56 protein-coding genes and 1 riboswitch (2 of these 57 only partly in view) are annotated in these 55,234 nt (G+C 73.4%); of the genes, 28 read left to right on the top strand and 28 right to left on the bottom strand.

Annotation, left to right across the window (positions count from 1 at the left end):
* Positions 1–1,392 carry the 5' portion of an ABC-F family ATP-binding cassette domain-containing protein gene (locus tag IE99_RS0110775; protein ID WP_030167631.1) on the bottom strand. 207 nt of this gene lie to the left of the window's left edge, so the window shows 1,392 of its 1,599 coding nt (coding positions 1–1,392); the start codon lies at positions 1,390–1,392; the stop codon falls past the left edge of the window.
* Positions 1,393–1,600: 208 nt separating this feature from the next.
* On the opposite strand from IE99_RS0110775, the gene IE99_RS0110770 reads away from it, so the two are divergent.
* On the top strand, positions 1,601–2,371 hold the full coding sequence (locus IE99_RS0110770; RefSeq protein WP_030167627.1) for a VOC family protein: 771 nt from the start codon (positions 1,601–1,603) through the stop codon (positions 2,369–2,371).
* 30 nt (positions 2,372–2,401) lie between these two features.
* Here IE99_RS0110770 and IE99_RS0110765 read toward each other — a convergent pair whose 3' ends face one another.
* Genes IE99_RS0110765 through IE99_RS0110755 form a run of 3 tightly spaced genes read right to left on the bottom strand, consistent with a single transcriptional unit; the run spans position 2,402 to position 4,449 of the window.
* On the bottom strand, positions 2,402–3,154 hold the full coding sequence (locus tag IE99_RS0110765) for an AIM24 family protein (RefSeq protein WP_030167624.1): 753 nt from the start codon (positions 3,152–3,154) through the stop codon (positions 2,402–2,404).
* 3 nt (positions 3,155–3,157) lie between these two features.
* Positions 3,158–3,811, bottom strand: a complete 654-nt coding sequence (locus IE99_RS0110760) for an AIM24 family protein (protein ID WP_030167620.1) — start codon at positions 3,809–3,811, stop codon at positions 3,158–3,160.
* Entirely contained in the window at positions 3,811–4,449 is a 639-nt protein-coding gene (locus tag IE99_RS0110755) for an AIM24 family protein (protein WP_245623154.1), read from the bottom strand. Before IE99_RS0110755 ends, IE99_RS0110760 begins: the two co-directional genes overlap by 1 nt.
* Positions 4,450–4,551: 102 nt before the next feature.
* Here IE99_RS0110755 and IE99_RS0110750 point away from each other — a divergent pair, with 102 nt between their 5' ends.
* Together IE99_RS0110750 and IE99_RS0110745 are read left to right on the top strand one after the other, a co-directional pair.
* Positions 4,552–4,947, top strand: a complete 396-nt coding sequence (locus tag IE99_RS0110750) for a hypothetical protein (RefSeq protein ID WP_030167614.1) — start codon at positions 4,552–4,554, stop codon at positions 4,945–4,947.
* 116 nt (positions 4,948–5,063) lie between these two features.
* Positions 5,064–6,137, top strand: coding sequence for an EAL domain-containing protein (locus IE99_RS0110745; RefSeq protein ID WP_051712375.1), 1,074 nt, complete (start codon positions 5,064–5,066; stop codon positions 6,135–6,137).
* Positions 6,138–6,219: 82 nt separating this feature from the next.
* Here IE99_RS0110745 and IE99_RS0110740 read toward each other — a convergent pair whose 3' ends face one another.
* Genes IE99_RS0110740 through IE99_RS29040 form a run of 8 tightly spaced genes read right to left on the bottom strand, consistent with a single transcriptional unit; the run spans position 6,220 to position 12,876 of the window.
* Positions 6,220–6,549: a metal-sulfur cluster assembly factor gene (locus IE99_RS0110740; RefSeq protein WP_030167608.1), complete on the bottom strand. Its 330-nt coding sequence runs from the start codon at positions 6,547–6,549 to the stop codon at positions 6,220–6,222.
* Positions 6,546–7,004, bottom strand: a complete 459-nt coding sequence (gene sufU, locus IE99_RS0110735; protein ID WP_030167605.1) for a Fe-S cluster assembly sulfur transfer protein SufU — start codon at positions 7,002–7,004, stop codon at positions 6,546–6,548. Before sufU ends, IE99_RS0110740 begins: the two co-directional genes overlap by 4 nt.
* A 41-nt stretch (positions 7,005–7,045) precedes the next feature.
* The gene (locus tag IE99_RS0110730; protein WP_030167601.1) at positions 7,046–8,308 is read right to left on the bottom strand and encodes a cysteine desulfurase; all 1,263 of its coding nucleotides are present in this window, start codon (positions 8,306–8,308) and stop codon (positions 7,046–7,048) included.
* Complete coding sequence (gene sufC / locus IE99_RS0110725; RefSeq protein WP_030167598.1) at positions 8,308–9,072, bottom strand: Fe-S cluster assembly ATPase SufC; 765 nt, start codon at positions 9,070–9,072, stop codon at positions 8,308–8,310. The genes IE99_RS0110730 and sufC overlap by 1 nt, the downstream gene beginning before the upstream one ends.
* Before the next feature lie 15 nt (positions 9,073–9,087).
* The gene (locus IE99_RS0110720; RefSeq protein ID WP_030167595.1) at positions 9,088–9,405 is read right to left on the bottom strand and encodes a Rieske (2Fe-2S) protein; all 318 of its coding nucleotides are present in this window, start codon (positions 9,403–9,405) and stop codon (positions 9,088–9,090) included.
* The gene (gene sufD / locus IE99_RS0110715) at positions 9,405–10,664 is read right to left on the bottom strand and encodes a Fe-S cluster assembly protein SufD (RefSeq protein ID WP_084219422.1); all 1,260 of its coding nucleotides are present in this window, start codon (positions 10,662–10,664) and stop codon (positions 9,405–9,407) included. The genes IE99_RS0110720 and sufD overlap by 1 nt, the downstream gene beginning before the upstream one ends.
* The gene (sufB, locus tag IE99_RS0110710) at positions 10,664–12,070 is read right to left on the bottom strand and encodes a Fe-S cluster assembly protein SufB (RefSeq protein ID WP_425423816.1); all 1,407 of its coding nucleotides are present in this window, start codon (positions 12,068–12,070) and stop codon (positions 10,664–10,666) included. The genes sufD and sufB overlap by 1 nt, the downstream gene beginning before the upstream one ends.
* 2 nt (positions 12,071–12,072) lie before the next feature.
* On the bottom strand, positions 12,073–12,876 hold the full coding sequence (locus IE99_RS29040) for a helix-turn-helix transcriptional regulator (protein WP_084219434.1): 804 nt from the start codon (positions 12,874–12,876) through the stop codon (positions 12,073–12,075).
* 252 nt (positions 12,877–13,128) lie between these two features.
* Between IE99_RS29040 and IE99_RS0110700 the strand changes: the two genes are divergently transcribed.
* From IE99_RS0110700 to polX, 5 genes are all read left to right on the top strand, one after another.
* Positions 13,129–14,067: an ABC transporter ATP-binding protein gene (locus IE99_RS0110700; RefSeq protein WP_030167583.1), complete on the top strand. Its 939-nt coding sequence runs from the start codon at positions 13,129–13,131 to the stop codon at positions 14,065–14,067.
* Positions 14,064–14,831, top strand: a complete 768-nt coding sequence (locus IE99_RS0110695) for an ABC transporter permease (RefSeq protein ID WP_030167581.1) — start codon at positions 14,064–14,066, stop codon at positions 14,829–14,831. Before IE99_RS0110700 ends, IE99_RS0110695 begins: the two co-directional genes overlap by 4 nt.
* 3 nt (positions 14,832–14,834) lie before the next feature.
* Positions 14,835–15,773, top strand: a complete 939-nt coding sequence (locus IE99_RS0110690) for an EamA family transporter (protein WP_037559100.1) — start codon at positions 14,835–14,837, stop codon at positions 15,771–15,773.
* Between the two features lie 142 nt (positions 15,774–15,915).
* Entirely contained in the window at positions 15,916–16,749 is an 834-nt protein-coding gene (prcB, locus tag IE99_RS0110685) for a proteasome subunit beta (protein WP_030167577.1), read from the top strand.
* A gap of 35 nt (positions 16,750–16,784) precedes the next feature.
* Positions 16,785–18,503 (top strand): DNA polymerase/3'-5' exonuclease PolX, encoded by a 1,719-nt coding sequence (gene polX, locus IE99_RS0110680; RefSeq protein WP_030167575.1) that lies wholly within the window; start codon positions 16,785–16,787, stop codon positions 18,501–18,503.
* A gap of 87 nt (positions 18,504–18,590) precedes the next feature.
* Here polX and IE99_RS0110675 read toward each other — a convergent pair whose 3' ends face one another.
* The 3 genes from IE99_RS0110675 to IE99_RS0110665 are packed head-to-tail and all read right to left on the bottom strand — an operon-like array spanning position 18,591 to position 21,850.
* Entirely contained in the window at positions 18,591–19,574 is a 984-nt protein-coding gene (locus IE99_RS0110675) for a COX15/CtaA family protein (RefSeq protein ID WP_037559099.1), read from the bottom strand.
* Positions 19,575–19,621: 47 nt separating this feature from the next.
* Positions 19,622–20,833, bottom strand: a complete 1,212-nt coding sequence (locus IE99_RS0110670) for a PrsW family intramembrane metalloprotease (RefSeq protein ID WP_030167571.1) — start codon at positions 20,831–20,833, stop codon at positions 19,622–19,624.
* 39 nt (positions 20,834–20,872) lie between these two features.
* Positions 20,873–21,850: a heme o synthase gene (locus IE99_RS0110665; protein ID WP_030167569.1), complete on the bottom strand. Its 978-nt coding sequence runs from the start codon at positions 21,848–21,850 to the stop codon at positions 20,873–20,875.
* A gap of 502 nt (positions 21,851–22,352) precedes the next feature.
* Between IE99_RS0110665 and tkt the strand changes: the two genes are divergently transcribed.
* From tkt to IE99_RS0110595, 14 genes are all read left to right on the top strand, one after another.
* On the top strand, positions 22,353–24,479 hold the full coding sequence (gene tkt / locus IE99_RS0110660) for a transketolase (protein WP_030167565.1): 2,127 nt from the start codon (positions 22,353–22,355) through the stop codon (positions 24,477–24,479).
* A gap of 80 nt (positions 24,480–24,559) precedes the next feature.
* Positions 24,560–25,672, top strand: a complete 1,113-nt coding sequence (gene tal / locus IE99_RS0110655) for a transaldolase (protein ID WP_030167562.1) — start codon at positions 24,560–24,562, stop codon at positions 25,670–25,672.
* Positions 25,669–27,273, top strand: coding sequence for a glucose-6-phosphate isomerase (locus tag IE99_RS0110650; RefSeq protein WP_030167559.1), 1,605 nt, complete (start codon positions 25,669–25,671; stop codon positions 27,271–27,273). Before tal ends, IE99_RS0110650 begins: the two co-directional genes overlap by 4 nt.
* Before the next feature lie 115 nt (positions 27,274–27,388).
* On the top strand, positions 27,389–29,080 hold the full coding sequence (locus IE99_RS0110645) for a phosphoheptose isomerase (protein WP_030167556.1): 1,692 nt from the start codon (positions 27,389–27,391) through the stop codon (positions 29,078–29,080).
* A complete protein-coding gene (locus IE99_RS0110640; protein WP_051712373.1) occupies positions 29,077–30,750 on the top strand; it encodes a hypothetical protein in 1,674 nt (557 codons plus the stop codon). Before IE99_RS0110645 ends, IE99_RS0110640 begins: the two co-directional genes overlap by 4 nt.
* 92 nt (positions 30,751–30,842) lie before the next feature.
* The gene (zwf, locus tag IE99_RS0110635) at positions 30,843–32,372 is read left to right on the top strand and encodes a glucose-6-phosphate dehydrogenase (RefSeq protein ID WP_030167550.1); all 1,530 of its coding nucleotides are present in this window, start codon (positions 30,843–30,845) and stop codon (positions 32,370–32,372) included.
* Positions 32,373–33,428, top strand: a complete 1,056-nt coding sequence (locus IE99_RS0110630) for a glucose-6-phosphate dehydrogenase assembly protein OpcA (RefSeq protein ID WP_051712372.1) — start codon at positions 32,373–32,375, stop codon at positions 33,426–33,428.
* Positions 33,425–34,204, top strand: coding sequence for a 6-phosphogluconolactonase (pgl, locus tag IE99_RS0110625; protein ID WP_030167545.1), 780 nt, complete (start codon positions 33,425–33,427; stop codon positions 34,202–34,204). Before IE99_RS0110630 ends, pgl begins: the two co-directional genes overlap by 4 nt.
* A 72-nt stretch (positions 34,205–34,276) precedes the next feature.
* Positions 34,277–35,254, top strand: a complete 978-nt coding sequence (locus IE99_RS0110620) for a L,D-transpeptidase (RefSeq protein ID WP_051712371.1) — start codon at positions 34,277–34,279, stop codon at positions 35,252–35,254.
* 28 nt (positions 35,255–35,282) lie between these two features.
* Positions 35,283–35,615: a cupin domain-containing protein gene (locus tag IE99_RS0110615; protein ID WP_030167539.1), complete on the top strand. Its 333-nt coding sequence runs from the start codon at positions 35,283–35,285 to the stop codon at positions 35,613–35,615.
* 41 nt (positions 35,616–35,656) lie between these two features.
* Positions 35,657–37,291 carry a pyridoxamine 5'-phosphate oxidase family protein gene (locus IE99_RS0110610; RefSeq protein ID WP_051712370.1) on the top strand — a complete coding sequence of 545 codons (1,635 nt, stop codon included), beginning with the start codon at positions 35,657–35,659 and terminating at the stop codon, positions 37,289–37,291.
* Positions 37,292–37,316: 25 nt separating this feature from the next.
* Positions 37,317–37,985, top strand: coding sequence for a response regulator transcription factor (locus tag IE99_RS0110605; RefSeq protein WP_030167533.1), 669 nt, complete (start codon positions 37,317–37,319; stop codon positions 37,983–37,985).
* Between the two features lie 91 nt (positions 37,986–38,076).
* Positions 38,077–38,970, top strand: coding sequence for an ABC transporter ATP-binding protein (locus IE99_RS0110600; RefSeq protein WP_030167531.1), 894 nt, complete (start codon positions 38,077–38,079; stop codon positions 38,968–38,970).
* Complete coding sequence (locus IE99_RS0110595) at positions 38,967–39,719, top strand: ABC transporter permease subunit (protein WP_030167528.1); 753 nt, start codon at positions 38,967–38,969, stop codon at positions 39,717–39,719. The genes IE99_RS0110600 and IE99_RS0110595 overlap by 4 nt, the downstream gene beginning before the upstream one ends.
* 2 nt (positions 39,720–39,721) lie before the next feature.
* On the opposite strand, the gene IE99_RS0110590 is transcribed toward IE99_RS0110595, so the two are convergent.
* Positions 39,722–40,294: a hemerythrin domain-containing protein gene (locus tag IE99_RS0110590; RefSeq protein ID WP_030167525.1), complete on the bottom strand. Its 573-nt coding sequence runs from the start codon at positions 40,292–40,294 to the stop codon at positions 39,722–39,724.
* 143 nt (positions 40,295–40,437) lie between these two features.
* On the opposite strand from IE99_RS0110590, the gene IE99_RS0110585 reads away from it, so the two are divergent.
* Positions 40,438–41,646, top strand: coding sequence for a hypothetical protein (locus IE99_RS0110585; RefSeq protein WP_030167522.1), 1,209 nt, complete (start codon positions 40,438–40,440; stop codon positions 41,644–41,646).
* Positions 41,647–41,733: 87 nt separating this feature from the next.
* Here IE99_RS0110585 and IE99_RS0110580 read toward each other — a convergent pair whose 3' ends face one another.
* Together IE99_RS0110580 and IE99_RS0110575 are read right to left on the bottom strand one after the other, a co-directional pair.
* Positions 41,734–43,020 (bottom strand): phytase, encoded by a 1,287-nt coding sequence (locus tag IE99_RS0110580; RefSeq protein WP_051712393.1) that lies wholly within the window; start codon positions 43,018–43,020, stop codon positions 41,734–41,736.
* Between the two features lie 87 nt (positions 43,021–43,107).
* Positions 43,108–43,791 (bottom strand): MerR family transcriptional regulator, encoded by a 684-nt coding sequence (locus IE99_RS0110575; protein ID WP_245623153.1) that lies wholly within the window; start codon positions 43,789–43,791, stop codon positions 43,108–43,110.
* Positions 43,792–43,883: 92 nt separating this feature from the next.
* Between IE99_RS0110575 and IE99_RS0110570 the strand changes: the two genes are divergently transcribed.
* A complete protein-coding gene (locus tag IE99_RS0110570; RefSeq protein WP_030167513.1) occupies positions 43,884–44,327 on the top strand; it encodes a DUF6194 family protein in 444 nt (147 codons plus the stop codon).
* 14 nt (positions 44,328–44,341) lie between these two features.
* On the opposite strand, the gene IE99_RS0110565 is transcribed toward IE99_RS0110570, so the two are convergent.
* Positions 44,342–44,551, bottom strand: a complete 210-nt coding sequence (locus IE99_RS0110565; protein WP_030167509.1) for a DUF397 domain-containing protein — start codon at positions 44,549–44,551, stop codon at positions 44,342–44,344.
* Positions 44,548–45,411: a helix-turn-helix domain-containing protein gene (locus IE99_RS0110560; protein ID WP_030167507.1), complete on the bottom strand. Its 864-nt coding sequence runs from the start codon at positions 45,409–45,411 to the stop codon at positions 44,548–44,550. Before IE99_RS0110560 ends, IE99_RS0110565 begins: the two co-directional genes overlap by 4 nt.
* 185 nt (positions 45,412–45,596) lie before the next feature.
* Here IE99_RS0110560 and IE99_RS29035 point away from each other — a divergent pair, with 185 nt between their 5' ends.
* Positions 45,597–46,007, top strand: coding sequence for an ATP-binding protein (locus tag IE99_RS29035; RefSeq protein WP_051712368.1), 411 nt, complete (start codon positions 45,597–45,599; stop codon positions 46,005–46,007).
* A 33-nt stretch (positions 46,008–46,040) separates the two neighbouring features.
* Here IE99_RS29035 and IE99_RS0110550 read toward each other — a convergent pair whose 3' ends face one another.
* Entirely contained in the window at positions 46,041–46,454 is a 414-nt protein-coding gene (locus IE99_RS0110550) for a hypothetical protein (RefSeq protein ID WP_030167499.1), read from the bottom strand.
* 154 nt (positions 46,455–46,608) lie between these two features.
* Here IE99_RS0110550 and IE99_RS0110545 point away from each other — a divergent pair, with 154 nt between their 5' ends.
* Entirely contained in the window at positions 46,609–47,388 is a 780-nt protein-coding gene (locus IE99_RS0110545) for an isocitrate lyase/PEP mutase family protein (RefSeq protein ID WP_030167496.1), read from the top strand.
* Here the strand turns inward: IE99_RS0110545 and IE99_RS0110540 are convergent.
* The 3 genes from IE99_RS0110540 to IE99_RS0110530 are packed head-to-tail and all read right to left on the bottom strand — an operon-like array spanning position 47,385 to position 50,503.
* Complete coding sequence (locus IE99_RS0110540; protein WP_030167492.1) at positions 47,385–48,410, bottom strand: hypothetical protein; 1,026 nt, start codon at positions 48,408–48,410, stop codon at positions 47,385–47,387. The two genes, IE99_RS0110545 and IE99_RS0110540, sit on opposite strands and share 4 nt — an antisense overlap.
* 48 nt (positions 48,411–48,458) lie before the next feature.
* The gene (locus IE99_RS0110535) at positions 48,459–49,880 is read right to left on the bottom strand and encodes an NAD(P)/FAD-dependent oxidoreductase (protein ID WP_030167488.1); all 1,422 of its coding nucleotides are present in this window, start codon (positions 49,878–49,880) and stop codon (positions 48,459–48,461) included.
* A gap of 50 nt (positions 49,881–49,930) precedes the next feature.
* Complete coding sequence (locus tag IE99_RS0110530) at positions 49,931–50,503, bottom strand: GNAT family N-acetyltransferase (RefSeq protein ID WP_051712367.1); 573 nt, start codon at positions 50,501–50,503, stop codon at positions 49,931–49,933.
* A 214-nt stretch (positions 50,504–50,717) separates the two neighbouring features.
* On the opposite strand from IE99_RS0110530, the gene IE99_RS33395 reads away from it, so the two are divergent.
* Positions 50,718–51,797: a GNAT family N-acetyltransferase gene (locus IE99_RS33395; protein ID WP_030167482.1), complete on the top strand. Its 1,080-nt coding sequence runs from the start codon at positions 50,718–50,720 to the stop codon at positions 51,795–51,797.
* Positions 51,781–52,581 (top strand): class I SAM-dependent methyltransferase, encoded by an 801-nt coding sequence (locus IE99_RS0110520; protein WP_030167481.1) that lies wholly within the window; start codon positions 51,781–51,783, stop codon positions 52,579–52,581. Before IE99_RS33395 ends, IE99_RS0110520 begins: the two co-directional genes overlap by 17 nt.
* Here IE99_RS0110520 and IE99_RS0110515 read toward each other — a convergent pair.
* The 4 genes from IE99_RS0110515 to tpiA form a co-directional block, all read right to left on the bottom strand.
* Complete coding sequence (locus tag IE99_RS0110515) at positions 52,548–53,813, bottom strand: serine hydroxymethyltransferase (protein ID WP_030167480.1); 1,266 nt, start codon at positions 53,811–53,813, stop codon at positions 52,548–52,550. The two genes, IE99_RS0110520 and IE99_RS0110515, sit on opposite strands and share 34 nt — an antisense overlap.
* 56 nt (positions 53,814–53,869) lie before the next feature.
* A riboswitch (ZMP/ZTP riboswitch) is annotated at positions 53,870–53,955 on the bottom strand.
* Positions 53,956–54,219: 264 nt separating this feature from the next.
* Positions 54,220–54,594: an RNA polymerase-binding protein RbpA gene (locus IE99_RS0110510; RefSeq protein ID WP_084219418.1), complete on the bottom strand. Its 375-nt coding sequence runs from the start codon at positions 54,592–54,594 to the stop codon at positions 54,220–54,222.
* A gap of 83 nt (positions 54,595–54,677) precedes the next feature.
* Positions 54,678–54,920, bottom strand: a complete 243-nt coding sequence (gene secG, locus IE99_RS0110505) for a preprotein translocase subunit SecG (RefSeq protein WP_030167478.1) — start codon at positions 54,918–54,920, stop codon at positions 54,678–54,680.
* A gap of 161 nt (positions 54,921–55,081) precedes the next feature.
* A protein-coding gene (tpiA, locus tag IE99_RS0110500) for a triose-phosphate isomerase (protein WP_030167476.1) crosses the window boundary here: on the bottom strand, positions 55,082–55,234 show its 3' portion. The gene runs 642 nt beyond the window's last position; only the last 153 of its 795 coding nucleotides appear in the window; its start codon lies beyond the right edge, outside the window; its stop codon occupies positions 55,082–55,084.

The following is a 55,234-nucleotide window of genomic DNA, read 5'->3' as shown; positions in this document are numbered from 1 at the left end:
CAGGACGTTGGCGCTCGACACGACCAGCATCGCCAGGGCCAGCCGGGTCTTCTCGCCGCCCGACAGGACCCCGGCCGGCTTGTCGACGTCGTCGCCGGAGAACAGGAACGAGCCGAGGATCTTGCGGACCTCGACGGGCGCGAGGTCGGGTGCGGCCGACTGCATGTTCGCCAGGACGGACCGGTCGACGTCCAGGGTCTCGTGCTCCTGGGCGTAGTACCCCACGCGCAGCCCGTGCCCGGCGACGACGGTGCCGGTGTCGGCCTTGTCGACCCCGGCCAGCATGCGCAGCAGCGTGGTCTTCCCGGCGCCGTTGAGGCCCAGCACGACGACCCGGCTGCCCCGGTCGATGGCCAGGTCCACGTCCGTGAAGATCTCCAAGGATCCGTACGATTTAGACAAACCAGTCGCGGTAAGGGGGGTTTTGCCGCAGGGAGCCGGGTCCGGGAAGCGGATTTTGGCCACCTTGTCGGCCTGCCGCTCCCCCTCGACTCCCGCGAGCAGCTGCCGGGCCCGCCGGTCCATCTGCTGCGCCGCCTTGGCCTTGGTCGCCTTCGCGCGCATCTTGTCGGCCTGCGACAGCAGCGCCGACGCCTGCCGCTGCGCGTTCGCCGACTCCCGCTTGCGGCGCCGCTCGTCGGTCTCCCGCTGGGCCAGGTACTTCTTCCAGCCGACGTTGTAGACGTCGATCACGCCGCGGTTGGCGTCCAGGTGGAAGACGCGGTTGACGACGGCGTCCAGCAGGTCGACATCGTGGCTGATCACGACGAGGCCGCCCTGGTGGCCCTTCAGGTAGTCGCGCAGCCACACGATCGAGTCGGCGTCGAGGTGGTTGGTCGGCTCGTCCAGCAACAGGGTGTCGGCGCCGGAGAACAGGATGCGGGCCAGCTCGACGCGGCGCCGCTGCCCGCCCGACAGCGTCCCGAGCGGCTGCCCCAGGACCCGGTCGGGCAGGCCCAGGCTGGACGCGATCGACGCGGCCTCGGCCTCCGCCGAGTACCCGCCGAGGACGTGCAGCCGCTCCTCCAGCCGCCCGTACCGGCGGACCGCCTTGTCGCGGGCGGCGCCCTCCGCCGTCGCCATCGCCTCCTCGGCGTCGCGCAGGTCGCGGATCACCTCGTCCAGGCCGCGGGCCGACAGGATCCGGTCGCGGGCGAGCTCGGCCAGGTCGACGCCGCGCGGGTCCTGCGGCAGGTAGCCGATGGTGCCCGAGGACGTCACGCCGCCCTGCGCGGGCTGCGCCTCCCCGGCCAGCACCTTCGTGAGGGTGGTCTTGCCCGCGCCGTTGCGGCCGACGAAGCCGACGCGGTCGCCGGGGTTCACCCGGAAGGACGCGGCCTCGATCAGCAGCCGGGATCCGGCGCGCAGCTCGATGTCGTTCGCGATGATCACAGTGAACAGGGCTCCCCTGACGGACGCGGCTCGGTGGACAGGCGCACGAAACAGCGCGCCGCGCGGTCCTCGACCGGGGCGCGCCGGGGGGCCTGTCAGCTCGGGAGCGAAACCATCCGCCCAGTGTACGTGACGGCGGGCCGCTCCTGGCCATGCCTTTACCGCCGCGAGGCCCCGCGGCGGGCGGCGTGCGGGCGAGGATGGGGGGATGACCCACGTCACATCCAACCCGCCCGACGGGACGCCCACCTGGATCGACCTCGGCATCCCGGACCTCGAGCGCGCCAAGACCTTCTACGGGACGCTGTTCGGATGGCGGTTCCACGACACCGGCGCCGAGAGCGGGCACTACACGATGTGCCTGCTCGGCGGCGAGATGGTGGCCGCCCTCATGCGGAACCCGGAGGACAACGCGTCCGAGTTCTGGTGGAACGTCTACCTCGCCGCCGACGACTGCGACGCCGCCGTCAAGCGGATCACCGACGCGGGGGGCGGGGTCGTCGTGCCGCCGATGGACGTGATGACGCAGGGCCGCATGGCGATGGTCAGGGACGCGCAGGGCGCCCAGTTCGGCCTCTGGCAGGGCCGCGACCACACCGGTTCGCGGATCGTCAACGAGCCGGGATCGTTCGTCTGGAACGAGGTCGTCACGCCGGATCCCAGCGCCGCCCGCGACTTCTACACCACCGTCTGGGACTTCGAGGCGGAGGAGGCGCCCGGGGACACCGAGTACTACGCCCTGAAGCGCTCCGACGGCCGCTACATCGGCGGGATCGCGGGCGTCCCCGGCCCGGCCGCCCCGTCCTGGGTCACGTACTTCGAGGTGACCGACCCCGACGAGGCCGTCCGGCGGGTGCGGGCCGGCGGCGGGACCGTCGAGGAGGACCCCCGGGACACGCCCTACGGCCGGATCGCGTACGTCCGCGACCCGTTCGGCACCCCGTTCATGCTGATGAAGCCCGCCCCGGCGCCGGACTGACCGCCGCCCCGCCCGCCGGCCGGCCGGGCGTCAGCTCTGCCGCTCGGCCGCCAGCCGCTGGGCGATGGTGCTCTGGAGGCGCTGGAGGCCGGACGTCCCGACCATGGAGATCTGGCCCTCCAGGTCGCGGAGCAGCGTGTCCTCGTTCATGACGACCTCGGACGACTGCATCAGCACCGTCCCCTGGCCGGAGAAGTCGAACTGGTGCTCCTCGCCGGACGCGCCGCCCACCCCGAGGATCATCCGGGCGGCGCCGAAGGCGCCCCGCATGTAGGAGTGGTCGTAGTGGTGGCATGGCGACGGGCAGTCGGCCCACCCCAGCAGCGCCTGCGGGTCGACCCGGATCGGCGGCTCGACGAAGTGGACCGGCCCGTTGGACGCGGCCACGAAGCGTCCCGTCCCGATCAGGGTGAGGAACCCCGGGATGATCGACTGCTTCAGCTCCAGGCCCGGCTCGAACGCCAGCAGGTTGCCGGCCCGGACGGTGAGGTTCCCCTCGTCCAGGTCGAACGAGTTGACGTCGAAGCCGCGGTCGGCGAGCAGCAGCTTGCCGCGGCCCTCGGCCACGATCCAGTCGCCCGCGTACATCGGCGAGTTGAACGCGCCCGCCACGAAGGCGTCGAGCGCCCCGGACGACAGCGACTCGAACCTGATCTGCCCGTAGTAGGCGATCATCTTGCCCTTCTGCACGAACCACCGCCCGTCGAGGTCCACGCTGAAGGCGTAGGGATTGACGTTGTCGTTGGACGGGAGCGACGCCGCGTTCCAGGTCTGCACGGCCACGGTTCAGATCTTCCTCTCGCTGGCCTGGACGTAGACGACGCCGGAGCCGCTCAGCTGCAGCTGGAACGCCTCCCCGGAGCCGCGTCCGATGAGGTCGCGCATCCCGGCCGACACCGCCAGCCGGTTCTCCACCTGGCCGCGGTGGGCCACGTACGCCTGCGGGTCGACGAAGACGGGCCGCTGCGGCGTGATCGGCAGCTCCATGACGCCGCCGTGCGACAACAGCCCGCAGGAGCCGTGCCCGGACAGCGTCGTCGTGAACAGCCCCTGGCCGGTGACCGCGCCCCGGACCATGCCGCGGACGCCGCCCTGCTCGCCCATGAACATCGTCCCGACCTGGAGTGAGGCGTCGTGCACCAGAAGCCGGTCGGCCTCCACGTACAGCGTGTCGGCGCCGCTCAGGTCGACGACGGTGACGTGCAGCCCGCCGTGCCCGAACAGGACCGTGCCCTGCCCCCTCACGTGCATCATCGCCGAGCGCTCGCCCGCGACGGCCCGGCCGAGGGCGCCGCCGAGCCCCTGCCCGGCCGTCGCCGACGGCTCGAACGTCACCGGCCCGGTGTAGGCGAGCATCGCGCCGCGCTTGCTGAAGACCTCGTGCCCCGGCCCGACCGGCACCTGGAGCATCTTCGCGTTGATCCCCTGGTAACCCGGCATCAGATCTCCAGCACCCCTCCGCGCTCGGCCGGCTGGACGTAGACCAGCCCCTGCCCCTGGTAGCGGAACTGGACGCTCTCGCCCGACCCCTGGCCGAGGACCGTCCGCCAGTTCACGTCCGTCACGACGTCCTGCTGCAGCCGCCCGAGGTGCCCGACGTAGGCGTGCGGGTCGACGCACAGCGGCGTCTGGGGGGTGACCTCCAGCGCGATCGCGGGCCCGTCCGACACGATCGCCGCCGTGCCGCGGCCCTCGACCTTGGTGGTCGCGAGGCCCTGGCCGGTGCCCATCCCCCGCAGCCCGACGAAGTGGACGCCGGTCTGCAGGTTCCCGTCGAGCGCCAGGAGGCTCTCGGACTCCGCGAACAGGGTGTCGCCCGCGAGGTGGACAAGCGTGACCTCGGTGGCCTCGCTCGCCAGGTAGACGGTGCCCTGCCCGGTGATCTCCATGAGGGTCATGCCCTCACCGGCGATCCGCCGCTTGAGGGCGCCGCGCAGCCCCTCGCCGCCGGTCATGCCCTGCCGCTTGAACGTCATCTGCCCCTCGTAGGCGACCATGGACCCGTTCAGGGCCCTGATCGTCTCGCCGGCGAGATCGACGGCCAGCATCTTGGTGCCGTTCAGTCGAAATTGCGCCACAAGCCGACAACCTACCGGGCTCGGGGCGGCGGAAGGCCACCCGTCCCCGACGTGTCGGCGCGTTGCGGTCCGCCTCGTCCGGGGATCGGGGAGGATGACCCCATGTGGATCGCACCCGAACGCCGGGGCCTCGGCCGGTGGGCCGTCCCCGGCCTCGTGCTGGGCGCCGGAGTGGTGGTCGGGTCCCTCCTCGCCGCCGACGGGCGGTACGGGACGGCCCTCGTCGCGCTCGCCGCCCTCGCCGTGTACTCCGGCCACCTCGCCTACCGCCGCAACGACCCGGTCCTGCCGTTCGGCGAGGGGTTCGGGTCGGGCCACCGCGCCCGCACCCACCTGCGGGCCGCCGCGCTGACCGGCGACGTGCTGACGGTCGCCGTCGTGGGCGCCCTCGTCGTCGAGGCGCTGCGCGGCGCCGACATCACCCCCTACGTCTGGCTGGGCGGCCTCGCCGTCACGACGTACCTGCTCGCGGCGGCCGTCGGCGGCCGGGCCATGTGAGGCGAACGGTGCGTTAACTTCTCCTGACATGTCCCATCCAGGGCGTCCCCAGGCGGCATGATGCCGCTGTGTCATCCGTGGATGTACTCCTGCCGGCGCGAGCGATCTTCCACCCCGTGGTCGATCTCGCCTCCGGTTCCGTCGTCGCGGTGGAGGCGCGCCGGCCGATCGCGGCGGATACCTCCCCCGTCCACCTGGACCCCGCCGCCGAGGACGTACGCCGCGCGATCGACGCGGCCCGCGCCGCGGCCGACCTCCGCACCCCCCTCCCCCTCCAGATCGGCGTGCACGCCGAGACCCTCACGCGCGGCGACGCGCTCCTCGGCGAGCTGCACCACGGCCTCACCGAGACCGGGCGGCGGCCGCAGGAGTACATCCTGTGCGTCGCGGGCGGCTTCCCGCCCGGTCAGCGCCCCGCCGTCGCCGCCGCCTTCAAGAGCCTGCGCCGCGCCGGCTACCTCGTCGGCCTGGCGACCGTCGGCGCCGCCCACGTCCCCCTGGACCTGCTCGCGGACGGCACGTCCTACCTGCTGAAGCTGGACCCCGAGCTGACCCGCCGCGCGGTGGCGGACCCGCGCCGCTCCGCGCTCGTGACGAGCCTGGTGGAGCTCGCGCACCGGCTCGGCACCCACGTCCTCGCGCCCGGCCTCGCCACCCAGGACCAGGTCCTGCACGTCCGCGAGATGGGCGTGCGGCTCGTCCAGGGACCGACGCTCGCGCCGCCGGAGTGGCGGCCCGGCATGCCGGTCACGGTCCCGGTCGCGGCCCGCGAGGCGCCCGCCGCCGACCCGGGCCTCGGCCCCCGCGTCTCGGAGTTCACCCTCCCGGCCGTGACGATGCCCGACACCAGCACCGCCGACGAGGTCCTGGACGCCCTCAACACCGAGACCGGCACGACCAGCATCGTCCTGGTGGACGGGCACCAGCGGCCCCGCGCCATGGTGGACCGCACCCGCTTCCTGCTCCGCCTGTCCGGCGCCTACGGGCACGCCCTCCACGCGCACCGCCCGGCCGCCCGCCTCGCGGACGAGCCGCGCCTGGTGCCCCGCACCGTCCCCGCGATAGCCGCCCTGCGCGCCGCCGGCCACGAGCACGAACGCGTCTACGACGACCTGACCGTCGTGGACGAGGTGGGCCGCTGCCTGGGCATCGTCCGCGTGGCCGACCTCATCCGCAGCCTGTCCCCCTGACCGTGCGCCGGCCCCGCGAGAGCGCACGGCGAGGCCGCACCCGGGCGCGGGGTGCGGCCTCGTGCGGCGCTCGTGCGGCTCGTCAGACGTTGAAGCCGAGGGCGCGGAGCTGGTCCCGGCCGTCGTCGGTGATCTTGTCGGGGCCCCACGGGGGCAGCCACACCCAGTTGATCGTGACGCCCTTGCACAGGCCCTCCAGCGCGCTGTGCGCCTGGTCCTCGATGACGTCGGTGAGCGGGCACGCGGCGCTCGTCAGCGTCATATCGAGGGTCACGGCCTCGCCGTCGAGGTTGACGCCGTAGACGAGCCCGAGATCCACGACGTTGATGCCGAGCTCGGGGTCGACGACGTCCTTCAGCGCCTCGAGGATCTCCTCCTCGGGAGCGGTGGCGGTGTCGGTGGTTTCGGTCATGATGTCTCTCCGAGAGCGCGGGCGGTCGCGTCCTTCCACGCCATCCAGGCGAGCAGGGCGCACTTGATGCGGGCGGGGTACTTGGAGACCCCGGCGAAGGCGATGGCGTCCTCCAGGACGTCCTCGTCGGGCTGGACGTCCCGGCCGCGTGACTGCATCAGCGCCAGGAACTCGTCGCCGACCGCCATCGCCTCCTGGACGGACTTCCCGATGATCAGGTCGGACATCACCGAGGCGCTGGCCTGGCTGATCGAGCAGCCCATGGCGTCGTACGAGACGTCGGCGACCCTGGCGTCCCTGCCGGAGCCCGCCAGGTGCACGCGCAGGGTCACCTCGTCACCGCACGTGGGGTTGACGTGGTGCGCCTCGCCCTCGTACGGCTCCCGCAGCCCCTTGTGCAGGGGGTTACGGTAATGGTCCAGGATGACCTCCTGGTACATCGCCTCGAGCTGCATGTCGTCCTTTCAAGCCTTTCCTCGCCGCGGCCGGGGCGCCGTCAGGCCGTTCCGAAGAACTTCTGGGCCTGCCGTACCCCGTCCGCGAGCGCGTCCACGTCCGCGAGGGTGTTGTAGAGGTAGAACGTCGCGCGGGTCGTCGCCGGGATGCCGAACCGGCGGCAGATCGGCCACGCGCAGTGGTGGCCGACGCGGACCTCGACGCCCAGCTCGTCCAGGACCTGGCCGACGTCGTGCGGGTGGATGTCCTCGACGGTGAACGCCACGGCGCCGCCGCGGGCCTCGGTGGTGCCTGGGCCGATGACGCGGACGCCGGGGATCTCGGTCAGCCGCTCCAGCGAGTAGGCGATGAGCGCCTCCTCGTGGGCGTGGACGCGGTCCATCCCGATCTCTGCGAGGTAGTCGCAGGCCGCGCCGAGCCCGACCGCCTGCGCGGTCATCGGCACGCCGGCCTCGAACCGCTGCGGCGGCGGCATGAAGGTGCTGGCCTCCATGTGCACGACCTCGATCATCGAGCCACCGGTGATGAACGGCGGCATCGCCTCCAGCAGCTCCCGGCGGCCCCACAGGACGCCGATGCCCGTCGGGCCCAGCATCTTGTGGCCCGAGAACACCAGGAAGTCGGCGTCGAGATCGGTCACGTCCACCGGCTGGTGCGGCACCGACTGGGCGCCGTCCAACAGGAGGAGGGCGCCCACCTCGCGGGCGCGCGCCGCGATCCGCTTGATCGGCGGGACGGTGCCGAGCACGTTCGACTGGTGCGTCAGCGCGACGATCTTCGTGCGCTCGTTCACCAGGTCGTCGAGGTCGTCCAGATCGAGGCGGCCCTCGTCGGTCAGCCCGAACCAGCGGAGCGTGGCGCCGGTGCGGCGGCACAGCTCCTGCCACGGGACGAGGTTCGCGTGGTGCTCCATCTCGCTCACCACGACCTCGTCGCCCGGCCCGATCTTGAAGCGCTCCGACTCCGGGCCGGCCGTGGCGGCGTTGCTCATCGCGTACGCCACGAGGTTGATGCCCTCGGTCGCGTTCTTGGTGAACACGATCTCGCCGGGATCGGCGCCGATGAACCGGGCGATCGAGGCGCGGGCCTGCTCGTACGCTTCGGTCGCCTCCTCCGCCAGCAGATGCGCCCCGCGGTGCGGCGCCGCGTTGTGGCGCTCGTAGAACCCGCGCTCGGCGTCCAGCACCCGCAGGGGCTTCTGCGACGTCGCGCCCGAGTCGAGGTACACGAGGGGACGCCCGCCGCGCACCGTGCGCCGCAGCAGCGGAAAGTCCTTCTTGAGCTCCTCGGGCAGCAGGTCCATCAGGCCACGCCCGCCTTCGCGTACTTCTCGTAGCCCTCGTTCTCCAGCTCGTCGGCGAGCTCCGGGCCGCCCGCCGCGACGACGCGGCCCGCGGAGAAGACGTGCACGAAGTCCGGCTTCACGTAGCGCAGGATCCGGGTGTAGTGCGTGATCAGCAGGACGCCGGTCTCACCGGACGCGGAGAACCGGTTGACGCCCTCGGAGACGACCTTGAGCGCGTCGACGTCGAGGCCCGAGTCGGTCTCGTCCAGGACGGCCAGCTTCGGCTTGAGCATCTCCAGCTGGAGGATCTCGTGCCGCTTCTTCTCGCCGCCGGAGAAACCCTCGTTCAGGCTGCGCTGGGCGAACACCGGGTCGATGGACAGCGCGTCCATCGCCGCCTTCATCTCCTTGGAGAACTCCCGCAGCTTCGGCGCCTCACCGCGGACGGCGGTGACGGCGGAGCGCAGGAAGTTGGAGACGGACACGCCGGGGACCTCGACCGGGTACTGCATGGCGAGGAACAGGCCGGCGCGGGCGCGCTCGTCGACGGACATCTCCAGGACGTCCTCGCCGTCGAGGGTGACGGTGCCCGCGGTCACGTCGTACTTCGGGTGACCGGCGATCGCGTAGGCGAGGGTGGACTTGCCGGAGCCGTTCGGCCCCATGATCGCGTGGGTCTCGCCGGCCTTCACGGTCAGGTCGACCCCGCGCAGGATCTCCTTCGTCCCGTCGGTGCCGTCGGCGACGGAGACGTGGAGGTCGCGGATCTCAAGGGTGGCCATGATGCTTGGTTTTCCTTAGTCGTCGGAGCCGAGGGAGACGTACACGTCGCCGTCCTCGACCTTGACCTTGTAGGTGGCGACCGGCTGCGTGGCCGGCGGGTTGGTGGGCTTGCCGCTGCGCAGGTCGAAGCAGGACCCGTGCAGCCAGCACTCGATCGTGCCGTCGTAGACCTCCCCCTCGGAGAGGGAGACCTCGGCGTGCGAGCAGATGTCGTACAGCGCGTGCACGCCGTCGCCGGTCCGCGCGAGCACGACGGGGGTGTCGTCGACCTCGACGCCGAGCGCCCCGTCGGCGGGGATCTCCGCCAGGGCGCACACCTTCACGTAGGCCATCAGCGCTCCACGTCCCGTCGCCTCACATCCAGCTCCGCCTCGATCGCGTCCCGCACCTTCTCGCGGACCTCGGGCACCTCGATGCGCTCGACGAGCTGCCCGAGGAAGCCCCGCACCACCATGCGGCGCGCCTCGTCGAAGGTGATGCCGCGCGCCTGGAGGTAGAACAGGTGCTCGTCGTCCAGCCGGCCGGAGGCGGACGCGTGCCCCGCGCCCGCGACCTCGCCGGTGAGGATCTCCAGGTTCGGCACGGAGTCGACCCGCGTCCCGTCCGTGAGGACGAGGTTGCGGTTCAGCTCGTAGGTGTCGGTGCCCTCGGCCTCCGCCCGGATGATCACGTCGCCGATCCACACGGCGTGCGCGTCCTGGTCCTGCAGGGCGCCGCGGTAGTCGACGCGGCTGCGGCAGTGCGGGACGGTGTGGTCGACCAGGAGGCGGTGCTCCAGGTGCTGGCCGCCGTCGGCGAAGTACACCCCGTACAGCTCGGCGTCGCCGCCGGGCGCGCCGTACTCGACGGACGGGGAGATCCGCACGAGGTCGCCGCCGAGCGTCACGTTGTGCGACACGAACCGGGCGTCCCGGCCGAGCCGGGCGTGCTGGTGCGACACGTGGACGCTGTCGTCCGCCCAGTCCTGGAGGCTGATCACCGACAGGCGGGCGCCGTCGCCGACGACGAACTCGACGTTGTCGGCGTAGGTCGCCGAGCCGCGGTGCGCGAGCACCACGGTCGCCTCGGCGAACGGCTCCAAAATCACGGTCGTGTGCCCGTAGGACGCGGACGACGCGTCCTCGCCGCGCCGCCGGATCACCGTCGGCGCGGACGCGACGGCCTCCTTCGGGACGGTCACGACGACGGCCTGCGTGAACGCCGACCACGCCTGCGCGCTCACCCGGTCGGCGGGCACGTACGCCCTGCCGAGGCGGGCGTCGTCGCGGCCCACGGTCTCGACCGTCGCCTCGGGCGCCGCCTCGACCTCCACGATGACCTTGCCGTGCGGCTCGGCGGTGCCGTTGTGCAGGCCGCGCAGGCGGCGCAGCGGGGTGAACCGCCACTCCTCCTCGCGGCCGGTCGGCACCTCGAAGTCCGCGAGGTCGTAGGACGCCCTGTCGTGCAGCGTCGACAGAGGCTTCACGTCGACTCCAGTGCCCACGGTCGCGCTCGCCTCCTCACTCGTTCCTCGCTCGTCGGCTCGCCGCGCCGTGCCCACGGTCGCGCTCGCCTCCTCACTCGTTCCTCGCTCGTCGGCTCGCCGCTCCATCAGCCGACGGCTCCTTCCATCTGCAGCTCGATCAGCCGGTTCAGCTCGAGCGCGTACTCCATCGGCAGCTCGCGCGCGATGGGCTCGACGAACCCGCGCACGATCATCGCCATCGCCTCGTCCTCGGTGAGGCCGCGGCTCATCAGGTAGAACAGCTGGTCCTCGGAGACCTTGGAGACGGTGGCCTCGTGACCCATCTCCACGTCGTCCTCGCGGACGTCGACGTAGGGGTAGGTGTCGGACCGGCTGATCTGGTCGACCAGCAGCGCGTCGCACTTCACGGTGGACCGGCTGCGGGAGGCGCCCTCCTGGATCTGGACCAGGCCCCGGTAGGACGTGCGGCCGCCGCCGCGCGCCACCGACTTCGACACGATCGTCGAGGAGGTGTTCGGCGCGGCGTGCACCATCTTGGCGCCGGCGTCCTGGTGCTGGTCCTCGCCCGCGAACGCGATCGAGAGGGTCTCGCCCTTCGCGTGCTCGCCGAGCAGGTAGACCGCCGGGTACTTCATCGTGACCTTGGAGCCGATGTTGCCGTCGATCCACTCCATGGTGGCGCCCTCGTAGGCGACGGCCCGCTTGGTCACGAGGTTGTAGACGTTGTTCGACCAGTTCTGGATGGTCGTGTACCGGACGCGGGCGTCCTTCTTCACGACGATCTCGACGACGGCCGAGTGCAGGGAGTCCGACTTGTAGATCGGCGCGGTACAGCCCTCGACGTAGTGGACGTAGGAGCCCTCGTCCGCGATGATCAGCGTCCGCTCGAACTGGCCCATGTTCTCGGTGTTGATCCGGAAGTAGGCCTGGAGCGGGATCTCGACGTGGACGCCCGGCGGGACGTAGATGAACGAGCCGCCCGACCACACGGCGGTGTTGAGCGCGGCGAACTTGTTGTCGCCGACCGGGATCACGGAGCCGAAGTACTCCTGGAAGATCTCCGGGTGCTCCTTCAGGCCCGTGTCGGTGTCGACGAAGATGACGCCCTTCTCCTCGAGGTCCTCACGGATCTTGTGGTAGACGACCTCGGACTCGTACTGGGCGGCGACGCCTGCGATGAGGCGCTGCTTCTCCGCCTCGGGGATGCCGAGCCGGTCGTAGGTGTTCTTGATGTCCTCCGGGAGCTCCTCCCAGGAGGCGGCCTGCTTCTCGGTGGAGCGCACGAAGTACTTGATGTTGTCGAAGTCGATGTCCGACAGGTCCGAGCCCCAGGTGGGCATCGGCTTCTTCTCGAACAGGCGCAGCCCCTTGAGGCGCAGGTCGAGCATCCAGTCGGGCTCGCCCTTCTTGCCCGAGATGTCGCGGACGACATCCTCGTTCAGGCCGCGTCGTGCGGAGGCACCGGCCGCGTCAGGGTCGGCCCAGCCGAACTTGTACCTGTCGAGCCCCTCCAGCTCGGGGTGGGCTGCCATAGTCATAGGGACGTCCTCCCGGACTCCTCGTCGCTGTTCGCTGTCGTTTCGGGGGATCGCTCCCCCGCGTCCCCACGAGGGGTAACGCCGCCCGCGCCGGAATCTTCCGCGCCCCCGCCGCAGAGCGACCGGGAGCTGACGTGGGTGGTGCAGATCCCGTCGCCGTGGGCGATGGTCGCCAGCCGCTGGACGGGGGTGCCCAGCAGCCGGCTGAACGCCTCGGTCTCGGCCTCGCACAGCTGCGGGAACTCCGCGGCGACGTGCGCGACCGGGCAGTGGTGCTGGCACAGCTCCTCGCCGCCGCCCTGCGGGGCCTTGGCCGCCGCGGCGGCGTAGCCGTCGGCCGACAGCGCCTCGGCGAGCGTGCGGACCCGCTGGTGGGGCGGGGCCGCCTGCACGACCGGACGGTACCGTCGTTCCAGGTCGGCGATCTGCCGGCGGGCGAACGCGGCGACCGCGCCCTCCCCGGCGGCCTCGGCGAGGAAGCGCAGGGCGCTCGTCGCGAGGTCGTCGTAGGCGTGCACGAAGGCGCTGCGCCCGGCGTCGGTGATGGCGAACCACTTGGCCGGACGGCCCCGTCCGCGGCGGGTCTGACCGGGGCGGGCGCGGCCCGTCTCGATCATGCCGTCGGCGAGCAGCGCGTCCAGGTGGCGGCGGATCGCGGCGGGCGTGAGCCCGACGCGCTCGCCGAGCGCGGACGCGGTGATCGGGCCGTGCTCGAGGATGAGGCGCGCCACGCGGGCGCGCGTGTCGCGCTCGCTGGACGCGCCACCGGGGCCGGCGCCGTGGACAGGGTCCGACGGCACGCCGGACGGCCGCGCGACGGCGGCCGTGGCACTCGCCTTCTCCTGGCCCACGTTTTTCACAACATCAGTGTGCCGTAATTCCTTCCCGGCCACCAAAGGTTCCACGATGTCCTTGCTCACGCAGGCAAGCCTTACCTAACCTGCATCGACGCGGTCCCGGGCGGCGCCCGCCCGGACCTTTACCGGGCCCGCACCCGGCCCGTGCGGTGCCCGGCACGGACCTCCGGCGGCCCGGTCCTAGACTCGTGACCCATGACATCCCCCGCAGGCGGCGCCGTCGAGCTGGACGGACTCGTCAAGCGCTATGGCACCGGCGGCGCCGAGCGCACGGCCGTCGACGGCCTGTCGTTCGGCGCCGCCCGGGGCGCGGTGACCGCGCTCCTCGGCCCGAACGGGGCCGGCAAGACCACCACGATCGAGATCTGCGAGGGGTTCCGGCGCGCCGACGCGGGCACGGTCCGCGTCCTCGGCCGGGACCCGGTCGCCGACGCGCGCGAGCTGAAACCGCGGGTGGGCGTGATGCCGCAGTCCGGGGGCGTCCCCGGCACGGCCCGCGCGGGAGAGTTCCTCCGGCTCGTCGCGTCCTTCCACGCGACGCCCCTCGACACGGGCGCGCTGCTGGAGCGGCTCGGCCTCACCGAGCACGCCCGCACCCCCTTCCGCCGCATGTCGGGCGGGCAGCAGCAGCGGCTCTCCCTCGCCGTCGCCGTCGTCGGGCGTCCCGAGCTCGTCTTCCTGGACGAGCCGACCACCGGCCTCGACCCGCAGGCCCGGCACGCCACCTGGGAGCTGATCGAGGAGCTGCGCGCGGCCGGCGTGTCGGTCGTCCTCACCACGCACCACATGGAGGAGGCCGAGCGGCTCGCGGACCACGTCGTGATCGTCGACCACGGCCGGGTCGTCGCGCAGGGCGCCCCCGGCGTGCTGACCGGCGCCGAGCGGCAGCTGCGGTTCCGCGCCCGGCCGGGCCTCGGGCTGGAGGAGCTGCTGGCCGCGCTGCCCGCCGGCTCGGCCGCGAAGGAGTCGCCCGCCGGCCACTACCTGATCGAGGCGGACGTCCGGCCCGAGCTGCTCGCCACCGTCACCGCCTGGTGCGCCTCGCACGGCGTCATGACGGAGGACCTGCGGATCGAGCGGCGAACGCTGGAGGACGTCTTCCTGGAACTGACCGGACGGGACCTGCGCGCATGACCGCCCTCGACCTCACCCCCGCCCCGGCGGCCGTCCCGGTGCCGCGGATGGTCGCCGCCCAGGCGGGCTACGAGCTGCGGACGATGCTCCGCAACGGCGAGCAGCTGCTGCTCACCCTGATCATCCCGGTGGTGCTGCTCGTCCTGTTCGCCACGACCTCGCTGCTCGACCTCGGCCCCGGCCGCCGCGTCGACTTCCTCGCGCCCGGCATCCTGGCCCTCGCCGTGCTGTCCACCGCCTTCACCGGGCAGGCGATCGGGACGGGCTTCGAGCGCAGATACGGCGTGCTGAAGCGGCTCGGCGCCACCCCGCTGCCGCGCGGCGGCCTGATCGCGGCCAAGACCCTCGCCGTCCTGGCCGTCGAGGCGGTGCAGGCGGCGGTGATCTGCGGGGTGGCGCTCGCGCTCGGCTGGCGGCCGCACGGCGACCCGTTCTCCGTGCTCGTCCTGCTGCTGCTCGGCACCGCCGCGTTCAGCGGGTTCGGGCTGCTCATGGCCGGGACGCTGCGCGCCGAGGCCACGCTCGGCGCCGCGAACCTCGTCTACATCCTGCTGCTCGCCGCCGGCGGCGTCGTGTTCCCGCTCGACGACTTCCCCGCCCCCGTGCGGGACGCGCTGGAACTCCTGCCGATCTCGGCGCTCGCCGAGGGGCTGCGGGACGTCCTGCGGGACGGCGCCGCCCTCCCCGGCGTCCCCCTGCTCGTCCTCGCGGTGTGGGCCGTCGTGGGGCTCGTCCTGGCCGCCCGCTTCTTCAGGTGGGAATGACCGATGGCACTCGCTGAGGCGCCCGGCCCGCCCCTCCGGCGGGCGCACGGGCCCGGGTCCCGGTCGCGGGCGCTGTCGCTCGGGTCCGTCCCGCCGCCCGCGCTGATCCTGCTCGGCATCGTCTCCGTGCAGGTCGGAGCGGGTCTCGCCAAGAACCTGTTCGACCGGCTGCCGCCGAGCGCCGTCGTGACGCTGCGGCTCCTCACGTCCGCGATCGTCCTCGCGTTCGTCGCCCGCACGGCGCTGCGGACCCTGCTGCGCGACCACTCCCGGTCGAACCTGCTCGTCGCGGCCGGGCTCGGGCTCGCGCTCGCCACCATGAACTTCTCGATCTACCAGTCGTTCGCGCGGATCCCGCTCGGCGTCGCCGTGACGATCGAATTCCTCGGGCCGCTGCTGGTCGCGATCGTCGCGTCCCGGCGCCCCCGCGACCTGCTGTGGGCGCTGCTCGCGGGCGGCGGGGTCGTGATGCTGGCCCGGGGCGGAGGCGGCGGCCTCGACTGGGCCGGCGTCGCCTACGCGCTGCTGGCCGGGGCGGGCTGGGCGGCCTACATCCTGCTCACCGCGGCGACCGGCAGGCGGTTCTCCGGCTCGACGGGGCTGGCCCTCGCCAGCGTCGTCGGGACGGCCGCCGTCCTGCCGCTCGGCGTCGCGTCCGGCGGCGCGGCCATGCTCGACCCCGAGCTGCTCCTGATCGGCCTCGGCGTCGGCCTGCTGTCCTCGGTGATCCCCTACTCGCTGGAGCTGGAGGCGCTGCGGCGGATGCCCGCCCGCGTCTTCGGCATCCTGATGAGCTTGGAGCCCGCCGTCGCCGCGCTGGTCGGCGTCCTGATCCTGGGCGAGGTGCTGTCCGGGCGGCAGTGGGCCGCGATCGTCTGCGTCATGGCGGCCTGCGCGGGCGCCACCCTCGGCCAGGACCCGCCCGAGGCGCCGGAGGCGTGACGGATAGGGCGCCGGAGGTGTGACGGATAGGGCGCCGGAGGTGTGACGGATAGGGCGCCGGAGGTGTGACGGCGCGGTGGCGACCCTCCCGCGGGCCGTGCGAGGATCATCGAGGACGGGACACCGATCGAGAGGAGCCGCCGTGACCGACGAGCAGGGCCTTCCCCCCGAGTTCTTCGAGGCGGGCACACCGTCGTTCGTCGACTTCCTGCGGCAGAACTCCCCCGGACTGCTCCCCGTCAACCGGGCGCCCGGGGCGGGGACCGCGCCGGACGTCCCGCACGGCACGACCATCCTCGCGCTCACGTTCCCCGGCGGCGTCATGATGGCGGGCGACCGCCGCGCCACCTCGGGCAACCGCATCGCCTACCGGGAGCTCGAGAAGGTCCAGCGCGCCGACGAGCACTCCGTCGTGGCGTTCGCCGGGACGGTCGGCCTGGCGCTGGACATGGTGCGGCTGTTCCAGGTCGAGCTGGAGCACTACGAGAAGATGGAGACCGTCCCGCTGTCGCTGCCGGGCAAGGCCCGCAGGCTCGGCGCGGTGATCCAGGCCAACCTGGCCATGGCCATGCAGGGCCTCGCGGTCGTCCCCCTCTTCGCGGGTTACGACCCGGACGCCGGCGACGCGCGGATCTACACCTACGACATCACCGGCGCCCCGCAGGAGGCCCGCGACTTCCACGCGGACGGCTCCGGCTCCCCCTACGCCCTGGGTGCGTTGAAGAAGCTTTACCGGCGCGACCTCTCCCTGGAGGACGCCGCGACCGTCTGCGTCCACGCCCTTTACGACGCCGCCGACGACGACTCCGCGACGGGCGGCCCCGACCCGTCCCGCCGCATCTACCCGACGATCGCGGTCGTCACCGAGGACGGCTTCCGGCTGCTGCCCGACGACGAGGTCGCAGCGATCACCACCGAGGTCATGGACGCCCGCATGTCCTCCCCCGGCGGCCCGGTCGCACCGCTGCGCGGCTGACGGAGAACGTCCGACCCGGCTCGTAGGGTTGGGGCATGGCACGGGCGAACGATGAGGCGGCGGCCCTCATCCAGGAACTGGCGGACCTGCTCTCGATCACCGGCGGCGACGCCTTCAAGATCAGGGCGTACGAGAAGGCGGCCCGCGCGGTCGCCGGGTACCCGGAGGACATCGAGGGCCTCGACCTCGCCGGCCTCCGGAAGATCCCGACCGTCGGCGAGGCGATCGCCAAGAAGATCCTCGACTACACGACCACCGGCACGATCCGCCAGGTGGAGGAGCTCCGCCTCCAGATCCCCTCCGGCGTCAGGGCCCTCACGGCCATCCCCACCCTCGGCCCGAAGAAGGCCCTCGCCGTCTACGAGGAGCTCGGCATCTCCTCCGTGGACGAGCTCGCCACCGCGATCGGGGAGGGCCGCCTGCGCGGCCTCAAGGGCTTCGGCGCCAAGACCGAGGAGAACATCCTGCGCGGCATCGAGCTCATGAGGAGCTCGGGCGAGCGCGTCCTGGTCGACGCCGCCGCCGTCGTCGCGGACGAGATCGTCGAGAGCCTCTCGGCGCTCCCCCAGGTGGAGCGCTGCACCCATGCGGGCTCCCTGCGCCGCATGCGCGAGACGATCGGCGACGTGGACGTGCTCGCCGCCTCCCGCGACCCTCACCCGATCATGGAGGCGTTCACGGCGCTCCCCCTCGTCGCCGAGGTGATCGCGAGCGGCGACAAGAAGACCTCGATCCGCACCGCGAAGGGCCTCCAGGTCGACCTCCGCGTCGTCCCGCCCGAGTCCTGGGGCGCGGCCCTCCAGTACTTCACCGGCTCGCAGGCCCACAACATCCGCACCCGCGAGATGGCCGTGAAGGCGGGCCTGAAGCTCTCCGAGTACGGCCTGTTCGACGCCGAGTCCGGCGAGCTGATCGTCTCCGAGACCGAGGAAGAGGTCTACGACCGCCTCGGCCTCCCCTGGATCCATCCCACGCTCCGCGAGGACACCGGCGAGATCGAAGCCGCCCGCGGGAACGAACTGCCGGAGCTCGTCACGGTCGAGGACCTCAAGGGCGACCTGCACTCCCACACCGACCTGACCGACGGCATCGCGTCCCTCCGGGAGATGGTCGCCGCGGCCGCGGCGCGCGGCCTGGAGTACTACGCGATCACCGACCACGCCCCGAACCTCGCCATGCAGCGCATGACGGACGAGAAGGTCCTCGCCCAGCGCGAGGAGATCAGGGAGCTCCAGAAGAGCCACCCGGACCTCACCCTCCTCCACGGCACCGAACTGAACATCGACCCGGACGGCGAGGTCGACTGGGACGCCGGGTTCCTCTCCGCCTTCGACATCACCGTCGCCTCGATCCACTCCCACTTCACGCAGGACGAGAAGACCATGACCCGCCGCCTGGTGCGGGCCTGCGAGAACCCTCACGTCCATGTGATCGGCCACCCCACGGCCCGCAGCATCGGCCGCCGCCCCCCGGTCGACGCCGACTGGGACGAGGTCTTCCGCGCCGCCGCCCGCACCGGCACCGCGATGGAGATCGACTGCTTCCCCGACCGCCTCGACCTGCCCGCCGACCTGATCCGCCGCGCCAAGCGCCTGGGCGTCAAGTTCGCCATCGACACCGATGCCCACTCCGTGCCGAACCACCGCAACATCCGCTACGGCGTGGGCACCGCCCAACGAGGCTGGCTGACCCCTGACGACGTCATCAACACCTGGCCCCTGGAGAAGCTCCGCGCCTTCCTCCGGAAGACCTGACGCCCCCGGGCTCATGGAAGCCGGAACACGGAGTGCCGAGCAGTCCCGCCAGGCCGGCCATGAGCCCGTCTCGTTCGCGCGGCGGCGTCAGGCGGGCTGAGGGGTCTCCGTGGTGGACCGGGACGGGGCCTCGGGCGTGACGAGGGCGGGCCCTCGGTCTCTCAGCGCGAAGTGGAGCCGGAAGGCGGCTATCCACATGAGGACCGCGCCGAGCATGTGGAGGACCACCAGCGCTCCCGGGACGCCCGTGAAGTACTGGATGTAGCCGACGGCTCCCTGGGCGGCGATCAGGGCGAGGAGCTCGTGGGCGCGGCGCTTCGCGGGCGCGGGGGCCTTCGCGCGGTACAGGGTGATCGTCACCGCGATCGCGAGGGCGGCGGTGAGCCAGGCCAGGACGCTGTGGACGCGGGTGACGTCCTCGATGTTGAAGCCCCAGCGGCGGGAGTCGGCGTCGCCGGCGTGGGGTCCGCTGCCGGTCACGACGGTGCCGGCGACGAGGACGGCGGCCGAGGCGGCCAGGAGGGCCGCGCTCAGGCGGCGCACGGCCGGGGGCGCGAGGGGGCGGGGCGGGGCGTCGCCCTCGCCGGCGCGGACCCACAGGCCCACGCAGAAGATCAGCAGGACGGGCGACACCAGGAAGTGCAGGGACACCGAGGCCGGGTGCAGCTCCGTGAGGACGACGATGCCGCCGATGACCGCCTGGGCGACGACGCTCATCGGCTGGGCCAGCGCCCACCAGACGAGGTCCCCGCGGCGGGGGCGCAGGCGGAGCGCGGCGACGAAGACGGCGATCCCGACCGCGAGGACCACGAAGGTGATCATGCGGTTGCCGAACTCGATCGCCATGTTGAGGGCGGGGTGCTCGGGGCTGTGCGTCGGGACGAGGCTGTCGCCGGTGCAGCGGGGCCACTCGGGGCAGCCGAGCCCGGACTTGGTGACGCGGACGGCCCCGCCGGTCGCGACGATCATCGCGTTGCCGAGGACGCCGAGCAGCGCGAGCAGCCGGAGGGAGGCCGGGGTCGGGTTCCAGACGGCGTCGCGCGCCCTGAGCAGCGGGTTCTGGGATCGCACGGACCCATCGTAGGGCCGGTCCGGCGGGGGCGTGATCCGGCCCCCGCTCACCCCGTGTAGGGGCCGGAGGGCGGCGGGGGCAGGAAGCCCGAGGGGCCGTGCGGCGCCCACGGCGGCGCCTGCGCCGGGCGCTGCGGCGTCCGGAGGAACGCCTGGCGGGCCAGGCCCATCAGGCCGAGGAGGGCGTCGCGGCGGGTGTGGAACCAGTGCGGGTCGGCGACGCCGCGGTCGGCGCGCTTGTGGAGCAGGGTGAGCTCCGTGGCGGCGAGCTGGTAGTCGGTCATGGCGCGGGCGGCGGGGGCGCCGCCGACGGCGCGCGCCCAGCGGCGGGCCGCGCGGCGGGCCGGGAGGGACCGCAGCATGGCGACGTCCTGCGGGGTGACCAGGCCGGTGCCCATGTAGGCGGGCAGGTACGCCTCGATGCGGCGGACGGTGCCGCGGCGCTCGACGAGGACGACGGCGATGAGCGCGATGAGGATGCAGAAGTCCAGCAGGTAGACGACGCCGAGACCGGCGATGCCGAGCGCGGTGGAGCCGTTCCAGAGGCCGTGCAGGACGATCGCGGCGAGGAGGCCGAGGAGCGGCGCGGCGATCCGGCCGCGGCGGTGGGTGGCGGCGTAGGCGACACCGAGGCCCGTCATCGCGGTGAACAGGGGGTGGCTGAGGGGGGCGATGAGGCCGCGGAGGATGAACACCGTCTGGAGCTGCTGCGCGCCGCCCTCCTCGAACGCGCGGCTGTAGTAGGTGATGTTCTCCATCATCGCGAAGCCGAGCGCGACCATGCCGGCGTAGATCAGGCCGTCGGCGAAGCCGTCGATCTCGTTGCGGCGGAACCAGAGCATGCCGAACAGGACGGCGCCCTTCAGCACCTCCTCGATGACGGGGGCGCCGAAGGTGGCGCTGACGAAGTGCCCGTCGGTCTCGCCGAAGATCGGGACGGTCACGTACAGCAGCCCGAGCGTGTTGAGGGTGAGGGCGCCGAGGACGGCGACGCCGGCGCCCCACATGAACGAGAACACGAGGGCGCGGCCGGGTTCGGGCTCGAGCCGGTCGAGGGTGAGGACCAGCGCGATGAGCAGCGGGATCGGCAGCGCCGCGAGGACGGCGCCGACCCAGAACCCGGCCCCTCCGGTCAGGGCGTCCAGCGCGAGCGCGAGGACCGCGCACAGCGACGAGACGGTCAGGCCGAGGATGAGGGCGATCGGGGGGCGTCCCGGGATCCGCCCCTCGAGCACCGCTTTCGGGTCGACGCGTGCCATGACGGGAGCGTAACCGGGCGGGAGCCCCCGCCGGGCGATTCAGTGCAGCAGCGGGTCGACGGCGACCGCGGTGAACAGCAGCGCGAGGTAGACGTTGGAGAGGTGGAAGAACCGCATCGGCCGCAGGTGGACGCCGGTGACTCCGGCCCGGACGTCGCGCAGGAGGCGGTGCCCCTCGGCGAGGAAGATCAGCCCGAGGACGGTCGCGACGGCGCCGTAGACGGGGCCCATGGCCGCGACGGGCCACAGCAGCAGGGAGCACGCGACGGTGGCGTAGGTGTAGACGAGGCTCTCGGTGACGACGCGCCGCTCGGTGGCGACGACGGGGAGCATCGGGACGTTCACGGCCGCGTAGTCCTCGCGGTAGCGCATCGCGAGCGTCCAGGTGTGCGGCGGCGTCCAGAGGAAGACCACGCCGAACAGGACGAGAGGGGTCCACGCGTAGGAGCCGGTGATCGCGCTCCAGCCGATGAGGACGGGCATGCATCCGGCGATGCCGCCCCACACGATGTTCTGCGACGTGCGCCGCTTCAGGAGCAGCGAGTACACGAAGATGTAGAACAGGATCGCGAACAGCGAGCCGGCCGCGGAGACGAGGTTGACCGTGAGGGCGAACCCGGCGGTCGACACGACGGCGAGTGTGATCCCGAACACCAGCGCGCGGGCGGGGGTGACCTCGTGGCGGGCCAGCGGGCGGCGCCGGGTGCGGCGCATCAGGGCGTCGATGTCGCGGTCGATGTAGCAGTTGATCGCGTTCGCGGCGCCGGCGGACATGGCGCCGAACGCGAACGTGAGCAGGACCGTGGACAGCGGCGGGACGCCCCGTTCGGCGAGGAACATCACCGGGATCGTGGTGATCAAGAGCAGCTCGATCACGCGCGGCTTGGTGAGCGCCACGTAGGCGCGCACGCTCGCGCCGATCGAGTGCCCGGCGGTCGCCGGGCCGGGGTGCGGAAGGGGAGCGGCCGGTACCGGCTCCGCCAGCTCGACCCCGCGCTTGTTACTGAGCACCGTCACAATCGGGTCCACGTTCGACTAGGCGGGAAATCGTGCGACCTCGGCGGCGCCCCCGTGCTCCGGGCCGGCCTCGGCAGCCGCGACTTCGGCTTTGGGTGAGTTCGCTTGGTGAAGTTCTCGCGGCCCTTCCAGGCCGCGCCCTCACTGTAGTGCGCCCCCTCCGGATGTCGCGCACCGGGTCGCCCGCCGCCCCGGACCTATCGGACGAACCCCCGCGAGTTCCCCCATGCGGGGGGTTAGCCGCGAGGGCGATCGGGCAAGGGTGGTCCAGGAACGGGCGATGAACCAGGGCGGCACCCCGCCGCGTCCCCGCGTCCGGGCCGCCGTCGGCGGACCCGGCCCGCGATAGGGTCGCGGTGGGCGCGACATGATCTTCGCCGGTCACGGACGAGGTGGCCGTACGGGGCGAGCGGGCGGTCGCGCCGCGCGACGCACGTCGCCGAGAGAACACCACAGGGCCACACGAGTGTCACACAGCGGTTCGAGAGGAGCCTGGCGTTCCGTGAGCAGGGACATCAGCACGTTTGAATGGTCCGATCTGGACCGGCGGGCAGTGGACGTCGTCCGCGCCCTGGCCATGGACGCGGTCGAGGAGGCGGGGTCCGGTCACCCGGGCACGGCGATGAGCCTCGCGCCCGCCGCCTACCTTCTCTTCCAGCGGTTCCTGAAGCACGACCCGACGGACCCCGAGTGGGCGGGCCGGGACAGGTTCGTCCTCTCCTGCGGGCACTCCAGCCTCACCCTCTACATCCAGCTGTACCTGTCGGGCTACCCGCTGACGCTGGACGAGCTGAAGGCGCTGCGCAAGTGGGGCAGCCTGACGCCGGGCCACCCGGAGTTCGGGCACACCGCGGGCGTGGAGACGACGACGGGGCCGCTCGGGCAGGGCATCGCGAACGCGGTGGGGATGGCGATGGCCGCCCGCCGCGAGCGGGGCCTGTTCGACCCGGACGCCCCGGCGGGCGAGTCGCCGTTCGACCACACGATCTGGGCGTTCGCGTCCGACGGCGACATCCAGGAGGGCATCAGCCACGAGGCGAGCGCCCTCGCGGGCCACCAGCGGCTCGGGAACCTGATCCTGATGTGGGACGACAACCACATCTCCATCGAGGACGACACCGCGATCGCGCTGTCGGAGGACGTCCGCGCCCGGTACGCCGCGTACGGGTGGGACGTCCACTACGTCGACTGGACCGAGAACGGCGACTACGAGGAGAACGTCGGGCGCCTGGCGGAGGCGTTCGCCGCGGCCAAGGCCGAGACGTCCCGGCCGTCGTTCATCGCGCTCCGCACGATCATCGGCTGGCCGGCGCCGAACAAGAAGAACACCGGCAAGATCCACGGTTCGGCGCTGGGCGCCGACGAGGTCGCGGCGACCAAGCGGATCCTCGGGCTCGACCCGGCGGAGACGTTCCAGGTGCCGGCGGACGTCCTGCAGCACGTCCGCGGGGTCTCCGAGCGGGGCCGCGCGCGGCGCGCCGAGTGGAACGAGGCGTTCGCGGCGTGGCGCGAGGCGAACCCGGAGCGGGCCGCCGCGTTCGACCGGATCGCGCAGCGGAAACTGCCGGACGGCTGGGCCGGGAGCCTGCCGGCCTTCGAGCCGGGCAAGGACATCGCGACGCGCGCCGCGTCCGGGGAGGTCCTCACCGCGCTCGCGCCGGTGCTTCCGGAGCTGTGGGGCGGGTCGGCCGACCTCGCCGAGAGCAACAACACGACGATGAAGGGCGAGCCGTCCTTCATCCCCGAGGAGTTCCAGACCAAGGAGTTCCCGGGCCACCGCTACGGACGGACGCTGCACTTCGGCGTCCGCGAGCACGCGATGGGCGCGATCTGCAACGGCATCGCGCTGCACGGCGGCACCCGCCCGTACGGCGGCACGTTCCTGATCTTCAGCGACTACATGCGCCCGGCGGTGCGGCTGGCCGCGCTGATGAAGCTGCCGGTGACGTTCGTGTGGACGCACGACTCGATCGGCCTCGGCGAGGACGGCCCGACCCACCAGCCGGTCGAGCACCTGTGGTCGCTGCGCGCGATCCCGGGCCTGGACGTGGTCCGCCCGGCGGACGCGAACGAGACCGCGGTGGCGTGGCGGACGATCCTGGAGCACGGTGACCGTCCGGCGGGCATCGCGCTGACCCGGCAGAAGGTGCCGACGCTGGAGCGGGGCGGCGAGTACGCCCCGGCCGACGGCGTCGCGAAGGGCGGCTACGTGCTGGCGGAGGCCGAGGGCGGCCGGCCCGAGGTGATCCTCATCGCGACCGGCAGCGAGGTCGGGCCGGCGCTCGAGGCGCGCGCGGCGCTCCAGGCGCAGGGCACCCCCACGCGCGTGGTGTCGATGCCGTGCGTGGAGTGGTTCGAGGCGCAGACCGACGCCTACAAGCAGGAGGTCCTGCCCCCCGGCGTGAAGGCGCGGGTGTCGGTCGAGGCGGGCGTGGCGCTCGGCTGGCGCACCTACGTCGGCGACGCGGGCGAGTCGGTGAGCCTGGAGCACTTCGGGGCCTCCGCCGACTACAAGACGCTGTTCGAGCAGTTCGGCCTCACGGCCGAGCGGGTCGTCGCGGCGGCCAAGGCGAGCCTGATCCGGGCCTGCGTGCCCGGCGCCGGGCGGGGCGAGACCACCGGGAACTGAGCCCCCGGCCGGGGCCGTCCGTTCCCTCGGAGGGCCCCGGCCTCCCGCCGGTCCCGAACTCGACGACGAGGAGGAATGTGATGAGTGAGAACCTGAGGCGGCTCTCGGACGAGGGCGTGTCGATCTGGCTCGACGACATCAGCCGGGACCGGCTGCGGACGGGCGACCTGGCGCGGCTCGTCCGGGACATGCACGTGGTGGGCGTCACGTCCAACCCGACGATCTTCTCGAAGGCGCTGGGCCAGGGGGACGCCTACGACGAGCAGGTGCACGAGCTGGCGATCATGGAGGTGGGCGTCGACGAGGCGGCCCGCGCGATCACCACCTACGACATCCGGTGGGGCTGTGACGTCCTGCGCCCGGTCTTCGACCGGACGGAGGGCCAGGACGGCCGCGTGTCGCTCGAGGTCGACCCCCGGCTGGCCCGCGACACGGAGAAGACGGTCGCCGAGGCGAAGATGCTGTCCTGGATGGTGGACCGGCCGAACCTGTTCATCAAGATCCCGGCGACCGAGGAGGGCCTGCCCGCGATCACCGCGACGCTGGCGAACGGCATCAGCGTGAACGTGACGCTGATCTTCTCGCTGGAGCGCTACGGCAAGGTCATCGACGCGTTCTTCGCGGGCCTGGAGCAGGCGCGCGAGAACGGCCACGACCCGTCGAAGATCGCGTCGGTGGCGTCGTTCTTCGTCAGCCGGGTGGACACCGAGATCGACAAGCGGCTAGACAAGATCGGGTCGGAGGCGGCCAAGGGGCTGCGGTCCAAGGCGGGCGTCGCCAACGCGCGCCTGGCCTACGCGCTGTACGAGGAGAAGTTCGCCTCGGACCGGTGGAAGGCGCTGAAGGACGCGGGCGCCCGCGTGCAGCGCCCCCTGTGGGCGTCGACCGGCGTGAAGGACCCCGACCTCCCCGACACCCTGTACGTGGACGAGCTGGTCGCCCCCAACACGGTGAACACGATGCCGGAGGCGACGCTGACGGCGTCCGCCGAGCACGGGAAGGTGCGCGGCGACACCGTCCGCGGCTCCTACGACGGCGCCCGCGCCCACATGGCGGCGCTGAAGGACGCCGGCGTCGACTACGACGACGTGGTCCGGGTGCTGGAGGAGGAGGGCGTCGAGAAGTTCGAGGCGTCCTGGAACGAGATGCTCGGCACGATCCAGGAGGAGCTGGAGCGGAAGGCCCGCGCGTGACGTCGGTGGTGACCGCCGGGGGGATCTCGGTCACCGTCCGGGGCCCGGCCGTCGGCGAGGGCGAGGCCGTCCTGGACCGCCTCGTCTCCGACGGCGTCCCGGGCGCGCTGGCGTCCGGCAAGGCGAACCTGTGGGGCCCGGACGCGGCCCCGCTCGCCGCCCGCCGGCTGGGCTGGCTCGGCCTGCCCGAGCTCGCCCGGTCGCTGCCGGCCCGGATCGCGGGGATCGCCGCCGCGCTCCGGGACGCGGGCGCCACCCGCACCGTGCTCATCGGGACGGGCGGCCCGGCGCTCGCCGCCGAGGCGATCGCCCGGACGGCGGGCGCGGACCTGACCGTCCTGGACACCACCGACCCCCACGAGGCGGCGCGCGCCTTCGCCGACGCCGCCCGCACGGCCGTGGTGGTGACGGACGCCACCGCGGAGTCCGACGCGCTCCGCCGCGTCGCGGAGGCGGCGTTCCGGGCCGCGGGGGTGGAAGGCGACGATCTCGCGCGGCGGTTCGTCGTCGTCGCGGACGCGGGCTCGCCGCACGGCCGGGCGGCGCGGGACGCAGGCCATCCGACGGTCCAGGCCGACCTCGACGTGGACGGCCGCTTCGGCGCGCTCGCGGCGCGGGCGCTCGTGCCCGCCGCACTGGCGGGGGTCGACGTGGGGGCGCTCGCGGAGAACGCGGCCCGCCTGTCCCCCGCGCTGCGGCAGCCCTACGACAATCCGGCGCTGGCGTTCGGCGCGGCGCTGGGCGCGGCGGTCCTCGCCGGGCGCGACAAGCTCGTCATCGCCGATCAGGGGTCCGGCCTCGCGGGATTCGCGGGGTGGGCGGAACAGCTGCTCGCCGGGGCACTCGGCAGGGACGGGCGGGGCGTCCTCCCGGTCGTGGTGGAGGGCACCGGCGCGCCCGGGTTCGAGCCGACGGACGAGATGCGCCGGGTGGTGCTCGGCTGCCGCCCGGACGAAGCGGGCCCCGCCCGCGAGGCGGGCATCAACGTCGCGGGCCCGCTCGGCGCGCAGTTCCTGCTGTGGCAGTTCGCGGCGGCGGTGGCGGCCCGGGTGATCGGCGTCGACCCGTTCGCGGAGCCGGACGACCCGCCGCGCGACTCCGGCGTTGACCTGGACGGGCACGCCGCGCTGGTGTCCGGCCCGGTGGAGATCCACGCCTCCGAGGAGCTCCTCGGAGGGGCGGAGACGCTCACGGAGGCGCTGGAGGCGGTGCTCGAGGCCGTCCCGGAGCACGGGTACCTGGCCGTCCTCGCCGACCTGGACCGGCACGGCGACGCGGAGGCCGCCGGGCTGCGCCCGCTGCTGGCCGCCCGGGGGGCGAAGGTCCGCCGGCGGCCGGCGCCGGTCACGTTCGGCTGGGCGACCCGCGTCCGGCACGGCACGGCACGGTACCACCGGTCCGGCCCGCCCAATGGGGTGTTCCTGCAGATCACCGGGGCCGTCACCGCCGACCTGCCGGTCCCCGGGCGGCCCTACACGCTGGGCGGGCTGCAGCGCTCCCTGGCCGCCGCCGACGTCCGCGCCCTGGACGGCCCGGTGTGCCGCCTCCATCTGACGGACCGCGCGGCGGGCCTCGCCCACCTGCGCGCCGCCCTCACCTGAGCGGTCCGGCCCCGGCGCCCGCCGGGCACGATCGGGCAACGCTCGCGAAAGATCATAGGAGAAGGTCGCGGATGCCCGTTCTCTCCTGGAACGATAGGGGGCACAGGAGGAAACGGTGTCCGGATTCGACGTACTGACGCGCGGCGACGTGCTCGACTCGGCGCTGCAGGCGAGGGACTACCTCGTCGGCTGCGGCGTGCCCGGTTCGCTCGCCGCCAAGGACCCCAAGCTGTGGGGGCGGCGCGCGGTGGACCAGAGCCGGCTCGGCTGGCTCGACCTGCCGTTCGCCTCCCGCGGCCTGCTCGACCAGGTCGACGGGCTGGTCGCCGAGGCGCGCTACTCGGGCCTCGACCACATCGTGCTGATCGGCGTCGGCGCGGAGGGCCTCGCCGCCCAGGCGATCGTGGAGGCGCACGCGCACGCCCCGGCGCTCGCCGGTCAGGCGGCGCCCGAGCGCCCCACCGGCGAGCTGACCGTCCTGGACGGCGGCGACACCGCCGCGCTCGCGTTCGCGCTGGAGCGGCTCGACCGGACGCTCGTCGTGATCGCCAGCAAGGCGGGCGTGTCGCTGGAGGGCGACGCCTACCGGCGGATCTTCGCCGACGCGTTCCGCCGGCGCGGCATGTCCGAGCGGGAGATCGCGGGCCGGTTCATGGTCATCACCGACCACGGCAGCCCGCTGCACGACTTCGCCCGGCAGAGCGGGTACCGGATCGGGCTGACCGACCCGTACCTGCCGGGGCATTTCGGCGCGCTGTCGGCGTACGGGCTGGTCCCGGCGGTGCTGGCGGGCGCGGACGCGGGCCGGCTGCTGGACGAGGCGGCGTCGCTGGTGCCGTCCCTGGCGCGCGAGGAGGATAATCCCGGCCTGCTGCTCGGGGCGATCCTCGGCGGCTGCGCGCAGGAGGGCGCGGACGGCGTCGTCCGGGACAAGATCGTCCTGCGCGAGCCGGGCGGCGCGGGTGCGCTGAGCGCCTGGATCGCGCAGCTGCTCGCGGTCGGCACCGGCAAGCGCGGCCGGGGCGTGCTGGCGTGCGAGCCGCCCGGCGTGCCGGGCTCGCACCCCGACGTGCACGGCATCACGATCAACCCGCGGTCGGCGGCGTCGGAGGAGGCCGACACCTCGGTGTGGGCGCCGCTCGGCGCGCAGTTCCTGCTGTGGGAGTACGCGACGGCGGTCGCGGGCTGGCTGCTCGGGGTGAACCCGTTCGAGGCGGGCAGCACGGTCGTGCAGGACGCGGAGGACGACGCGGCGACGCTGCTGCGCGCCGCGGGCGACGGCCCCCTGCACGGCGGGCCGCCGGCGTACGTCGAGGACGGCGTCGAGGTGCACGCGGACTTCCCGTGGCCCGACGGCGCCGATCTGGTCACCGTGCTGGGCGGGCTGGTGGCGTCGGTGCCGTCCGACGGCTACCTGTCGGTCGTGACGTACCTGTCGGGCGACTTCTCGGGCCGGTACCTGGCGCCGTCGCTGGCGCGCGCGGCGGGGCGCCCCGTCGTGTACGGGACGGGCCCGGGATACCCGCACGCGACCGCGCCCCTGCACAAGGACGGGCCCGGCAACGGCGCGTTCCTCATCATCACCGGGGAGCCCGCCGAGAGCGACGCGCTCGCCGCGCACCCGGTGCCGGGCCGCCCCTACAGCCTGGCCCAGCTGCAGCTGGCGCGGGCGCTCGCCGAGGTCCGGTCGCTGCGGGGCCGGGGCCTGCCCGTGCTGCGGATGCACCTGCGCGACCCGGTGTCCGGCGCGGGGCACCTGACCGAGGCGGCGCGGGCCATCGCGGCGGCCCGGCGACCGAACCCGTGACCGGCTACACCTCGGTCGCCGCGGGGGCGACGGCCATCACGGCGCGCGGTCCGCTCAGGGACGCCGCCGAGCGGGTGCTGGGCCGGCTGTGGATCGACGAGGTCCCCGTCCGGCTCGCGTCGGAGGACACGGCGCTGTGGCTGTCGGCCGCGACCGCCGAGGTCGAGGACCGGGCGCTGTGCTGGCCCGCGCAGCCGGGCCCGGGGCGCGCCGTGCTGGAGCGGGCCGCCGAACTGCGCGCACGGGCGCTGGAGGCGGGCCTGACCGAGGTCGTCCTGCTCGGCGGCGGCGTCCCCGCCCTCGCCGCGCAGGCGATCGTCCGCAACGCGGAGGCCCTGACCGGCGGCGAGGCCAAGCCCGGCGAGACCGGCGCCCCCGCCGACGAGGACGACCCCGCCGGCCGGGACCCCGAACCGCTCAGGCTGACGGTCCTGGACGGGCCGGAGCCGGGGCCGGTCCTGCGGCTCGCCGACGATCCGGAGCGGCTCGGCCGGACCCTCATCGTGGTCACCGGGGACGATCCCGGCACCGAGGCGCTCCAGCAGGTGTTCCTGCGGCTGCTCGCCGAGGCCGGGCTGTCCGCCGCGGAGGTCGCGGAGCGGTTCGTGACCGTCGCGGAGCCGGGGTCGGCGGCCGCTCGGCGGGCGGCGGAGGCGGGGCACGCGCTGGTCGAGGCGCCCGCGCCGACGGTGTTCGGGGCGCTGTCCCCGTACGCGCTGGTCCCCGCGGTCCTCGCGGGGGCGGACGGGGCGGCGCTGCTGGACGAGGCGACCACCGCCCTGCCCGCGCTGACCAGGCCGGAGAACAATCCCGGCCTGGTGCTCGGCGCCATCCTCGGTGGCGCGGCGCGCGCCGGCCGCGGGACGGTCGTGCTCGGCGGGTACGCGGCCGCCCGGCCGGGCCTCGCCGCGTGGATCGCCGCGCTGCTCGGCGGCGCCACCGGCGGGCGGCTCACCCCGATCGTGCAGGACGGCGGGTACACCGTCCTGCCCGGCCCGGACCTGTTCCTCGTCACCCTCGACGGCCGTCCCCACCAGGACGACGCGACGGTGTCCGGCCCGCCCGCGGCGCAGTTCGTCGTGTGGGAGTACGCCGCCGCCGTCGCCGCCTACCTGCTGGACGCCGATCCGCTCGCGTCCGCCGCCCCGGCTCCGCTGGCCCTGGACGACGGGGCGGGCGATCCGCTGTTCACCGACGGGGAGCCGGGGCGCGCGATCGAGGCGTACGGCACCGACCCGGCGTTCACCGCCGCGTCCGGCCTGGAGCCGCTGCTGGACGCGCTGGCCGGCCGGGTCGGCCCGGACGAGCACCTCGCCGTCCTCGTCTACCTGGATCCCGACCGGGAGCACGGCGACGGCGCGCGGGTGAGGCGACTGGCGGCGGTGCTGGCGGCCCGGTGCGCCCGGCCCGTGACCGTCGGCTGGGGGCACCGTGATCCGGCGATCGGGCACGATCTTCGTGAGCGCGGCGTATATCTGGTGGTGACCGGGAACGTCGTCCGGGATGTGCCGGTTCCCGGCCGCCACCACCGGCTGGGGATGCTCCAGCTCGCACGGGCGCTCGGCGACGCCCGCGCGGCGCGGGCACTGGGCCGGCCGGTGGCCCGGCTGCACCTGCAGGATCGCCGGGCGGGCCTCGAGCGCCTGCTCGACGCCGCCCGCGGCGGCTGACCCGCCCGCGGCGGCGCATGAGCGCGCCGTCCACGGGGACACGTACTCATCGGCGAGCGAAGGGCAACAGTGCGAGAAGAGGGGACCGTCACGTGACCAACACAGCCAACCCGCTCCGGGATCCGCGGGACAAGCGCCTGCCCCGGGTGGCCGGGCCGTGCGTGCTCGTGCTGTTCGGGGTCACCGGGGACCTGTCCCGCAAGAAGCTCCTCCCCGCGATCTACGACCTGTCGAACCGCGGGCTGCTGCCGCCGGGCTTCTCGCTGATCGGCTTCGCCCGCCGCGACTGGGAGAGCGAGGACTTCAAGCAGATCGCGTACGAGTCGGTGAAGGCGCACGCCCGCACGCCGTTCCGCGAGGACGTCTGGGAGCACCTGTCGGAGGGGATGCACTTCGTCCCGGGCGAGTTCTCCGACCCGGGGGCGTTCGAGGCGCTCGCGATGGCGGTGAAGGAGCTGGACGCCGTCCGCGGGACGGGCGGCAACTACGCGTTCTACCTGTCGATCCCGCCCCGGTTCTTCCCGCAGGTCGTCGAGCAGCTGCAGCGCTGCGGGCTGGCCGAGCGGCAGGACGAGAGGCAGTGGCGGCGGGTCGTCATCGAGAAGCCGTTCGGCAGCGACCTGAAGACGGCGAAGGAGCTGAACGCCACCGTCCACCGCGTCTTCCCCGAGGAGTCGATCTTCCGGATCGACCACTACCTCGGCAAGGAGACGGTGCAGAACATCCTGGCGCTGCGGTTCGCGAACACGATGTACGAGCCGATCTGGAACCGGTCGTACGTCGACCACGTGCAGATCACGATGGCGGAGGACATCGGCATCGGCGGCCGGGCCGGCTACTACGACGGCATCGGCGCCGCCCGCGACGTCATCCAGAACCACCTGCTGCAGCTGCTGGCGCTGATCGCGATGGAGGAGCCGACGTCGTTCAGCGCGGAGGCGGTCCGCGCGGAGAAGGCGAAGATCCTGTCGTCGGTGCGGGTGCCCGGCGACCTCGCGGCGTCGGTGGCCCGGGGCCAGTACGCGGCGGGCTGGCAGGGCGGCGTGAGCGTGCGCGGCTACCTCGACGAGGAGGGCATCCCCGCCGACTCCCGCACCGAGACCTACGCGGCGATCAAGCTGGAGATCGACAACCGCCGGTGGGCGGGCGTCCCGTTCTACCTGCGCGCCGGGAAGCGGCTCAGCCGCCGGGTGACGGAGGTGGCGATGGTGTTCCAGCAGGCGCCGCACCTGCCGTTCTCGCAGACCGACACCGAGGAGCTGGGGCAGAACGCCCTGGTGATGCGGGTCCAGCCGGACGAGGGCATCACGGTCCGGTTCGGCTCGAAGGTGCCGGGCACGTCGATGGAGATCCGCGACGTCAACATGGACTTCGCGTACGGCGAGTCGTTCACCGAGTCGTCCCCGGAGGCGTACGAGCGGCTGCTGCTGGACGTCCTGATCGGCGACCCGCCGCTGTTCCCCCGGCAGGAGGAGGTCGAGCTGTCCTGGCGGATCCTCGACCCGATCACCGAGTTCTGGGCGGGCCAGGAGGGCGTCGACCAGTACAAGTCCGGCGGTTACGGGCCCGACAGCGCCGACGAGCTGATGGCGCGCGACGGCCGTGTTTGGAGGCGGCTCTAGATGAACATCGATCTGACCGGAACCAGCACCCGCCGGATCCAGGAGGCGCTGACGCAGGCGCGGCACCTGATGGGCGGTCCCGCGGTCGGGATGGTGCTCACCCTGATCATCGTGACGGACGAGTCGGCGCAGTACGACGCGGTCCGGGCCGCGACGGAGGCGGCGCGCGAGCATCCCTGCCGCGTGCTCACCGTGATCTCCCGGGATCCGCGCGGCGGCTCGTCCCGGCTGGACGCCGAGATCCGGATGGGCGAGACCGGGCCCGGCGAGACGGTGCTGCTGCGCATGTACGGGCCGCTCGCCGAGCACTCCGACTCGGTGATCGTCCCGCTGCTGATGCCGGACACCCCCGTCGTGACGTGGTGGCCGGGCGGGAACGTGCCGTCCGCGCCGTCGAGGTCGCCGCTGGGCGCGCTCGCGCAGCGGCGGGTCACCGACGCCTACGCGGCCGGCGACCGGCTCGGCACCCTGGCGCGGCTCGCGGAGGGCTACCGGCCCGGGGACACCGACTTCACCTGGACGCGGCTGACGTCGTGGCGGTCGCTGCTGGCGGCGTCCCTCGACCAGGACTACGACGAGATCGTCTCCGGGGAGGTCAGCGCGGAACCGGACAGCCCGTCGGCGGAGCTGCTCGCCGCGTGGCTGTCGATCCGGCTGGGCGTCCCGATGGACCGGACCGTGTCGGGCGGTCCGGGCATCACCGGCGTCCGGCTGCGGACGACCGGCGGCGACATCGCGGTGTCCCGCCCGGACGGCCGGACCGCGACCCTGTCGCGTCCCGGGCAGCCCGACCGGCAGGTGTCGCTGATGCGCCGGCCGCTCGCCGAGCTGCTCGCCGAGGAGCTGCGGCGGCTCGATCCGGACGAGGTCTACCAGGAGGCCGCGGCCCGGTTCGCGAAGGACCTGGCCGGCGGGGCGAGCGACGAGGGCGTCGCGGAGGCGCCGGTGTCGGCGTCCGCCGGCGCCGCGACGTCGCCCGCGGCGAAGGCGGCCGCCAAGGGCCGCTCGGGCGGGCGGTCCGGCAAGCGGCCGGACCGCGGGACGGAGGCGGGATGACACCCCCCGCGGTGGTGATCCACCGGGATCAGGACGTGCTCGCCAAGGCGGTCGCGGCGCGGCTCCTCACGCGGATCGTGGACGTGCAGGCCGCGCGCGGATCGGCCTCGGTGGTGCTGACCGGCGGCGGGATGGGCACGGCCGTGCTGGCCGCGCTCGCCGCGACCGGGGCGCGGGACGCGATCGACTGGCGCCGCCTGGACCTGTGGTGGGGCGACGAGCGGTTCCTGCCGTCCGGCGACACCGGCCGCAACGAGACCGGTGCCCGGGAGGCGCTTCTCGACCACGTGCCGGTCGATCCGGCGCGGGTGCATCCGATGCCGTCGCCGGACGGCCCGGACGGCGACGACCCGGAGGCGGCCGCCGCCCGGTACGCCGAGGAGCTGCGGGCCGCGGCCCGGCCGGAGGACCACGGCCCGGTGCCGTCGTTCGACGTGCTGATGCTGGGGGTCGGCCCGGACGCGCACGTGGCGTCGCTGTTCCCGGAGATGCCGGCGCTGTACGACGAGCGTCCGGTCGTCGCGGTGCGGGGGGCGCCGAAGCCGCCGCCGACCCGGATCACGCTGACGCTGCCCGCGCTGAACGCGGCGCGGGAGGTGTGGCTCCTCGCGGCCGGGGAGGCGAAGGCGAAGGCGGTCCGGCTGGGGCTGTCGGAGGCCGGGCCGGTGCAGGTGCCGGTCGCGGGGGCGCGGGGGCGGCAGCGGACGCTGCTGCTGCTGGACCGCGCGGCCGCGTCCGAGCTCCCGCCGGGCATCGAGCGGATCGCCTCGCCCTGACAGCGCCGGTTAAGTCCCTCGAAATCGCGCATAACTCATTGAATGGTCGTGCGTCGGTTTGGGGGGATCGGCATGAACGAGCACATGGCCGTGCGGGCGGGCGTCGTGGTCACCATGACCGCGGCGCTCGCGTCGTCGGGGAGCGTGTCCGCCCTCGCCGCCCGGGACACCGGACCGGGTGACGCGCGCGCGTCCCGGCCGGGGGCGGCGGCCGGGAGCGCGGAGCCCGCGGCGGCGCGGCAGCGCGCGGACCGGGTCTGGCTGCGGATGTCGCCGCTGGAGGACGAGCGGGTCGGGGTCGGGATGCCCGTCCAGGTGTTCTTCTCCAGGGCGATCGGCAGCGCGTGGGGGAAGCGGACGGTGGAGCGCCGCCTGACCGTGCGGATGTCGAGGCCGGTCTGGGGCGCCTGGCACTGGATCAGCGACCGGGAGGTCGACTTCCGGCCGCGGCGGTACTGGCCCGTCGGCCAGCGGGTGCAGGTGTTCGCCGACCTGAAGGGCGTCCGGATCGGGAAGGGCCTGTACGGGGCGCACGACCGCGTCCTGAACTTCAGGGTCGGCCAGCGGCACGTCACCCGCATCCGGGACAGGACCCTGCGGGCCGTCGTGCGCAAGAACGGCCGGGTGATCCGCAGCATGCCGGTGAGCCTCGGCAAGCGGGGGTTCCGCACCTGGTCCGGCACCATGATCGCGCAGGAGAAGCGCGCCAAGATGATCATGGACTCGGACACCATCGGGCTGCCCGGCGAGTACCGCGTGACCACCCGCTGGAACGTCCGGATCACCTACAGCGGCACGTTCGTGCACTCCGCGCCGTGGTCGGTGGACGACCAGGGCGACCGCAACGTCAGCCACGGCTGCGTCAACCTGTCCCCGTCCAACGCCTACTGGTTCTACCGGTTCACCAACCGGGGCGACATCATCCGGGTGTCCGGAACGGGCCGCACCCTGACGTTCGGCAACGGCCCGACGCCGTGGGTGCTCTCCTGGGACCGGTGGAAGCTCGGCAGCGCCTTCGACAGGGGCGTCAAGGGGCGCCCGCTCTGGTGATCCCGGCACGGGTGCCACACTGGGGGCCATGCACAAGATCTCCTTGGACGCCCGGGTGAAGGACCATCTCCAGCGCGCCGCCGCGGCCTCGACGGGGCGCAGCTCCGACACCGTGTACGGCGGGCACGAGCAGGTCCTCCGGCACACCCTGATCGCGCTGACCGCCGGGACCTCGCTCGCCGAGCACGAGAGCCCCGGCGAGGCGACCCTGCACGTCCTGCGCGGGCGGGTGCGGCTCACCGCGGGCGACGACGCGTGGGACGGCATCGCCGGCGACATGATCATCATTCCGCCGCGCCGGCACGCCGTCGAGGCGCTGGAGGACTCCGCCCTCCTGCTCACCGTCGCCAAGACCGGTTGACGGCACCCGCGGCACGGCGCCGCGCGGCGTACGGTGGTGCCGTGCACCTGTCGCGATCATGGCGTGACCGGCTCCGGTCCGCCGCGGTCCTCGCCGCCGCGGCGGCCCTGGGGCTGGCCCTGCTCCATGCCTCGCTCAGCGACGGCGACGACGTCCACGTCCCCCGCGACCTCGCGATCGGCGCCGCGAGCTTGATCGCGCTGGGGCTGCTGCGCCACCGGTACCCGGTCGGCCTCGCCTTCGCGATGACGGCGGCGCAGATGTTCTCCGCGAGCGCGCTCGGATGCTCGGCCGTCGCGCTGTTCTCGCTGGCCGTCCACCGGCCCTGGCGGACGGCGCTGCCGGTCGCCGCCGGAGCCTTCGGCGTGCTCGCCGTGGTCTGGGGGGTCGCGCCGATCCCGGACGACGAGTACCGCGAGGCCCTCCTGGTGTTCGGCCTGCTGTACGGGATCGTCGTCTCGACGGGCATGCTCGTGCGGTCGCGGCGGCAGCTGCTGGCGTCGATGGACGAGCGCGCGCGGGCCGCCGAGGAGGAGCAGCGGCTGCGCGTCGAGGAGGCCCGGCTCCTGGAGCGGGAGCGGATCGCCCGCGAGATGCACGACGTCCTCGCGCACCGGATCTCGCTGCTCGCCGTGCACGCGGGCGCGCTGGAGTTCCACCCGGACGCGCCCGCCGGGCAGCGGGAGGCCGCCGGGGTCATCCGGAGCTGCGCGTACGAGGCGATGGAGGACCTGCGCGAGGTCGTCCGCGTCCTGCGCGACGACTCCCCCGGCGCCGACCGGGACCGGCCGCAGCCCGCCCTCACCGACGTCCCCGCCCTTCTCGACGAGTCGCGCCGCGCGGGGCTGCGCGTCACGCTGGACGACCGCGTCCCCGATCCCGGCGCGATCCCCGCGCGGATCGGGCGGCACGCCTACCGGATCGTCCAGGAGGGCCTGACGAACGCCCGCAAGCACGCGCCGGGCGCGCACGTCCGGGTCGCCCTGACCGCCCCAGGCGGGTCGTCCCTCGGCATCGAGATCGTCAATCCGCTGCCGCCCGGCCCGCCGCCGCTCCCGCTGCCCGGCGCGGGCGCCGGCCTGGTCGGCCTCGGCGAGCGCGTCGCGCTGCTCGGCGGGGCGCTGGAGCACGGCCGGACCGGCGACGGGCGCTTCCGCCTGCACGCCCGCCTCCCGCTCCCCTATGATCATGACGGGGACACGGCGCACGCCAAGGACGCATGGGCCGGCCCCGCAGAGGGCATGGGGGTGCACATGGCTGCTGATCCGTCCGCCAAACCCGTCCTGGAAGAGCTCGACCGGGCGGCGTGCCTGGCCCTCATCGCCCCCGGCGGCATCGGCCGGGTCGCGTTCGAGGACGGCGAGGGTCCCACCGTGATCCCCGTCAACTACACCGTCGAGAACGGGTCGGTGGTGTTCCGGACGTCCACGCACGCCCGGCTCAGCCGCACCCTGCTCACGGAGGTCGCGGGCGGCGGGCACGTCCGGGTCGCCTTCGAGGTCGACGAGATCGACCACGCCAGCGAGGAGGGCTGGAGCGTCCTGCTGCGCGGCGGCGCCCATCACCTGGCCCCGGACGAGCGTCCCGCCGCCGTCGAGCCGTGGCCCGGAGGCGAGCACGAGGAGTGGTTCCGGCTCCAGCCCAGCAGCGTCAGCGGCCGCCGTCTGCACCACTGAGGGCGATCCTCACTAGGCTGGGGGGATGGACGCCTCCCCCATCCGCGTGCTCATCGTGGACGACGACGCGCTGGTCCGCGCCGGGCTGACGATGATGCTCTCGGGCGCCGGGGACCTCGAGATCGTCGGGGACGTCGCCGACGGCGCCGAGGTGGTGCCCGCCGTGAACGCGCACCGGCCCGACGTCGTCCTGATGGACGTCCGGATGCCCCGGCTGGACGGCATCGCCGCGACCGAGCTGCTCCGCGCGCGCCGCGAGCCGCCCGAGATCATCATCCTGACCACGTTCGACACCGACGACCACATCGTGCGCGCGATGCGCGCCGGGGCGAGCGGCTTCCTGCTCAAGCACACCCCGCCGCAGGAGATCGTCCGCGCGATCCGGCAGGTCGCGGCGGGCGAGCCGATGCTGTCCCCGGCCGTGCTGCGCAAGATGATGGCCTACGTCGCCGACCGCACCGGGCCCGACCCGCGCCGCGAGCGCGCCCGCGCCCTGCTGGACCGGCTGTCGGACGGCGAGCGCGCCGTCGCCGCCCTCGTCGGGCGGGGCCGCACCAACGGCGAGATCGGCGCCGAGCTCGCCCTCAGCGTCGCGACCGTCAAGGCGTACGTGTCGCGCCTGCTGACCAAGCTGGAGCTGAACAACCGCGTCCAGATCGCGCTCCTCGTCCACGACGCGGCGCTCGGGGAGTAGCCGACCGGCCATCCCCGTTCCCGACTTAGGTCGCCGCGGCATGGCCGCCGGACGGATTCGGCGCGGCCCGTCCGCGGGCGACGCTGGACGCATGATCACAGTCGACCGCCTCACCAAGCGGTACGGGGACGTCACCGCCGTCGAGGACGTCTCGTTCCACTGCCCGCCCGGCACCGTCACCGGCTTCCTCGGCCCGAACGGCGCGGGCAAGTCCACCACCATGCGGATGATCTGCGGGCTGACGCCGCCGACGTCGGGGACCGCGACCGTGAAGGGAGTCCCCTACCGGCGCATCGCCAACCCGGGGCGGCACGTCGGGCTGCTGCTGGACGCCTCCGCGCAGCATCCGGGCCGCTCCGGCCGGGAGACCCTCGCCCTCACCGCGGCGGTCATCGGCACGGGGCGCGACCGCGTCCCGGAACTGCTCGACCAGGTCGGCCTCGCGGGCAGGCCCGCGCGGCGCCGCGTCCGGGGATACTCGCTCGGGATGCGTCAGCGGCTCGGCATCGCCCAGGCCCTCGTCGGGGACCCGGGCGTCCTGATCCTGGACGAGCCCGCCAACGGCCTCGACCCCGAGGGGATCCACTGGATGCGGGGGCTGCTGCGCGACTTCGCCGACCGGGGCGGCACCGTCCTGCTCTCCTCCCACCTGCTGCGCGAGGTCGAGGCCGTCGCCGACCGCCTCGTCGTCATCGTGCGGGGACGCGTCGCGGCGCAGGGCACGAAGGAGGCCCTGCTGTCGGCGGACGGCCGCACCTACGTCCGCGCGCTCGACCCCGCCGCGCTCGCCGCCGCGCTCGCCCCCCGGCCGTGCGAACCGCAGCCGGACGGCGCGTTCCTCGTCGCCGCCACCGCCGAGGAGGTCGGTCGCGCCGCCGCCTCCGCCGGAGCCGTCCTGCTGGAGCTGCGCCCGGCGGGCGGCGGCCTGGAAAAGCTGTTCCTGACCCTCACGTCCGCGCCCGCGCTGGAAGGGGCCTCCCGATGACCCTGCTCGAACCCGCCCGCCCGCCCCTGCCGCTGCTGGTCGTGGTGGAGCTGCGGAAGATGACCGACACCCGGTCCGGACGCTGGCTGCTCGCCCTCGTCGGGCTCAGCACGCTCGTGCTGCTGCCCGTCGTCCTCTACACGGTGCCGAAGCAGGATCAGACGATGACGGAGCTGTTCATCTCCTCGCAGGTGGGGACGCTGCTGCTGCCCCTCCTCGGCATCCTGTCGGTCACGGCCGAATGGTCGCAGCGAACGGCCATATCGACGTTCGCCCTCGTCCCCCAGCGCGGCCGCGTCCTGGCCGCGAAGCTCCTGGCGGGCGCGGCGCTCGGCGCGCTCTACGCCGTGATCGGGCTGGCCTCCGGGTATGCGGCCCGCGCCGCCGGGGCGCTCCTCGGACGCTCCGGCGGGGCCTGGACGCTGCCGCCCTCCCTCGTCGCGACCACCGTCCTGCACGCGGTACTGGTGGTGATGATCGGCGTGGCGTTCGGCGCGCTGCTGATGAACCCGGCGCTCGCCATCGTGCTGTACTTCCTGCTGCCCACCGTCTGGACGATCGCCGGACAGTCGATCAGGCGGCTGAAGGAGCCGGCGGCCTGGCTGGACACCAACCTGACCCTCAAAGCCCTCTTGGAGCACAACGTGACCACCGCCGAGTGGTCGCGCGTCGGGACGTCGCTCGTCCTCTGGCTGGCGCTGCCCCTGGCGGTGGGCGCCGTCCGGCTGGCGCGCCGCGAGGTGTCCTGACCTCAGGACTTGTCGCGGGCGTCCCGGATCATGTCGCGGACGCGGTCCATCACCGCCACGGCGGGCCCGGCCAGCATGTTCTTCGCCGCGCTCTCCGTGCCGGGGTGCGGGTGCGTGGGGGCGATCGCCTCCGCGGCCCGCACCGCCGCGGCGAGCCCCTTCAGCTGGGCCGCGTTGAACCGGTCGCCGAGCCGGTCGAACTCGTACCGCTCCTCGGCGCGGGCGTGGGTGAGCACCGCCATGCGCAGTTCATCCAGCTTGGGGAGGAACGCGGGGTCGGCCGTGTCCATGCCGTCGAGTTCGGAGAGCATCTCCTTCGCCCGCCGCTCCTCCTCGAGACGGTCGTCAACGATGCCGTCGCCGCCGGGCAGGCTCCGCGCCATCGGGTGGACGATCTCCTCCTCGGCCGTCTCGTGCACGGCCAGCAGCCGCACCAGGTCGCGGAAGGCGTCCGTGCGCTCCTTCCCGTCCGACTTCGCGACCGCGTCGAACAGGTCCCTGATCCGGCCGTGCTGCGCGCGCAGCAGGTCGACGACGTCGTTCGCCTTCACCTTCTCGGGCGTGGTGGCGCTCATGGTGCTCCCCGTTTTCGTCCGGCTCTCCCGGTCCGTTACCCGCGACCGGCCGGAGTACGCCGGGGCGGACGGCATGTGCGGACACCGCCCTCATGGGTAGGGGGGATGCGCCGTGACCCGTCTCACCGGAAGGGGCCGACCTCGTGGCCTTCAACCCGCTCGAGCACCGTGGAATCCCGCTCGACGACCAGCTCCGCAACTGGAGCGAGCTCAACGTCGAGCCCATCGACCCGGACAACGCCGATCCCTACACCCGGTGCCGCATCATCGCGATGAACGGCATCGAGGTCGAGGCGATCATGTTCAGCCACAACTTCAACCGGGTCTGCCCCGACCCGGCGGTCAAGCAGCGCCTCGCCCGCGTCCGGTACATCGAGCAGCAGCAGCAGAAGGTCGTCAACTGGCTGCTGCCGGGCCAGTCGTCCGTCCTGGAGACCACCATCGCCTACGAGCAGGTCGCCGTGGACCTCACCGGCTGGGTCGCGCGCATGGAACCCGACCCCTACCTCAAGCAGGCGTACCAGTTCGGGCTGCTGGAGGACTTCGACCACCTGTACCGGTACGCCAACCTGTACGAGATGATCGAGCACCGCAAGGCGGAGAAGATCGTCCAGGAGCTCACCGAGGTGACCCCCGGACGCCCGACGTACCTGCACCACCGCGACCCGATGGACAACGTCCGCGAGCCCTACGACCGCGCCACCGCGGCCCCGATCTCCAAACTGCACGCGCTGACGATCATGTCGGCCGAGCAGCAGACGATGAACTTCTACATGAACGTCGGCCCCATGTACATGGAGCCGATCGCCCGCCAGCTCTACCAGGAGATCGGGCTCATCGAGGAGGAGCACGTCACCCACTACGAGTCCCTCGTCGACCCCGGCGAGACCTGGTGGGAGCGGCTCGTCAACCACGAGTACAACGAGTGCTACCTGTACTACTCGTTCATGCAGACCGAGACCGACCCGCGCATCAAGGCGATCTGGGAGCTGCACCTCAACATGGAGCTGGAGCACCTCCAGATCGCCTGCGACCTGATGCGCAGCCACGACGGCCGCGACCCGGAGAGCATCCTCGCGCCCGCGCTCCCCGAGCCCGTCACGTTCGAGCCGAACAAGCGGCTCGTCCGGGAGCTGCTCGCCACCCAGATCGACTACACCACCCTGGGCACCGGATACGTGCAGGACATGCACGAGCGGTTCGAGGAGATGCAGGCCGAGATCAACGCCCAGCGCCCCGCCAGCGAGCGCGTCATCGACGAGCACCGCGACAAGTACGGCCAGGAGTACCGGCTCGAGACCGAGGGCCCGAACCCGGTCCCCCGCCTCCGCGAGAAGGCCGGCACCCGGTAGGGGCCCGCCGGTCCCGTCCGCGTGAAGGACGACTCCGAGCGGGACGGCGTCCGGTCGCGAGGCCCGCCGTGGCCGGCGGCCGCGCGATCAGTCGTCGAGGGCCGCGAGCACCGTGCCGAGGTCGACGAACTTGAAGCCGGTGGCCTCGCGGTCGCCGGGGGTGTCGTCCCCGTCCTGGACGACCAGGAGGCCGCGCGGGTACCTCGGCCCGAGCGGGGCGTTGAGGGCGGCGGCGCCGTCGCACTCCTGGACGCCGTCCACCGTCGCCGACGCGGTGACGCGGAAGCCGCCCTCGTACTCGTTGCCGTCGTCGGGCTCCCGGTCGTAGGCGGCGAACGTGTCGTCGCCCTGGCTGGACGCCAGCACGTAGCCGTCGCCGCCGCGCTCGGTGAGCAGGGTCAGGCCCTCGACGTCCGCGGCCAGCCGCTCACCGCCGAACCCGGGGTCGGCGCCGGGTGCGCACTCTTCGGTCGCCGGGTCGTACGTGCCCGGCACCCCGTACTCCCCGACCCTGTCCACCAGCCGCGGCGCGCCGGTGAGGTCGGCCCGGACGCGCCACAGGCCCACGTCCTCCTGACCCGCGTAGAGCGTGCCGTTCGCGGGGTCGACCACCATGCCCTCCACCTGGGGCAGTTCGCCCGGCTCGCCGCAGGGCGTCCAGGTCTTCCCGTCGGGCAGCCGGAACGACGCGGGCAGGGAGATGCTCCGCACCTTCCGGTACGTGACGGTGCCCGCGGACGTGCCCTTCAGTTCGAGCAGCGCGATGGCCGTCCGGCTCCGCCGGCTGACCAGGGCGTACGAGCGGCCCGTCCTGCGATCCGTCCAGGTCGCGAGCCCGTACGCGGTCGCCTGCTCGTTGACCTCCCCCTGGTCGGCGGAGAAGACGCGGGGCGCCGCCGGGTCGGTGACGTCGGTGAGCGGCCCGCCGGGACGCGACGGGTCGATCCGGTAGATCCGCAGCCGGTCGTGGCCGCGGTCGCTGGTCACCGCGACGTCCGCCCTGCGCGCTCCCGCGCGCAGCCCGTTCACCAGGTCGACGTTGTTGAACCGGCCCGGCGCGTCCCCGGGTCCGGGCGCCGCCGGAGCGGGGATCGACTGGACCAGGCGGGCGTCCAGGTCGTAGACCCGCAGTCCGCCCTCCTTCGCGGTGGCGACGACCAGGCTCCGGCCGGGGTCGGCGGCGTCGCGCCAGATCGCCGGATCGTCCGCGTCGGCGTTCCCCCCGGCCTCGTCGTCGTGCAGGGGCGGGGTCTCGGCGCGGGGCGTGACGGCGGCGATGTCCGCGTACGCGGGCGTCCCCGCCGCCAGGACGGCGAGGGCGGCACCGCCGGCCATCCACCGGTGCGCACGGAACGTCAGGAGGGTCGAGAGCATGGCGGGATCGTAAAGCCGTCCGATGACCGCTCCCAGGCCCAAGCTGAACGCGTCTCCGGCCACCGGATGAACGCCGGGTGCGCTCCTTCACTCCTCGCCCGGGGCTTCCAGCAGGGTGTCGAGAAGGGCGCTCGCCCGGAGCAGGTGCCGGGAACGCGAGTTCAGGGCGGTTTCCCGCGCGTGGAGCGCACCCCTGATCTCGTCCACGTCGCGTCGGCGCACGCGCGGCATCAGCTCCCTCAGCGACGGGATCCGGTGGCCGGCCTGGCGGAGCTGATGAACGATCCGCGCGTCCCGGACGTCCTCCGGCGCGTACCTGCGGCTCCCCCGCGCCGACCGCGCCGGGGCGATGAGCCCCTCGGCCTCCCAGTGCCGCAGGGCCGACGTCCGCACACCGAGCGCGCCGGCGAGTTCGGAGACGGTCATCGCGTCGCCCGGCCCGGCCTCGCCGAGCGGTTCACCGGCGATCGCCGCGGCCGCCTCCCGCGCGAGCCGCAGTCCTTCGCGCTCGGCATGCAGCCGGACGTGGGCGGTCTCGATCAGCGAGCAGATCGTCGGCGCGGGCGCGCGATGAACGGCCCGCATGATCCGCTTCGCCTGGACGGGGCCGACGGCGACCGCCAGCGCCCGATACGCGAGCGCGGACCGCACGTGGACGTCGGCGAACACCCGGTACCCCGACGGCGTGCGCGCCGCGGGCGGGAGCACCCCTTCCCGTTCCAGCACCCTCACCTGCTGCACCGAGCACCCGGCCCGCCGCGCGACGTCCACGGGACGCAGCCCCCTGTGTAGGCTCTGCTCCCGCTGACCAGGTGCTCCAGGGCCAACAGTCTTCATGAGCACGTCAATGTAACGCTTGAAGCATGAGGATCAGCGACATCATCGAACTCGTCGGCGCTCTGGAAGGCGTCCTCGTCCTGACACCGCGGGAGGGCGACGGCTCCCCGGAGATCGCCTGGGGCGACGTGTTCTTCTACTACGCGCCCGACGGTGCGGTCCCGAGGTCACAGCCGTTCGCGACGATCGTGACCAAGGACTACCCGGACGACACCGCGTCCCGCCTCGACCGCCCGGACACGTTCCGCCTGAACATCGCCGCGAGCATGGAGGAGTTCCGCCACTGGACGGCGACCGCGCCCGAAACGCCCGACGCCTCCGACGTGATCATTCCGCACCCGGTCTACGGGTCGCTGCACTGGCTCGCCGTCGTCAACCCCGGGCCCGAGACGACCGCAGCGGTGAAGGCGCTGCTGGAAGCGGCCCACCACCGAGCCCGCGAGCGTCACGACCGCCGCGCCGCCCTGTAAGGCGAGGTCGTGGCTCAGGGCAGGTCGTACGCGCCGCGCTTCGCCACCGCGAGGAAAGCCCCCCACTCCGCCCGAGAAAATCCCAGCACCGGACCGGACGGGTCCTTCGAATCCCGAGTCGCAACGTTCGACCCGACGGCCGCGACCTCGACGCAGTCGGTGCCCGAACCACCGCTGAAGCTGCTCTTACGCCAACGCGCGGCGGAGGCCGTCTGCTCGCTCATGTCTCGGACGATATCCGGTCGATCAGCGTCAACGTTTCCGGTTCGGGTAGCGCGAGCTCCCGGAGCCATTCGAAGGTCGAGACATAGTGCTCGACATCCGACGGTTCGTCGACGTACCAGGTGCGAGTCATGCTGTGCAGGGTGACCACCTCAAGGATCCCGTCGGGTTCGAGGCCCATGATGACGAACGCACCGTCGACGCCGGGATTCGTCTCCACGTCGAAGGGGAGAACCTGCAACTCGATGTGGGGCAGGGACCCCATTGCCAGCAGCTTGGCGAGCTGGCCGCGCATGACATCGCGGCCACCCGTCCGCTGCCGCAGGGCCGCCTCGCCGAGCACGACGGCGATCTTCGGCGGATCGCACCGCGTGTGAATCCTCTGGCGGCGCATCCGGAAGCTGACATCGGTCTCGATCTCCTGCGGCGAGCGCCGTAAGGCGGTGCCCGAGCCACTTATCACCGCGCGGGCGTACGCCTCGCTCTGGAAGAGACCGGGTATGAGCTGGGCGTCGAAGGTTCGGATGCTGCACGTATCGGCCTCCAGCGAGACGAAGTCCACCGCTCCCGGCTCGAGTCGCTCGTTGAAGTCATGCCACCAGCCGTCCTGCCGTCCTTGTGCCGCGAGGGAAAGGAGGCGCGTCCGCAGTAGCTCGTCCGTGACGCCGTACATGTCGAGAATGTGCTTGAGGTCACGCGGACGAATGGCCCTGTGGCCGTTCTCGTAGGCGCTGAGAGACGCTTGGGAGCGGTCAAGAAGACGGCCGGCCGCACCTTGTGTCAACCCGAGGTCGTCGCGGAATGCGCGCAGGGCGTCGCCGATCCTTCTCCGGCGGTACGTCTGCCGATCATCATCCCCCATGTATCGAGGCTGTCACGCTGTGTTCTTGATCGGTTCCGCCTCGCGGAACTTAGAGATATTCGTTCTTCGATGCTTCGCGGTGTTCGACGGGGCCGCAGGTGAATACACGTCACCTCCCCGGAACGTATTGAGGGGGTGACGGAGGGCGATCAGCCTGGCGGGTGACATCTCGAGGAGGGATCACGATGACACCCGGACTGGATCTGCTCGCCGTGCTGACGCTTCCCGGTGTGGAGCGGTCGGCGCGGCACGCGCGGGGCTTCCTGCGGGACACGCTGGTGCCCGCGCACGTGCGGCCCGGGGACGCCGTGCTGGACGACATGGCGCTCGTCGTGGGCGAGTTCGCGGCCAACGGCGTCCGGCACACGGCGTCGGGCCGGGGCGGGAAGATCAGCATCGCGCTGTGGGCCGGGGCCGGGGTGCTGCGGGCCGAGGTCGCGGACGACGGGGCCGGTGGAGCTCGGCCCCGGATGCGGGACGGGGCGGATGGGGAGGCCGGGCGCGGCCTCCACATCGTGGCCGCCCTCGCGGCGCGGTGGGGCCACCGCCCGGACGGCGACCGGACGGTGGTGTGGGCCGAGTTCCCCCACTCGTGAGGCCCCGCGGTCACCCGCGGGGCCCAGGCCACCTCAGAGGACCTTCAGCTTGCCCTTCCGGAAGGTGAAGCCGCGCGTCCACATCTCGACTTCGGCCTCCTTCCACGCCGTGCGGTCGAGGATCACGCGGCCACCGCGAGCCACCTGCATCCGGAAACCCGCGTCCGCCGTGAACTCGACCAAGAGAGCGCGGCCCTCGCGCAGGTCGATCGTCTTGACGTTGCGCGACGTCGTCACGAATGCCAGGTGTCCGGACCCGCGCTCACACGTCCTCAGGCTTCCGTCGCACCGGATGATGGCGCGGGTCATGTCGATCGGCGCGCCGCTGAGCGAGGTGAACGTGACGGTGAAGCTGGTGACCGCGGACGCCTGGGCGGGCGTGGCGGTCAGGCCGAGGGGAAGGGCGAGCCCGGCCACGAACGTGGCGAGGGCGGCGGAGCGGCGCATGGAACCTCACATGACATAGTGCGCATATCGGACAACTCAGAGTAGGATCGCGTCCGGAGTGCTCCGTCCTCGCGCTTCCGGCGGCGGTGCACCGGTTGATCGTTTCGAATCAAGGGAACGACCCGTCCGGACAAGGGGTGACGAGGGGGCGCCGATGAGCGACGAGTTCCGGAACCTGCACGCGGCGGGCCGTCCGCTGCTGCTGCCGAACGTGTGGGATTACGCGGGCGGGGCGGCCCTCGCGCGTGCCGGGTTCGCTGCGATCGGCACGACGAGCCTCGGGGTCGCGGCGGCGGCCGGGCGGGCGGACGCCGCCGGGAAGACCAGGCACGAGACGATCGCGCTCGCGAAGGCCCTCGTCCGGCTGCCGGTGCACGTCACGGTCGACATCGAGGGCGGGTTCTCCACCGTCCCGGAGGACGTCGCGGCGCTGGTCGCGGAACTGGCGGGGCTCGGCGTCGCGGGGGTGAACCTGGAGGACGGGCGGCCCGCCGGGGCCCTCGCCCCACTGCACGATCACGCGGAGGTGCTGCGGGCCGTGAAGGCCTCGGCGCCGGGCGTGTTCCTCAACGCCCGCATCGACACCTACTGGCTCGCGCAGGGGCAGCCGGTGCTGGAGGAGACGCTCCGGCGGGTCCGCGCCTACGCCAACGCGGGGGCGGACGGCGTGTTCGTCCCCGGCATCGCCGCCGACGGCGACATCCGGGCCGTCCTCGACCATGTGCCGCTGCCGCTGAACGTCCTCTACCTCCCGGGCAGGACGGACATCAAGCGGCTCGGCGATCTGGGCGTGCACCGCATCAGCACCGGCTCCCTGCTGTTCCGTGAGGCGCTCCGGGCGGCGGTCGCCCTGGCCCTGGACATCGCCGGCGAGGACGGCGGCGCGTACCCCGTGCCGTCCTACGACGACGTCCAGGACCTGATCGGCGGCTAGGGGCGGCGGGCGGCGACGGCCTTGCGGTGGGCGTCGACGGCGGCGCGCAGGAACGCGGACGAGCCGGCCAGCAGGCCGGGACGGCGCTCGGCGGCCAGCGCGGCGAGGCGGTGCAAGGGGATCACCGTCTGCAGGAAGCCCGGCGGGGTGTTCGAACGGACCATCGGGATGCGGTCGTAGGCGTCGGACAGGCCGAGGTCCTGGTAGCCCCATCGGCACGGGACGTCGCGCAGCAGGCACTCCCCCAGGTAGCGGACGGCGCCCTCGATGAACGGGTCGCCGCCCGCCGCGATCACGGCCGCGCGGTCCGGGTACCGGTCGAGGACGAGCCGCTCCAGCGCGGCCAGGGACGCGGCCGAGAAGTCGAAGGGGAACCCGGCGGGCAGGCAGGCGACCCGCCACTCGCCCAGGGCGTCGGCCATGCCGTCGGTCCAGCGGTCGAGGAAGGCGCGGGCCGGCGGGGTCATCCGGGCGCGGTCGGCCTGCATGTACCAGTCGAGCGTGCCCGGGTCGGCGGTGGGCGGCTCGGCGGGCGGCGCCTTCACCCGGTCGAGGCCCTCCAGGTCGAGGCCGTACTCGTCGCGCAGGACGCGGGCCTGCTCGGGCGTCGCGAGGACGTAGGCGTCGTCCTCGTCGGGGTCCTCGCCGGGCAGCGCGTAGAACATGCGGGGGTCGCCGGCGGGTTCGAGGTCGTCGACGCACTCCATGATCGTCTGAAGGTCGAGGCGGCCCGGCTCGGGGTGCTCGACCGCCCACCACACCGGCTCGCCGCCGCGCAGGAAGTGCAGGCTCTCGTCGCCGTCCTCGTCCACGACCAGCTCGACGTCGGCGACGGGCGCGCCGCCGCACGCCGCGGCGTCCTCTAGGAACTCGCGGTAGGCCGCCTCCAGGTCGGCGACCTCGCCGGCCGGCGCCCACACGACGAGCCCGCACGCGTCGAGGAACCCGAGGACGTCGGCGCCGTCCGCGTCCTCCGTCGCGATGCCGAGCTCGTTCAGCCTGCGGTACGTCGTGTCAGCCATGCGGGGATCATGGCAGCAACCCCCGACGTTCCGCGCGCCCGGACGGGGTCAGTGGCCGGACACGGCCCCGGCCAGCCGGGCGAGGACGGACGTCTTCGCGTCCGGTGACGCGGCCTCCCGGCCGTCGGCGGCCCGGAACAGGCCGTACATGGCCTGGACGCCCAGCCAGCGCAGGGGTTCCGGCTCCCAGCGGCGGACGCGGTGGCCGACCCACGGCAGGGCGGTGAGCGCCGTGTCCTCCCCCAGCACCAGGTCGCGGAGGGTGCGCCCGGCGAGGTTGGCGGTGGCGACGCCGTGCCCGGTGTAGCCGCCCGCGTGGCCGAGTCCGGTCACGCGGTCGAGGGTGACGGTCGCGCACCAGTCGCGCGGCACGCCGAGGACGCCCGACCAGGCGTGCGCGACCCGCTCCCCCGACGCGGCGGGGAACATCGCGGTGAGCATCGACCAGAGGGCGCCGACCGTGGCGGGATCGGTGCGCCCGCCGTCGTCGATCCGGGACCCGTACCGGTAGGGCTTCCCGCGCCCGCCGAGGGCGATGCGGCCGTCCGCGGTCCGCTGGGCGTAGACGTAGTAGTGGGCGGCGTCGCCGAGGAGCTCGCGGCCGTCCCAGCCGATCTCCCGCCACACCGCGTCCGGCAGCGGCGTCGTGACGATCATGGAGCTGTTCATCGGCAGCCAGTCGCGGCGGTGCCCGGTGATCCCGGCGGTGAAGCCCTCGGTGGCGCGGACGACGTACTCGGCCGTCACGTCGCCGTGCGGGGTGACCGCGCGGGCGGGCGCGCCGCCGCGCCGGGGCTCGATCCGCAGGACGGGCGTCCGCTCGTGGATCTCGACGCCGAGCCGCCGTACGGCCCCGGCGAGCCCCTGGACGAGCGCGGCGGGCTGCACGCGGGCGCAGTGCGGGGACCACGCGGCGGCGGTCGCGCCCGCGACGCGGAGCCGGTCGTCGCGCGCGGCGTCCGGGAGCAGCATCAGGTCGTCCTCGCCCCAGCCCCATGCCCGGGACTGTGCCACCAGCCCCTCGAGACGCTCGCGCTGGGCGGCGTTGCGGGCGACCGTCAGGACGCCGCCCTTCACCACGTCCGCCGCGACGCCCTCCTGCGCGGCGGCCCGCAGGACCTCGTCGACCGCGTCCCACATCGCGTGCTGGAGGGCGATCGCGGCGGGCCGGCCGTGCCGGGCGGCGTACCGCTCCACCGAACCGGCGACCTCGCCGAGCAGCCAGCCGCCGTTGCGGCCGGACGCGCCGTACCCGGCGAACTCCCGCTCCAGGACCGTCACCCGCAGGCCGGGACGCGCCTTCTTCAGGTAGTACGCCGTCCAGAGGCCGGTGTACCCGGCGCCGACGACGCACACGTCGGCGGACGCGGGGCCCGGCAGCGGCGGGCCGGGCTCGGGGCGTCCGGACACCCGGTACCAGTAGGAGACGTCGCCGTTGCGGAATCCGGGGGCCAGCGGAGCCACGCTCATGGGCCCATCCTGTGGCATTGCGCAGTGAAGGCGCCATAGAACGATCGGATCTATTGAAACGCGTCCACGGTTCGACGTGATCCGAACCACATCGTGCGGTCCGCCTGGTAGTAGGCCGCGCCGTCGGGACCGTCCGGGCCGTCCCGCCACGGCCGCATGCCGAGCCGCTCCGCCACGTCCGCCGAGGAGGCGTTGTCGCAGTCGATCTCGGCCGTGACCCGGGTCAGGCCCACCACCTCGAAGGCGTAGTCCAGGACGGCCCGGCACGCCTCCTCCGCGTAGCCGCGCCCCCACCGGTCGGGTTCCAGGCTGTAGACGATCTCGACGTCCACCCGGCGGTCGAGGGGCCCGTCATGGCCGCGCAGCCCGGCGACCCCGATCAGCGGCCCGGCCGGCGCCGGATCGGGGCCGGCGGGCCGGAGCGCCCACAGCCCGTAGCCCTCGGTGGCGAAGTCGCGCTCGCTCACCTCGATGATCTCCGTGACCTGCGCCGGCGAGATCATCCGGTCGTCGAACAGGTGCCGCCGGACGAGCGGCCCCGTCCAGTGCGCCAGCAGCGGCCCGTGATCGCTCCAGCCGACCGGATGCAGTTCGAGCCGCCCGGTACGCAGCACCTCGCTCATCGACCTTCCCTCGCATGGTCCATCGGACGTGAATCGTTGACGGGCGGACCGGCGCCGGTGGCGATCGCCCACCGAACGCTAAGCCGTCGCGGCGGGCTCCTCAAGCCGGGTGGGGAAAGTGAAACCCCCGGCACACGATGACGTAGCGGCGGCGTAACAGGCGGCGGCGACAGTGATGCCGTCCGCACCGGGAGACCCCCGAAGGGAACGTTCCATGCCGCTCTTCCGCATCCGCACCGAGATCGAGGACCGGCCGGGCCGGCTCGCCCTGCTCACCGCCGCGCTCGCCGGCCGCGGCGCCAACATCCTCTCCCTGTCGGTCCAGGTCGGTCCCGAAGGAGTCGTCGACGAGTTCATCGTGGACGCCCCGGCCGGCGACGGCCCCGAGGCCGGCCGCGACCTCGCCGAGGCGCTCGGCGCCGCCGGGGGCGCCCGCACCGCCGTCCGCCCCGCCCGCCCGCACGACCTCGTGGACGAGCCGACCCGCGCCCTCGTCCTCGCGGCCCGGCTCGCGTCCGACCCCGACGCCGCCCCCGCCGTCCTCGCCGAGCTCCTGCGCGCCGACGACTCCGCCTGGATCGGCGGAGTCCCGCCCGCCGCCCCGGCGGACCCCTGCTCCCTCATCGTCGCGGCCGGCGGGGAGCGCGCCGTCCGGCTGCGGCGGTGGGGGCTCCCCTTCACCGCGACGGAGGAGGCCCGCGCCGCCGCCCTGCTCCGCGCCGCCGCGCCCGCCGAGCGGCCCCGGCCGGGCGTGCACACCGCCGTCCTGCGCGACGGGACGCGCGTCGCCGTCCGGCCGATCGACCCGGGCGACGCCGACGCGGTCCGCGCCCTGCACGAGCGCTGCTCCACCGACAGCCGCCGGCTGCGGTACTTCAGCCCGAAGCCGTATCCGCCGCGCCGCGCCTTCGAGAAGTTCTGCGACCCCGCGCGCGGCCGCGTCCTCGTCGCCGAGGGACCGGACGGCTCGGTGCTCGCCCTCGCGCACCTCATCCACGTCGTCGACCCGGGCGTCGCGGAGATCGCGTTCCTCGTCGAGGACGCCTGGCAGGGGCGCGGGCTCGGCCGCGTCCTCGCCACCCTGCTGCTCGACCTCGCCCGCGACCGGGGCCTCGCCGAGCTGCGCGCCACCGCGCTCAGCGAGAACGTCCGGACCCGGCGCCTGCTGACCTCCCTCGGCGGCCGCACCCGCCGCACCGCGGACCCCGCCATCCTGGAGATCAGGCTCCCGGTGGCCGCCCGTGCGCCCGTCCCGGCCACGCTGGGAGGATGGCGGGATGAGCGGCATCTATGACGACCCCTGGGCGTACGCGCTGGCCTGCTCCTTCCGGGACGTGGCGGCCGAGACCGACGCGATCCTGCGCTGGTGCGCGGCGCACGGGACGGCGGTCCGGACGGTGCTGGAGCTCGCGGCCGGGCCCGGTGAGCACGCCCGCGAGTTCGCCCGGCGGGGCCTCGCCGCGACCGCGCTCGACCTGAACCCGGTGATGTGCGCGTTCGCCGAGCGGGAGGCGAAGGCCGCCGGCGTCGCGGTCGAGGTCGTCCGGGACGACATGACCCGGTTCGACCTCGGCCGCCGCTTCGACCTCATCGTCACGATGCTGGACTCGACATCCCACCTCATGACGCTGGACGCGTTCGTCGCGCACCTGCGGCGGGCCGCCGCGCACCTCGCGCCCGGCGGCCTGTACGTGATCGAGATGTCGCATCCGCGCGACCGGCTCACCGACGAGCCCAGCGTCGGCACCGCCTGGACGGTCGAGGCGGACGGCGTGCGCGCGTCCGTCCGGTGGGGCGAGCCCGGCGACCGCCTCGACCCGGTCACGCAGATCGCCGACGACCACGTCACGATGACCATCACCGAGGGCGGGGCCACCCGCGTGATCCGCGACGTGGTGCCCTACCGGTTCTGGACGGCCACCGAGCTGGACGCCGCCGTCCGCCTCGCGGGCGGGCTGGAGGCGGTCGTCCGGCTCGGTGACTTCGACGACGCCGTGCCCCTGGACGCGCCGGACGCCTGGCGCATGATCACCGTCCTGCGGGGTCAGGGGGCGGGCGCCCAGCCCGGCATCGGGTAGGCCGCCATCAGCTCGCGGATCTCGGCGGCGACCCGGTCGAGCACCGCCTCGTCCGACACGTTCCGCACGACCTCGTCGATCCACGCAGCGAGCCGCGGCATCCGCTCCTCGGTGAGGCCGCGCGTGGTGATCGCGCCGGTGCCGAGCCGCAGCCCGGACGGGTCGAACGGCTTGCGCGGGTCGAAGGGCACCGCGTTGTAGTTCAGCTCGATGCCCGCGCGGTCGAGGGCCTGCGCGGCGGGCTTGCCCGCGACCCCCTTGTTCGTCAGGTCGATGAGGACGAGGTGGTTGTCGGTGCCGCCGGAGATCAGGTCGTAGCCGCGCTCGGCCAGCGCCGCCGCGAGCGCCTTCGCGTTCGCGACGACCTGCCGCGCGTAGGCCGCGAAGCCCGGCTCGGCGGCCTCCTTCAGCGCGACCGCGATCGCGGCCGTCGTGTGGTCGTGCGGGCCGCCCTGCAGGCCAGGGAACACCGCCTTGTCGATCGCCTTCGCGTGCTCCGCCGTCGACAGGATCATGGCGCCGCGCGGGCCGCGCAGCGTCTTGTGGGTCGTCGTGGTGATGACGTCTGCGTGGCCGACAGGGGACGGGTGCGCGCCGCCCGCGATGAGCCCGGCGATGTGCGCGATGTCGGCGGCCAGCACCGCTCCGGTCTCCCGCGCGATCTCCGCGAACGCCGGGAAGTCGATCGTCCGGGGGATCGCGGTGCCACCGCACCAGATCAGCTTCGGCCGCTCCTTCAGCGCCAGGTCGCGGACCTCGTCCATGTCGACGCGGCCGGTGTCGCGGCGCACCTCGTACCGGACGGGCGTGAACCATTTGCCGGTCGCCGACACCGACCAGCCGTGCGTGAGGTGGCCGCCCATCGGCAGCGCCAGCCCCATCACCTTGTCGCCCGGCTCCAGGAACGCCATGTAGACGGCGAGGTTCGCGGGCGACCCCGAGTACGGCTGGACGTTGGCGTGCTCGGCGCCGAACAGCGCCTTCGCCCGCTCGATCGCGAGGGTCTCGATCGGGTCGACGTTCTGCTGGCCCTCGTAGTACCGCTTGCCGGCGTAGCCCTCGGAGTACTTGTTGGTGAGGACGGTGCCGGTCGCCTCCAGCACGGCGGACGACACGTAGTTCTCGGACGCGATCAGCCGGATCTTCTCGAACTGGCGGCGCGCCTCCGCCTCGACCAGCCCGGCGATGTCCGGGTCCGCGGCCTGCAGATGGGGAACGGCGGGTTCGTGCACGGCGACCTCCGCGATGCTCTCGCCGGGGCCTTGACGGGCACCCCGGCAGATGGGGACCCGTACACCCAGGCGCGCGGTGTGCGGACGGATTCGCTTCCCGGTGGTCACATCCACCTTGACTGCGCCAGTCGCGTTACGCGCCACTATAGCGGGCGCCGACCACCGGGACCGGACGCACGGACCCCGCCTCAGCCGTCAACGACCGGAACCGTCGCGATCGCGAGCGAAGCCGGGTTCGAGCGAAGCGAGAACCTGATCGCGCAGCGAGCCTCCGGGCGAGTCGGAGCGATGCAGCGATCGCACGCGGCGCCCGTAGAAGGGCGGCCGTCAAGGCCCGACGCCGAGGGCGACGCAATGAAGACGGCGGGGCCGGGCGCCGTGGCGCCCGGCCCCGCGAACGGAACGATCAAGCTCTGCCCGCGGCCTCCAGGGCGCGCTTCACGGCGGCGCGCTTCTCGCGGAGCTTGGCGAGGGCCTCCTCGAGGATCGCCTCGCCGTCGGCGTCGCTGCGGCGCTCCTTCACGTACGCGAGGTGCGTCTTGTACGGCTCCGTCTTCGGCGGGGCCGGAGGGTTGTCGGCGTCCTGCCCGGCCGGGAACCCGCAGCGCGGGCAGTCCCACGTGTCGGGGATGGAGACGTCGGTGGCGAAGCTCGGCCGGGTCTCGTGCCGGTTGGCGCAGTAGAAGGTCACCCAGACGCGGGGGGCCGCGTCGCCGCGCTCCGCCTCCCCCATCGGCCCGGCCCCGACACGGCTGCCCCGAATCGCGTTGCCACTACCCACGGAATACTCCTCGTTCAGTGTGCCGCCACCGCCGGCCGAGGGGTCGGCGGCGGCGCGGTGCTCCTACGTTTGGACGGCCTGGTTCAGCCGACGCCCTTGCCCTTGAACAGCAGCCCGAGCACGACGATCGAGGCGAACCAGACGACGCCGACCCCGATGGTGAGCCGGTCGAGGTTGCGCTCGACCACCGACGACCCGCCGAGCGACGACGACACGCCGCCGCCGAACATGTCGGACAGTCCGCCGCCCTTGCCCTTGTGCATCAGGACGAGGACCACCATCAGCAGGCTCGCGACGATGAGCACGATGGACGTTGCGAGGATCACAGTTCAGCGCCTTCTCTGGGCCACCCCCGCGGACGCGGGGCTTGGGTCGTTCAGGGACGGAGGTCGAGCCGGACGGTTTGCCCGTCAGCTACGAAGGGTACGACGAACTCTTCGCTGGTTCGGCAAGAACCCCCATGACACGGCGAATTGATCAGAATTGATCAGGCCGGGAGCTCCCGGTACCGGCAGATCTTGACGAACTCCCCCGGGTCGAGGCTGGCGCCGCCGACCAGGGCTCCGTCCACATCGTCCTGCGCCATCAGCTTCGCGATGTTATCGCCCTTCACCGAGCCGCCGTACAGGATGCGCACGGC

The sequence above is a fragment of the Spirillospora albida genome (assembly GCF_000718255.1).
Classification (GTDB): Bacteria; Actinomycetota; Actinomycetes; order Streptosporangiales; family Streptosporangiaceae; genus Spirillospora; species Spirillospora albida.
Note: the sequence above shows the minus strand (reverse complement) of the source record. Positions and strands in the feature narration are given on the sequence as shown.

Excerpts from the sequence above, each read along its gene's own strand:
- IE99_RS0110770 (WP_030167627.1), top strand. The coding sequence starts at position 1,601 with ATGACCCACGTCACATCCAACCCGCCCGACGGGACGCCCACCTGGATC.
- IE99_RS0110760 (WP_030167620.1), bottom strand. The coding sequence starts at position 3,811 with ATGCCGGGTTACCAGGGGATCAACGCGAAGATGCTCCAGGTGCCGGTC.
- IE99_RS0110750 (WP_030167614.1), top strand. The coding sequence starts at position 4,552 with ATGTGGATCGCACCCGAACGCCGGGGCCTCGGCCGGTGGGCCGTCCCC.
- IE99_RS0110740 (WP_030167608.1), bottom strand. The coding sequence starts at position 6,549 with ATGACCGAAACCACCGACACCGCCACCGCTCCCGAGGAGGAGATCCTC.
- sufU (WP_030167605.1), bottom strand. The coding sequence starts at position 7,004 with ATGCAGCTCGAGGCGATGTACCAGGAGGTCATCCTGGACCATTACCGT.
- IE99_RS0110730 (WP_030167601.1), bottom strand. The coding sequence starts at position 8,308 with ATGGACCTGCTGCCCGAGGAGCTCAAGAAGGACTTTCCGCTGCTGCGG.
- sufC (WP_030167598.1), bottom strand. The coding sequence starts at position 9,072 with ATGGCCACCCTTGAGATCCGCGACCTCCACGTCTCCGTCGCCGACGGC.
- IE99_RS0110720 (WP_030167595.1), bottom strand. The coding sequence starts at position 9,405 with ATGGCCTACGTGAAGGTGTGCGCCCTGGCGGAGATCCCCGCCGACGGG.
- sufD (WP_084219422.1), bottom strand. The coding sequence starts at position 10,664 with ATGGAGCGGCGAGCCGACGAGCGAGGAACGAGTGAGGAGGCGAGCGCG.
- sufB (WP_425423816.1), bottom strand. The coding sequence starts at position 12,070 with ATGGCAGCCCACCCCGAGCTGGAGGGGCTCGACAGGTACAAGTTCGGC.
- IE99_RS0110700 (WP_030167583.1), top strand. The coding sequence starts at position 13,129 with ATGACATCCCCCGCAGGCGGCGCCGTCGAGCTGGACGGACTCGTCAAG.
- IE99_RS0110695 (WP_030167581.1), top strand. The coding sequence starts at position 14,064 with ATGACCGCCCTCGACCTCACCCCCGCCCCGGCGGCCGTCCCGGTGCCG.
- IE99_RS0110690 (WP_037559100.1), top strand. The coding sequence starts at position 14,835 with ATGGCACTCGCTGAGGCGCCCGGCCCGCCCCTCCGGCGGGCGCACGGG.
- polX (WP_030167575.1), top strand. The coding sequence starts at position 16,785 with ATGGCACGGGCGAACGATGAGGCGGCGGCCCTCATCCAGGAACTGGCG.
- IE99_RS0110670 (WP_030167571.1), bottom strand. The coding sequence starts at position 20,833 with ATGGCACGCGTCGACCCGAAAGCGGTGCTCGAGGGGCGGATCCCGGGA.
- tal (WP_030167562.1), top strand. The coding sequence starts at position 24,560 with ATGAGTGAGAACCTGAGGCGGCTCTCGGACGAGGGCGTGTCGATCTGG.
- IE99_RS0110630 (WP_051712372.1), top strand. The coding sequence starts at position 32,373 with ATGAACATCGATCTGACCGGAACCAGCACCCGCCGGATCCAGGAGGCG.
- pgl (WP_030167545.1), top strand. The coding sequence starts at position 33,425 with ATGACACCCCCCGCGGTGGTGATCCACCGGGATCAGGACGTGCTCGCC.
- IE99_RS0110620 (WP_051712371.1), top strand. The coding sequence starts at position 34,277 with ATGAACGAGCACATGGCCGTGCGGGCGGGCGTCGTGGTCACCATGACC.
- IE99_RS0110615 (WP_030167539.1), top strand. The coding sequence starts at position 35,283 with ATGCACAAGATCTCCTTGGACGCCCGGGTGAAGGACCATCTCCAGCGC.
- IE99_RS0110605 (WP_030167533.1), top strand. The coding sequence starts at position 37,317 with ATGGACGCCTCCCCCATCCGCGTGCTCATCGTGGACGACGACGCGCTG.
- IE99_RS0110600 (WP_030167531.1), top strand. The coding sequence starts at position 38,077 with ATGATCACAGTCGACCGCCTCACCAAGCGGTACGGGGACGTCACCGCC.
- IE99_RS0110595 (WP_030167528.1), top strand. The coding sequence starts at position 38,967 with ATGACCCTGCTCGAACCCGCCCGCCCGCCCCTGCCGCTGCTGGTCGTG.
- IE99_RS0110590 (WP_030167525.1), bottom strand. The coding sequence starts at position 40,294 with ATGAGCGCCACCACGCCCGAGAAGGTGAAGGCGAACGACGTCGTCGAC.
- IE99_RS0110580 (WP_051712393.1), bottom strand. The coding sequence starts at position 43,020 with ATGCTCTCGACCCTCCTGACGTTCCGTGCGCACCGGTGGATGGCCGGC.
- IE99_RS0110570 (WP_030167513.1), top strand. The coding sequence starts at position 43,884 with ATGAGGATCAGCGACATCATCGAACTCGTCGGCGCTCTGGAAGGCGTC.
- IE99_RS0110565 (WP_030167509.1), bottom strand. The coding sequence starts at position 44,551 with ATGAGCGAGCAGACGGCCTCCGCCGCGCGTTGGCGTAAGAGCAGCTTC.
- IE99_RS0110560 (WP_030167507.1), bottom strand. The coding sequence starts at position 45,411 with ATGGGGGATGATGATCGGCAGACGTACCGCCGGAGAAGGATCGGCGAC.
- IE99_RS29035 (WP_051712368.1), top strand. The coding sequence starts at position 45,597 with ATGACACCCGGACTGGATCTGCTCGCCGTGCTGACGCTTCCCGGTGTG.
- IE99_RS0110550 (WP_030167499.1), bottom strand. The coding sequence starts at position 46,454 with ATGCGCCGCTCCGCCGCCCTCGCCACGTTCGTGGCCGGGCTCGCCCTT.
- IE99_RS0110545 (WP_030167496.1), top strand. The coding sequence starts at position 46,609 with ATGAGCGACGAGTTCCGGAACCTGCACGCGGCGGGCCGTCCGCTGCTG.
- IE99_RS0110540 (WP_030167492.1), bottom strand. The coding sequence starts at position 48,410 with ATGGCTGACACGACGTACCGCAGGCTGAACGAGCTCGGCATCGCGACG.
- IE99_RS0110535 (WP_030167488.1), bottom strand. The coding sequence starts at position 49,880 with ATGAGCGTGGCTCCGCTGGCCCCCGGATTCCGCAACGGCGACGTCTCC.
- IE99_RS0110530 (WP_051712367.1), bottom strand. The coding sequence starts at position 50,503 with ATGAGCGAGGTGCTGCGTACCGGGCGGCTCGAACTGCATCCGGTCGGC.
- IE99_RS33395 (WP_030167482.1), top strand. The coding sequence starts at position 50,718 with ATGCCGCTCTTCCGCATCCGCACCGAGATCGAGGACCGGCCGGGCCGG.
- IE99_RS0110520 (WP_030167481.1), top strand. The coding sequence starts at position 51,781 with ATGAGCGGCATCTATGACGACCCCTGGGCGTACGCGCTGGCCTGCTCC.